The 56,915-nt window shown below is 71.6% G+C and carries 52 protein-coding genes and 1 pseudogene (2 of these 53 only partly in view); 13 read left to right on the top strand and 40 right to left on the bottom strand.

What is annotated here, in order from left to right:
• On the bottom strand, positions 1-396 hold the 5' portion of the coding sequence (gene infC / locus IE242_RS13835; protein WP_189859260.1) for a translation initiation factor IF-3. The gene continues 276 nt to the left of window position 1, outside the view; only the first 396 of its 672 coding nucleotides appear in the window; it begins with the start codon at positions 394-396; the stop codon falls past the left edge of the window.
• Positions 397-760: 364 nt separating this feature from the next.
• Between infC and IE242_RS13830 the strand changes: the two genes are divergently transcribed.
• Positions 761-1,171, top strand: a complete 411-nt coding sequence (locus IE242_RS13830; protein WP_189858881.1) for a DUF1844 domain-containing protein — start codon at positions 761-763, stop codon at positions 1,169-1,171.
• A 22-nt stretch (positions 1,172-1,193) separates the two neighbouring features.
• On the opposite strand, the gene IE242_RS13825 is transcribed toward IE242_RS13830, so the two are convergent.
• A complete protein-coding gene (locus IE242_RS13825; protein ID WP_189858879.1) occupies positions 1,194-1,925 on the bottom strand; it encodes an SseB family protein in 732 nt (243 codons plus the stop codon).
• A gap of 150 nt (positions 1,926-2,075) precedes the next feature.
• Here IE242_RS13825 and IE242_RS13820 point away from each other — a divergent pair, with 150 nt between their 5' ends.
• Positions 2,076-3,026 carry a serine hydrolase gene (locus IE242_RS13820; RefSeq protein WP_189858877.1) on the top strand — a complete coding sequence of 317 codons (951 nt, stop codon included), beginning with the start codon at positions 2,076-2,078 and terminating at the stop codon, positions 3,024-3,026.
• A 5-nt stretch (positions 3,027-3,031) separates the two neighbouring features.
• Here IE242_RS13820 and mycP read toward each other — a convergent pair whose 3' ends face one another.
• Both mycP and IE242_RS38825 read right to left on the bottom strand, forming a co-directional pair.
• Positions 3,032-4,228 (bottom strand): type VII secretion-associated serine protease mycosin, encoded by a 1,197-nt coding sequence (gene mycP / locus IE242_RS13815; protein WP_189858875.1) that lies wholly within the window; start codon positions 4,226-4,228, stop codon positions 3,032-3,034.
• Positions 4,225-5,715 (bottom strand): hypothetical protein, encoded by a 1,491-nt coding sequence (locus IE242_RS38825; RefSeq protein WP_308436765.1) that lies wholly within the window; start codon positions 5,713-5,715, stop codon positions 4,225-4,227. The genes mycP and IE242_RS38825 overlap by 4 nt, the downstream gene beginning before the upstream one ends.
• A gap of 285 nt (positions 5,716-6,000) precedes the next feature.
• On the opposite strand from IE242_RS38825, the gene IE242_RS13805 reads away from it, so the two are divergent.
• Positions 6,001-7,203, top strand: a complete 1,203-nt coding sequence (locus IE242_RS13805; RefSeq protein ID WP_189858873.1) for an amino acid deaminase/aldolase — start codon at positions 6,001-6,003, stop codon at positions 7,201-7,203.
• Positions 7,204-7,230: 27 nt separating this feature from the next.
• On the opposite strand, the gene IE242_RS13800 is transcribed toward IE242_RS13805, so the two are convergent.
• From IE242_RS13800 to IE242_RS13790, 3 genes are read right to left on the bottom strand one after another with little or no spacing between them, the layout of a single operon-like run.
• Positions 7,231-8,013, bottom strand: coding sequence for a 3-oxoacyl-ACP reductase (locus tag IE242_RS13800; RefSeq protein ID WP_189859256.1), 783 nt, complete (start codon positions 8,011-8,013; stop codon positions 7,231-7,233).
• A gap of 11 nt (positions 8,014-8,024) precedes the next feature.
• Entirely contained in the window at positions 8,025-9,404 is a 1,380-nt protein-coding gene (locus IE242_RS13795; RefSeq protein ID WP_189858872.1) for an aldehyde dehydrogenase family protein, read from the bottom strand.
• 10 nt (positions 9,405-9,414) lie between these two features.
• Positions 9,415-10,800: a glutamine synthetase family protein gene (locus IE242_RS13790; RefSeq protein WP_189858870.1), complete on the bottom strand. Its 1,386-nt coding sequence runs from the start codon at positions 10,798-10,800 to the stop codon at positions 9,415-9,417.
• A gap of 84 nt (positions 10,801-10,884) precedes the next feature.
• Here IE242_RS13790 and IE242_RS13785 point away from each other — a divergent pair, with 84 nt between their 5' ends.
• The 3 genes from IE242_RS13785 (at position 10,885) to IE242_RS13775 (ending at position 13,885) form a co-directional block, all read left to right on the top strand.
• Complete coding sequence (locus IE242_RS13785) at positions 10,885-11,619, top strand: FadR/GntR family transcriptional regulator (protein ID WP_189858868.1); 735 nt, start codon at positions 10,885-10,887, stop codon at positions 11,617-11,619.
• 118 nt (positions 11,620-11,737) lie between these two features.
• On the top strand, positions 11,738-13,168 hold the full coding sequence (gene eat / locus IE242_RS13780) for an ethanolamine permease (RefSeq protein WP_189858866.1): 1,431 nt from the start codon (positions 11,738-11,740) through the stop codon (positions 13,166-13,168).
• A gap of 36 nt (positions 13,169-13,204) precedes the next feature.
• On the top strand, positions 13,205-13,885 hold the full coding sequence (locus IE242_RS13775) for a gamma-glutamyl-gamma-aminobutyrate hydrolase family protein (RefSeq protein WP_189858864.1): 681 nt from the start codon (positions 13,205-13,207) through the stop codon (positions 13,883-13,885).
• A 36-nt stretch (positions 13,886-13,921) separates the two neighbouring features.
• Here the strand turns inward: IE242_RS13775 and IE242_RS13770 are convergent, their stop codons facing one another.
• The 5 genes from IE242_RS13770 to IE242_RS13750 form a co-directional block, all read right to left on the bottom strand.
• On the bottom strand, positions 13,922-14,860 hold the full coding sequence (locus IE242_RS13770) for a LysR family transcriptional regulator (protein WP_189858862.1): 939 nt from the start codon (positions 14,858-14,860) through the stop codon (positions 13,922-13,924).
• Positions 14,861-14,869: 9 nt separating this feature from the next.
• Entirely contained in the window at positions 14,870-15,625 is a 756-nt protein-coding gene (locus IE242_RS13765) for a helical backbone metal receptor (RefSeq protein WP_189859254.1), read from the bottom strand.
• A 76-nt stretch (positions 15,626-15,701) separates the two neighbouring features.
• Positions 15,702-16,280, bottom strand: coding sequence for a helix-turn-helix domain-containing protein (locus tag IE242_RS13760; protein WP_189858860.1), 579 nt, complete (start codon positions 16,278-16,280; stop codon positions 15,702-15,704).
• Positions 16,281-16,824: 544 nt separating this feature from the next.
• Positions 16,825-19,443 (bottom strand): ABC transporter permease/substrate binding protein, encoded by a 2,619-nt coding sequence (locus IE242_RS13755; RefSeq protein WP_189858858.1) that lies wholly within the window; start codon positions 19,441-19,443, stop codon positions 16,825-16,827.
• Positions 19,436-20,572, bottom strand: coding sequence for a quaternary amine ABC transporter ATP-binding protein (locus IE242_RS13750; RefSeq protein ID WP_229858914.1), 1,137 nt, complete (start codon positions 20,570-20,572; stop codon positions 19,436-19,438). The genes IE242_RS13755 and IE242_RS13750 overlap by 8 nt, the downstream gene beginning before the upstream one ends.
• A gap of 194 nt (positions 20,573-20,766) precedes the next feature.
• Here IE242_RS13750 and IE242_RS13745 point away from each other — a divergent pair, with 194 nt between their 5' ends.
• Positions 20,767-21,696 carry a 5'-3' exonuclease gene (locus IE242_RS13745; RefSeq protein ID WP_229858936.1) on the top strand — a complete coding sequence of 310 codons (930 nt, stop codon included), beginning with the start codon at positions 20,767-20,769 and terminating at the stop codon, positions 21,694-21,696.
• A 213-nt stretch (positions 21,697-21,909) separates the two neighbouring features.
• Positions 21,910-22,755, top strand: a complete 846-nt coding sequence (locus IE242_RS13740; protein ID WP_189858852.1) for a siderophore-interacting protein — start codon at positions 21,910-21,912, stop codon at positions 22,753-22,755.
• A 71-nt stretch (positions 22,756-22,826) separates the two neighbouring features.
• Here IE242_RS13740 and IE242_RS13735 read toward each other — a convergent pair whose 3' ends face one another.
• Positions 22,827-23,408 carry a GNAT family N-acetyltransferase gene (locus IE242_RS13735; RefSeq protein WP_189858850.1) on the bottom strand — a complete coding sequence of 194 codons (582 nt, stop codon included), beginning with the start codon at positions 23,406-23,408 and terminating at the stop codon, positions 22,827-22,829.
• A gap of 75 nt (positions 23,409-23,483) precedes the next feature.
• On the opposite strand from IE242_RS13735, the gene IE242_RS13730 reads away from it, so the two are divergent.
• Positions 23,484-24,425 (top strand): RluA family pseudouridine synthase, encoded by a 942-nt coding sequence (locus IE242_RS13730; RefSeq protein ID WP_189858848.1) that lies wholly within the window; start codon positions 23,484-23,486, stop codon positions 24,423-24,425.
• A gap of 18 nt (positions 24,426-24,443) precedes the next feature.
• On the opposite strand, the gene IE242_RS13725 is transcribed toward IE242_RS13730, so the two are convergent.
• From IE242_RS13725 to IE242_RS13645, 17 genes are all read right to left on the bottom strand, one after another.
• The gene (locus tag IE242_RS13725) at positions 24,444-25,898 is read right to left on the bottom strand and encodes a cytochrome P450 (RefSeq protein WP_189858847.1); all 1,455 of its coding nucleotides are present in this window, start codon (positions 25,896-25,898) and stop codon (positions 24,444-24,446) included.
• A gap of 222 nt (positions 25,899-26,120) precedes the next feature.
• Positions 26,121-26,741 (bottom strand): GTP-binding protein, encoded by a 621-nt coding sequence (locus IE242_RS13720; RefSeq protein WP_189858845.1) that lies wholly within the window; start codon positions 26,739-26,741, stop codon positions 26,121-26,123.
• On the bottom strand, positions 26,722-27,222 hold the full coding sequence (locus tag IE242_RS13715; RefSeq protein WP_189858843.1) for a DUF742 domain-containing protein: 501 nt from the start codon (positions 27,220-27,222) through the stop codon (positions 26,722-26,724). Before IE242_RS13715 ends, IE242_RS13720 begins: the two co-directional genes overlap by 20 nt.
• Positions 27,219-27,626 carry a roadblock/LC7 domain-containing protein gene (locus IE242_RS13710; RefSeq protein WP_189858841.1) on the bottom strand — a complete coding sequence of 136 codons (408 nt, stop codon included), beginning with the start codon at positions 27,624-27,626 and terminating at the stop codon, positions 27,219-27,221. Before IE242_RS13710 ends, IE242_RS13715 begins: the two co-directional genes overlap by 4 nt.
• A complete protein-coding gene (locus IE242_RS13705) occupies positions 27,623-29,260 on the bottom strand; it encodes an ATP-binding protein (RefSeq protein ID WP_189858839.1) in 1,638 nt (545 codons plus the stop codon). The genes IE242_RS13710 and IE242_RS13705 overlap by 4 nt, the downstream gene beginning before the upstream one ends.
• A gap of 391 nt (positions 29,261-29,651) precedes the next feature.
• Complete coding sequence (locus IE242_RS13700; RefSeq protein WP_189858837.1) at positions 29,652-32,501, bottom strand: DEAD/DEAH box helicase; 2,850 nt, start codon at positions 32,499-32,501, stop codon at positions 29,652-29,654.
• Between the two features lie 40 nt (positions 32,502-32,541).
• Positions 32,542-33,492: a diacylglycerol kinase gene (locus IE242_RS13695; protein ID WP_189859252.1), complete on the bottom strand. Its 951-nt coding sequence runs from the start codon at positions 33,490-33,492 to the stop codon at positions 32,542-32,544.
• A gap of 36 nt (positions 33,493-33,528) precedes the next feature.
• Positions 33,529-34,500, bottom strand: coding sequence for a twin-arginine translocase subunit TatC (gene tatC / locus IE242_RS13690; protein WP_189858835.1), 972 nt, complete (start codon positions 34,498-34,500; stop codon positions 33,529-33,531).
• Positions 34,501-34,546: 46 nt separating this feature from the next.
• Entirely contained in the window at positions 34,547-34,834 is a 288-nt protein-coding gene (gene tatA / locus IE242_RS13685) for a Sec-independent protein translocase subunit TatA (RefSeq protein ID WP_189858833.1), read from the bottom strand.
• Between the two features lie 256 nt (positions 34,835-35,090).
• Complete coding sequence (locus tag IE242_RS13680) at positions 35,091-35,285, bottom strand: hypothetical protein (RefSeq protein ID WP_189858831.1); 195 nt, start codon at positions 35,283-35,285, stop codon at positions 35,091-35,093.
• Positions 35,286-35,295: 10 nt separating this feature from the next.
• Positions 35,296-35,595: a hypothetical protein gene (locus IE242_RS13675; RefSeq protein WP_189858829.1), complete on the bottom strand. Its 300-nt coding sequence runs from the start codon at positions 35,593-35,595 to the stop codon at positions 35,296-35,298.
• On the bottom strand, positions 35,592-36,845 hold the full coding sequence (locus IE242_RS13670; protein WP_229858910.1) for a helix-turn-helix transcriptional regulator: 1,254 nt from the start codon (positions 36,843-36,845) through the stop codon (positions 35,592-35,594). The genes IE242_RS13675 and IE242_RS13670 overlap by 4 nt, the downstream gene beginning before the upstream one ends.
• A gap of 15 nt (positions 36,846-36,860) precedes the next feature.
• A complete protein-coding gene (locus IE242_RS13665) occupies positions 36,861-37,814 on the bottom strand; it encodes a helix-turn-helix transcriptional regulator (RefSeq protein ID WP_189858828.1) in 954 nt (317 codons plus the stop codon).
• A 232-nt stretch (positions 37,815-38,046) separates the two neighbouring features.
• Positions 38,047-38,421, bottom strand: coding sequence for an FKBP-type peptidyl-prolyl cis-trans isomerase (locus tag IE242_RS13660; protein WP_189858826.1), 375 nt, complete (start codon positions 38,419-38,421; stop codon positions 38,047-38,049).
• Positions 38,422-38,525: 104 nt separating this feature from the next.
• The gene (locus IE242_RS13655) at positions 38,526-39,518 is read right to left on the bottom strand and encodes an FKBP-type peptidyl-prolyl cis-trans isomerase (protein ID WP_189858824.1); all 993 of its coding nucleotides are present in this window, start codon (positions 39,516-39,518) and stop codon (positions 38,526-38,528) included.
• A 156-nt stretch (positions 39,519-39,674) separates the two neighbouring features.
• Positions 39,675-41,036: a Pup--protein ligase gene (pafA, locus tag IE242_RS13650; RefSeq protein WP_189858822.1), complete on the bottom strand. Its 1,362-nt coding sequence runs from the start codon at positions 41,034-41,036 to the stop codon at positions 39,675-39,677.
• 9 nt (positions 41,037-41,045) lie between these two features.
• The gene (locus IE242_RS13645; RefSeq protein WP_189858820.1) at positions 41,046-42,308 is read right to left on the bottom strand and encodes an MFS transporter; all 1,263 of its coding nucleotides are present in this window, start codon (positions 42,306-42,308) and stop codon (positions 41,046-41,048) included.
• A 156-nt stretch (positions 42,309-42,464) separates the two neighbouring features.
• Here IE242_RS13645 and IE242_RS13640 point away from each other — a divergent pair, with 156 nt between their 5' ends.
• Entirely contained in the window at positions 42,465-43,487 is a 1,023-nt protein-coding gene (locus IE242_RS13640) for a LacI family DNA-binding transcriptional regulator (RefSeq protein WP_189858818.1), read from the top strand.
• A 95-nt stretch (positions 43,488-43,582) separates the two neighbouring features.
• Here IE242_RS13640 and prcA read toward each other — a convergent pair whose 3' ends face one another.
• From prcA to arc, 6 genes and pseudogenes are all read right to left on the bottom strand, one after another.
• Complete coding sequence (gene prcA / locus IE242_RS13635) at positions 43,583-44,335, bottom strand: proteasome subunit alpha (RefSeq protein WP_189858816.1); 753 nt, start codon at positions 44,333-44,335, stop codon at positions 43,583-43,585.
• Between the two features lie 58 nt (positions 44,336-44,393).
• Positions 44,394-45,239 carry a proteasome subunit beta gene (gene prcB, locus IE242_RS13630; RefSeq protein ID WP_189858813.1) on the bottom strand — a complete coding sequence of 282 codons (846 nt, stop codon included), beginning with the start codon at positions 45,237-45,239 and terminating at the stop codon, positions 44,394-44,396.
• Positions 45,191-45,448 (bottom strand): annotated as a pseudogene (locus IE242_RS13625) (endonuclease VII domain-containing protein); the annotation flags it as partial. The gene prcB and the pseudogene IE242_RS13625, both read right to left, overlap by 49 nt.
• 126 nt (positions 45,449-45,574) lie before the next feature.
• The gene (locus IE242_RS13620) at positions 45,575-45,793 is read right to left on the bottom strand and encodes a ubiquitin-like protein Pup (RefSeq protein WP_189217295.1); all 219 of its coding nucleotides are present in this window, start codon (positions 45,791-45,793) and stop codon (positions 45,575-45,577) included.
• A gap of 181 nt (positions 45,794-45,974) precedes the next feature.
• The gene (dop, locus tag IE242_RS13615) at positions 45,975-47,486 is read right to left on the bottom strand and encodes a depupylase/deamidase Dop (protein ID WP_373299518.1); all 1,512 of its coding nucleotides are present in this window, start codon (positions 47,484-47,486) and stop codon (positions 45,975-45,977) included.
• A 234-nt stretch (positions 47,487-47,720) separates the two neighbouring features.
• Positions 47,721-49,487 (bottom strand): proteasome ATPase, encoded by a 1,767-nt coding sequence (arc, locus tag IE242_RS13610; protein ID WP_189858809.1) that lies wholly within the window; start codon positions 49,485-49,487, stop codon positions 47,721-47,723.
• A 253-nt stretch (positions 49,488-49,740) separates the two neighbouring features.
• Between arc and IE242_RS13605 the strand changes: the two genes are divergently transcribed.
• Positions 49,741-50,046: a ferredoxin gene (locus IE242_RS13605; protein ID WP_189858807.1), complete on the top strand. Its 306-nt coding sequence runs from the start codon at positions 49,741-49,743 to the stop codon at positions 50,044-50,046.
• 83 nt (positions 50,047-50,129) lie between these two features.
• Here the strand turns inward: IE242_RS13605 and IE242_RS13600 are convergent, their stop codons facing one another.
• From IE242_RS13600 to IE242_RS13590, 3 genes are all read right to left on the bottom strand, one after another.
• Positions 50,130-50,702, bottom strand: coding sequence for a hypothetical protein (locus IE242_RS13600; RefSeq protein ID WP_189858805.1), 573 nt, complete (start codon positions 50,700-50,702; stop codon positions 50,130-50,132).
• A 252-nt stretch (positions 50,703-50,954) separates the two neighbouring features.
• Positions 50,955-51,857: a tRNA (adenine-N1)-methyltransferase gene (locus tag IE242_RS13595; protein ID WP_189858804.1), complete on the bottom strand. Its 903-nt coding sequence runs from the start codon at positions 51,855-51,857 to the stop codon at positions 50,955-50,957.
• Between the two features lie 83 nt (positions 51,858-51,940).
• Positions 51,941-53,695, bottom strand: a complete 1,755-nt coding sequence (locus IE242_RS13590) for a site-2 protease family protein (RefSeq protein ID WP_189858802.1) — start codon at positions 53,693-53,695, stop codon at positions 51,941-51,943.
• Between the two features lie 254 nt (positions 53,696-53,949).
• Between IE242_RS13590 and IE242_RS13585 the strand changes: the two genes are divergently transcribed.
• Both IE242_RS13585 and IE242_RS13580 read left to right on the top strand, forming a co-directional pair.
• The gene (locus tag IE242_RS13585; protein WP_189858800.1) at positions 53,950-54,855 is read left to right on the top strand and encodes a RecB family exonuclease; all 906 of its coding nucleotides are present in this window, start codon (positions 53,950-53,952) and stop codon (positions 54,853-54,855) included.
• Between the two features lie 14 nt (positions 54,856-54,869).
• On the top strand, positions 54,870-55,541 hold the full coding sequence (locus IE242_RS13580) for a response regulator (protein WP_020141342.1): 672 nt from the start codon (positions 54,870-54,872) through the stop codon (positions 55,539-55,541).
• Between the two features lie 97 nt (positions 55,542-55,638).
• Here the strand turns inward: IE242_RS13580 and IE242_RS13575 are convergent, their stop codons facing one another.
• Positions 55,639-56,915 carry the 3' portion of an ABC transporter substrate-binding protein gene (locus tag IE242_RS13575; protein WP_373299517.1) on the bottom strand. The gene runs 298 nt beyond the window's last position, so only the last 1,277 of its 1,575 coding nucleotides appear in the window; the start codon falls outside the window, past its right edge; it ends in the stop codon at positions 55,639-55,641.

Below are 56,915 nucleotides of genomic sequence, written 5' to 3'. Positions count from 1 at the left end.
ACCACGGAACATGATCGTGATCTTGACCTTGTCGCCCTGCTTGAGGAACCGGACGACGTGACCCTTCTTGGTGTCATAGTCGTGCGGGTCGATCTTCGGCCGGAGCTTCATCTCCTTGATGACCGTGTGCGCCTGGTTCTTGCGCGCTTCACGGGCCTTCATGGCCGACTCGTACTTGAACTTCCCGTAGTCCATGAGCTTGCACACGGGCGGACGGGCGTTCGCCGCGACCTCGACCAGGTCGAGGTCGTACTCCTGCGCAAGCTCCAGGGCCTTGGCAAGCGGGACAATCCCGACCTGCTCGCCGCTGGGACCGACAAGTCGCACCTCGGGAACGCGAATCCGGTCGTTGATGCGGGGCTCGGCGCTGATGGATCCTCCTCGGTAGCACCCCACGGCGGTCTGGCGGACCGCCGCGTATGTCTGGCTGACATAGGGACCAACCATCGCGGCGCATGAAAAATGCCCCGGACGGGACACAGGCGGGGCTCCAAGACTGCCGGAGCACCGCCGCGGTCGGCCGCGGGGCGCGCATCGGGCGACTCCACCGTCCGTACGGAACGGTGGGGCGCCTGACCGGTGACCTGCCGTCCCGGAGGGCGGTCAGGTGGGAGTTCGGAGCCTCCACTTGCGGGCCGGGCACCAGGTGTGTCCGGCCGGTCGTCACCCAAGGTTAGCAGCTCACCGGGGCGGGTGCGAACCGGCGTGCGGGCGCCTCCCGGGCACGGGCGCGCCCCGCGCGGGGCCTATCGTGTGAGGCATGAGTGACACCTCCCCCTCGGACCCCGCTGAGACCCGTAAGGACTCCGCCGGAACCCCCTCGGACGCCTCCGGGGCCCCCGACTTCGACGACATGACCCGCGACATCGCGGAGGTCCCGGCGGTCGAGGTGCTCGTGACGGTCGCCGTCAATCTGATGAGCGCCGCCGCCGTGAAGCTCGGTCTGACCGAGGAGGGCGACAAGTACAAGGACCTGGACGAGGCCCGCAAGCTGGTGCACGCCCTCGCCGGCCTGCTCGACGCGAGCGCGACCGAGATCAGCTCCTTCCACGCGGCGCCGCTGCGCGACGGCCTGAAGTCGCTGCAGCTGGCGTTCCGCGAGGCGTCGATCGTTCCGGACGAGCCGGGCCAGGGCCCCGGTGAGAAGTACACGGGGCCGGTGTTCGGCTAGTCCGCCCGAGGTCCCTTCAGGATCACTGACGTACGTACAAGGGCTCGCCCGGTGGCGTCGTCCCGGCCGGCAGGAGTGCCAGGTCGAGGCCGCGCACCAGGCGGGCCCGCAGTGTCTCGTCGGCCGCGAGCCGCTCGGCGACCGCGCGGGCCGACTCGGCCTGGGCGGCGGACGGGTCCAGGACGAGGGCGAGCGTGCCGTCCGCCCGGCCGGGGCCGAGGTGGGCGCGGAGCACGGCGGGCTCGGCGGCGACGGCGGCGCGCACCGCCTCGACCACGGCGGGGTCGGCGAGCGGATCCGTCGTGGTCCGCCCCTCGGCGAGCGCGAGCAGCGCCGGTCCCGTCAGTTCGAAGGGCACCGGCCCGGCCAGGTCCAGCACGACCGTGTCGGCCTTCTCGTGCGCGGCCGCCTGGAGCGCCTGGTGCAGGGGTACGGCGACGGGGCGGGCCGCGGGGTCCCAGAGCGCCAGCGCGTCGGTGGACGTGAACGCGGGCAGGGCGGTGCGGCTGCCGGCCTTCAGGGTCGGTACGGCCATGTCGCTGGTCTTCTCGCGGCGCAGCCCGTTCTCGTCCTCCTCGACCTCGCCCAGCACGGCGACGACGGGGACGAGCAGCCGGGCGCCCTCGAGGGCCTCCAGGACGGGCCGCACAGCCGTGCGGTCCTCGGCCCAGGCCGCGAGCGCCGCGCTCAGCCGGGGATCGGCGGATCCGTCGTCGTTCGCGAAACCGGGGTCGGGAATGTTCTTGTTCGCCACGGTCACCGACCCTATCGGGGCATGCCTCCCGCGCTTCGCCCGGCCCGGGAACGCGCCGTGCGCCGCGCTCACGTGATTCTCAGCGTCCGCTGACCCGCGTCTCACGTACGTCCCATCAACCGCACAGGGCGGGCCCCCAGCATCGGCCCCATGTCTTCTCGCCGTGCCCGCCGCCGCGCCCGTCCCGTCCGGCGACGCCGCCTCCTGTGCTCCGTGCTGGCCGCCGCCGTCGTGCTGGGCGGCACGGCCGCCGGGACCTGGTACGTCAAGGGGCAGGCGCACGGCGGGGACGGCACCGTATCGTCGTCGGCGGCATCGGCGGTGGAGGAGGCTTCGGTGGAACCTGTGGCGGCGCCCGAAGTGGACCGGGACGAGCTGCTCGCGATCGCGTTGAAGGGCGTGGCGGTGGAGGAGGGCGCCGAGATGTCCGTGGCCGTGCTGGATCCGGCGTCCGGGCGGAGCGCGGCGTACGGGACGGCGCCGTTCGACACGGCGAGCATCGTGAAGGCCGACATCCTGGCGGCGCTGCTGCTGCAGGCCGAGGACGCGGGGCGGACGCTCACCGCGCAGGAGAGGGAGTACGCCGCCGCGATGATCGAGGAGAGCGACAACGCGTCCGCGAGCGCGCTGTGGCGGACCATCGGCCAGGCGGCCGGACTGGACGCCGCGAACGAGCGCTTCGGGCTGACCGGCACCGAGGGCGGGCAGGGCATGCTCTGGGGGCTGACCCAGACGACGGCGGCCGATCAGCTGGTCCTGCTCCGGCAGATATTCGGGGACGCCGCGGAGTCGGAGCTCGGTGAGGCCTCGCGCGCGTATCTCCAGGGACTGATGGGCCGTGTCGTCGAGGACCAGGACTGGGGAGTGTCGGCCGCCGGCACCGCCGGGGCGGGGTTCGCCCTGAAGAACGGGTGGCTGCCGCGCAGTACGACCGGGCTGTGGGTGGTCAACAGCATCGGCCGGGTCACCGTGGACGGGGACGACTGTCTGGTCGCGGTGCTGTCGCGGGGCAGCACCACGAAGGCGAAGGGCATCGCGCTGGTCGAGGCGGCGGCGCGGGCGGCGGTGCCCGTGGTCACGGGCGACGGCGCCGGGGAGTAGCCGGTCTAGTGGGCGCCGGGCCGGGGGGCGTCGGCGTACCGCCGGTCGCGGCCCCGCCACACCACCACCGCCGTGCCGAGCAGCAGGACGCCGAGGCCGCCCGCGACCGGGGCCGCCCAGTCGAACGCGTCGCCGCCGCTCCCGGCCGGGTCCGGGCCCGGGCCGAAGTACTTGTGGCCGTACGCCGCCGCGGTCCGTCTCTCGGGCTTGACGCCGGCGCCCTTCTCGATCGCGGCGGCCGGGTCGACGAAGCCGAAGCCGTGGGAGTCGTCGCGGCCGCCGGCGGGGACGTCGCGGGCGGTGTCCTCCAGGAGCCGCTTGATCTGCGCGGGGGTCAGGCCGGGGTGGGCCGCGCGGACGAGGGCGACCGCGCCGGAGACGAACGCCGCGGCGGCGCTCGTGCCCCAGCCCTCGTAGTACTCGCCGTCGGGGTCGGCTATGACCACGTCGACGCCGGGCGCGCTGACGGTGGCGTACCAGCGGCGGGTGGAGAAGGAGGCGCGGGTGCCGTACTGGTCGACGGCGGTCGCGGCGATCACACCGGGGTAGGCGGCCGGGTACGAGATGTGGTCGCCCTTCTCGCCGCCGTTGCCGGCGGAGGCGACGACGACGGAGCCCTTCTCCAGGGCGTACCGGACGGCGGCGTCCTCGGCGGGTTCGGGGTGGGCGGACTCGGAGTCGTCGCCGAGGGAGAGGTTGATGATGTCGGCGCCCTGGTCGGCGGCCCAGCGTATGCCCTCGGCGAGGGCGTTGCCGCGGGTCTTGCGGGCCTCGCCGCGCGCGGGGTCCTTGTCCTCCAGGATGACCCGGACGGGCAGGATCCTGGCCTCCGGGGCGATACCGAGGACGCCGTCCGCGTTGCCGGCGCCGTGTCCGTGCCCGGCGATGATGCCGGCCATGGCGGTGCCGTGGTTGGCCCAGGCGCTGTCGCCCCGGCCCGCCCCGAAGCCGACCAGGTCCTTGCCCCGCAGCACGTTGCCCTTGAGGTCGGGGTGCTCGTCGTCCACGCCCGTGTCGAGGACGGCCACCGTGATGCCCGCGCCCTTCGTGGTCCGCCAGGCCTCCTCGGTGTGCATGGCCGCCAGGGCCCACTGCTTGCCGCGGATGCCGTCGGCGTGGGCGGCGGTGGCCGGGAGGAGGGCGAGGGTGGCGGCGAGGAGGACGCTCAGCAGGGCGGCTCCCCGGCGCGGTGCCGCGCTCACGAGGACTGCCCGTCGGCCGACACGGTCCTGCGCAGTCCGCGTTCCACGCGGTCGGCGAGGCCCCGCGCCTCGTGGCCGAGGCCGGACTGGGCGGGGGCGGTGGTGGCGTCGGGCTTCATGGCCTCCTCGGCGGGCTGCGGCTCGGTGACGGTGCGGCCGTCGGCGAACCCGGAGACGGCGTACACGACGACCGGTGCGTCGGTGAGGACGGACAGGGCCCAGGAGGCACGCTGGTCGTCGCCGAAGCCGGCCGCGACGGTGTTCCGGGCGGCGTACGGGCGGGGCATCAGGTCGGTCCGCCGGTCGAGGCCCTCTGTGCGGAACTGTGTCTTCAGCGCGGTCATGGCGGCGGAGTCGGCCTTCGTGAAGAGCAGGCCGACGGTGGTGACGTAGCTGTGGGTGGAGTCGGTGTAGGTGGCACGCAGGAGACGGGCGCAGCCGACGGGGCCGAGGGCCTTGCGCAGCAGCGGGTCGAAGGCGTCGGCGCAGCCGCTGTCGGGCGCCACGGCGATCCGCGTCCAGGTCCGGTCGGCGCCCCCGGGGCCCGCGCCCTCGCCCTCGACGGTCGGCGGGAACAGCTCGTCGACGGGCGCGCTGTGCCACAGCTCCCCGGCCGCGGCGAAGCCGCCGCGGTCCCCGGCCGCGTCCGCGTCCCCGGCCAGCCAGCTTCCGGCCGCCGCCCCGCCGATGAGCCCGAGACCGAGGACGACGCAGGCGGTGGCCGTCACGACGCGCGCCCGGCCGGGCCGCCGTCCGGCGCCGTCGCGGCGGGTCTCCCTGTGGTGGATGTCGGGCTGCGCGAGCGTGACGTAGGGGCGTCCTCCGGGCCGCGGGCCGAGTACCCGGCCGAGCGCTTCGGCGGTACGCCGGGAGGGGGCCGGGGCCGCGGGGGGCGCCCAGCCGTCGCCGGCCGGCCGGTCGGCGGAGAGGGGGGTCAGCCGTGCCGTCGGCTCGTCGGCCGGGAAGGAACCCGGCCGAACCGTCGGCTCGCCGGCCGGGAGGGGGACCGGCCGGGGTACCGGCTCGCTCCCGTGTCCTCGGCCCGGAGCGGGGGCGGGGCCGGCGGTCCCGGCGGCCGAGCGGTGTGCGTCGTCCGTGGCGGGCGGCGGCCCGTCCGGGAAGCGTGCGGTCGCCGCGGGCGGGGGCGGCGTGACGGGGGCGGTGTCCTGAGCGGAGGTCCGGCCGGGGCCGGGGTGGCCCGGCTGCGGCGGCCGGTGGGCGGGGCGCGGAGGTACGGGCGCGCCGTCCGCTGGCCGCGCGGCCGGCGGGGGCGGTGTCCCGCCGGGCGACGGGCTGTTCGCCGGCGTACCGTGCGGAGTCGCGCCCCCTGTCACCGCGCTGCCCGCCGGAGCGGTCCTCGCGGTGCGGTCCTCCGGTGCGGCGGGGCCCACGGTGACGTCGTCCGCCGGGTCGGCCGTGTGCGGGGGCGTCGAAGGGCGCGGCGGAGTCGTCGGGCGCGGAGGGATGGAGGCACGGCGCGCTTCCATGTTCCTGCACCCCCCGTTTTCTCGTACCCGGGTCGCCCCGGAGTCCGTCGAGGCGTCCGGCCGCCCATGGAGAGCGGCCCTCACCCGGGGGCCGGCCCGTCCGGGGGGTCCGCCCGGGCATCCGTACCCGTGGCGGCGCGTCGCCATCCCGGCCAGGGGTCGTCCCCCGCGCTCGCGTCACTCTACGGGTTGACGCGGGCCCAGAGGGAACCAGTCCGCTTGCCCGGGGCATCTGCCCGGAACGTCCCCCTACCCTGCGGTAATCCGGTCTGGCAGGCTTCGTTCATGACTGGCCGTGCCGCTGACCGGGCCCGTTACGACCGGGCCACCGCTCATCTCGACGCGCCCTGCGCGATCGTGGATCTGGACGCGTTCGACGCGAACGCCGACGACCTCCACCGCAGGGCCGGCGGCAAGCCGATCCGTGTGGCCAGCAAGTCCGTCCGCTGCCGGGCACTCCTCGAACGGGTCCTCGCGCGCGAGGGTTTCGCGGGCGTCATGTCCTTCACCCTCGCCGAGTCCCTCTGGCTCGCCCGGTCCGGCTTCGGCGACGTGCTGCTCGCGTATCCGTCGGCGGACCGCGCGGGCTACGCCGAACTGGCGGGCGATCCCAAGCTCGCCGCCGCCGTCACCGTCATGGTCGACGACCCCGCCCAGTTGCGGCTGATCGACGAGGCGCGGCAGGGCGGCCGCGAAGTCGTCCGGGTCTGCCTGGAGTTGGACACCTCCCTCAGGCTGCTCGGCGGGCGCGTGCGCGTGGGCGCCCGGCGCTCCCCGCTGCACTCCCCCGCCGAGGTCGCCGAGCTGGCCCGGACGATCACCCGGAGGCCGGGGTTCCGGCTGGTCGGGATCATGGCGTACGAGGGGCACATAGCCGGGGTCGGTGACGCGGTCGCCGGGCGGCCCCTGCGCTCGCGGGCGGTCCGGCTGATGCAGGCCGCCGCGAAGAGGGAACTGGCGCAGCGGCGCGCCGAAGTGGTGCGTGCGGTCCGGGCCGTGGCGCCGGACCTGGAGTTCGTCAACGGCGGCGGCACGGGCAGTGTGCAGCACACCGCCGCGGAGGACGCCGTCACCGAGATCGCCGCCGGGTCGGGCCTGTACGTGCCGCGGCTGTTCGACAACTACACGTCGTTCACCGGCCGCCCGGCGGCGCTCTTCGCACAGCCCGTCGTGCGCCGGCCGGGCGTCGGGGTCGTCACCGTGCTCGGCGGTGGCTACCCGGCCTCGGGCGCCGCGGGCCGCGACCGGCTGCCGGTGCCGTATCTGCCGGAAGGGCTCCGGTACGACGCCCAGGAGGGCGCCGGCGAGGTGCAGACACCCTTGCTCGGGGCGCCCGCGGACGACCTGCTCATCGGCGACAAGGTGTGGTTCCGGCACGCGAAGGCCGGGGAGCTGTGCGAGCGGTTCGACGCGCTGCACCTGGTGTCGGGCGACGAGGTGACGGCGACCGTGCCGACGTACCGCGGTGAGGGGCGCACCTTCCTCTAGGGCATTTCCACAGGTCCACAGGCGGCTCTACAGGGGCGTGACGTACGCGCCCGAGATCCCGCCGTCCACCAGGAAGTCGGTCGCGTTCACGAAGGAGGAGTCGTCGCTGGCGAGGAACGCGACCGCCGCGGCGATCTCCTCCGCCTCCGCGAACCGGCCGAGCGGGATGTGCACCAGCCTGCGCGCGGCCCGTTCGGGGTCCTTGGCGAAGAGCTCCCGGAGGAGGGGGGTGTTCACCGGCCCGGGGCAGAGCGCGTTGACGCGGATGCCCTCGCGGGCGAACTGCACACCCAGTTCTCGGGACATGGCGAGGACGCCGCCCTTGGAGGCCGTGTACGAGATCTGCGAGGTCGCCGCGCCCATGCGGGCCACGAAGGAGGCCGTGTTGATGATCGAGCCCTTGCCCTGGCGCCGCATGTAGGGCAGGGCGGCCTTGCAGCACAGGTACACGGAGGTGAGGTTGACCTCCTGGACCCGCTTCCAGGCCTCCAGGCCGGTGGTCAGGATGGAGTCGTCGTCGGGCGGTGAGATGCCCGCGTTGTTGAAGGCGACGTCGACGCTGCCGTACGTGTCGTACGCCGCCTCGAACAGCGCCTCGACCTGGTCGGGGTCGGTGACGTCCACCTTCACGAACAGGCCGCCCACCTCCTCCGCGGCCGCCTTGCCCCGCTCCTCGTCCACGTCGCCGCAGACCACGTGCGCGCCCTCGGAGGCGAGCCGGCGGACGGTGGCGAGGCCGATGCCGCTGCCGGCGCCGGTGACGACGGCGGTGCGGCCGACGAGCCGGCGGCAGATGTTCTCTCCGGTCACTTTGCCTTCGGTCACTGTGCGGAGCCCTCCGTGCTGATGAAGACGTTCTTGGTCTCGGTGAAGGCGGTGAGCGCGTCCGGGCCGAGTTCGCGGCCGATGCCCGACTGCTTGAAGCCGCCGAAGGGGGTCCAGTAGCGGACGCTCGCGTGGGAGTTGACGGACAGGTTGCCCGCGCGGACGGCCCGGGAGACGCGCAGCGCGCGGCCGACGTCCCGGGTCCAGATCGAGCCGGAGAGGCCGTACGGGGTGCCGTCGGCGAGCCGTACCGCCTCGGCCTCGTCCTCGAACGGCAGCACGACGGCGACCGGCCCGAAGACCTCCTCGACGGCCACGCGCGCGTGAGGTTCGATTCCGGTGAGGACGGTGGGCGGGAACCAGAAGCCGGGGCCCTCGGGGGCCTTGCCGCGGATGCCCTCGGCGTCCGGCGGGACGTACGACCGTACGCGCTCCCGTTGGGCCGCGGAGATCAGCGGGCCCATCTGGGTGCTCTCGTCCGCCGGGTCACCGACGACGACGGACTCGATCGCGGGTGCGAGGAGGGTGAGGAAGCGGTCGTACACGGTGCGCTGGACGAGGATGCGGGTGCGGGCGCAGCAGTCCTGGCCGGCGTTGTCGAGGAAGGACAGGGGGGCGCTGGTGGCGGCGGCCTCGAGGTCGGCGTCGGCGAAGACGATGTTGGGGCTCTTGCCGCCGAGTTCGAGGGTGACGCGCTTGAGGTGGGCCCCGCTTCTCGCCCACACCTGTTGGCCCACAGCCGTTGACCCCGTGAAGGCGATCTTCGCGACGCCGGGGTGCTCGACGAGCGCGTTCCCCGCCACCGGCCCCTCCCCCGGCAGCACCTGGAAGAGGTGCTCGGGCAGGCCCGCCTCCAGGGCGAGTTCGGCGAGGCGCAGGGCGGTGAGCGGGGTCGTCTCGGCGGGCTTCAGGAGGACCGCGTTGCCAGCCGCGAGCGCGGGGGCGGTGCCCCAGGCCGCGATGGGCATGGGGAAGTTCCAGGGCGCGATGACTCCGACCACCCCGAGGGGTTCGAGGAAGGTGACGTCGATGCCGCCCGGCACCGGGATCTGGCGGCCGGTCAGGCGCTCCACTCCCCCGGCCGCGTAATCGAGCAGATCGCGGACGTTGCCCGCCTCCCAGCGGGCGTTGCCGAGGGTGTGGCCGGCCTCGCGGACCTCCAGCCGGGCCAGTTCCTCGACGTGGTCGTCCACGGCTGCGGCGAAGCGGCGCAGCAGCCGGGCGCGGTCGCCGGGCGCGAGTGCGGCCCACTGGGCCTGCGCCCGCGCGGCCCGCGTGACCGCCGCGCCGACGTCCTCGGGGCCCGCGGCCGCGACGGTGGCGACGACCTCCTCGGTGGCGGGGTTGAGTACCTGGAGCTCGTGCTCGTACGACACGTACAGAACCTCACATGCGTTCGAAGGAGCGGCGCAGCTCCCAGTCGGTCACCGCGGCGTCGAAGGCCTCCAGCTCGACGCGCGCCATGTTGCGGTAGTGCGCGACCACCTCGTCCCCGAAGGCGGCGCGGGCGATGGGGCTGTGCTCCCACAGCCCGGCGGCCTCGCGCAGGGTGGTGGGCACGTGCTCGTACTCCCCCGTGTACGCGTTGCCGGGGCAGGGGTCCGGCAGTTCCAGCTCGTGCTCGATGCCGTACAGCCCGGCCGCGACCAGCCCGGCGACGGCGAGGTGCGGGTTGACGTCGCCGCCGGGGAGCCGGTTCTCGAAGCGCAGGGAGCGGCCGTGGCCGACCACTCTCAGGGCGCAGGTGCGGTTGTCGTGCCCCCAGGCGACGGCGGTCGGCGCGAAGGAGCCCGGCTGGAAGCGCTTGTACGAGTTGATGCCCGGCGCGTAGAGGAGCGAGAAGTCGCGGAGCGCGGCGAGCTGCCCGGCGAGGAAGTGGCGCATGACCGGGGACATGGCGTGGCCGTGACCGGGACCGGGACCGGAACCCTCGTCGGCCATGACGCTGTTCCCGTCCGTGTCCGCCAGCGAGAGGTGGATGTGGCAGGAGTTGCCCTCGCGCTCGTTGTACTTGGCCATGAAGGTGATCGAGACGCCCTCCTGGGCGGCGATCTCCTTGGCGCCGGTCTTGTAGACGGCGTGCTGGTCGCAGGTGACCAGGGCCTCGTCGTACTTGAACGCGATCTCGTGCTGTCCGGGGTTGCACTCGCCCTTCGCCGACTCGACCGTCAGCCCGGCGCCCGCCATCTCGTTGCGGATGCGGCGCAGCAGGGGCTCGATGCGGCCGGTGCCCAGCACCGAGTAGTCGATGTTGTACTGGTTGGCCGGGGTCAGGCCGCGGTAGTCCGCGTCCCAGGCCTGCTCGTAGGTGTCCTTGAAGACGATGAACTCCAGCTCCGTGCCGACCCGGGCGGTGTAGCCGTGCCCGGCGAGCCGGTCGAGCTGGCGGCGCAGTATCTGCCGGGGCGCGGCCACGACCGGGGAGCCGTCGTTCCAGGCGAGGTCGGCGATGACCAGGGCCGTGCCCTCGTTCCAGGGGACGCGGCGCAGGGTGCCGAGGTCGGGGCGCATGGCGAAGTCGCCGTAACCGCGCTCCCAGGAGGACATCGCGTACCCGTCGACGGTGTTCATCTCGGTGTCGACGGCGAGGAGGTAGTTGCAGCCCTCCGTGCCGTGCTCCAGCACCTCGTCGAGGAAGAACCGGGCGGCGAACCGCTTGCCCTGGAGGCGGCCCTGCATGTCGGGGAAGGCCAGCACGACGGTGTCGATCTCACCGCCCGCGACGAGGGCGTGCAGTTCCTCGACGCCGAGCGGGGGTGTGCGGTCTGCCACGGGGAGAGCCTCCTTCGGCCGGCCGAGGACCAGGGGCCATAAGGTATTGCCGGGAACCATTGCTTGGGAAGGGGGCACGGCGGGATGCCGCAGCCGGGCACACGGGAGACGGACGACCGGCTGACGCCGGTGCTGCGGCCGGTACGGGCCGGCAACGGCTTCGAGGAGGCGCTGGAGCAGATCCTCCAGGTCGTACGGCTCGGCCTGGTCCCCGGAGGCGAGCGGCTGCCCGCCGAGCGGGACCTGGCGAACCGTCTCGGCATCAGCCGGGTGACGCTGCGCGAGGTGCTCAAGGTGCTGCAGGACCAGGGTCTGCTGGAGGCGCGGCGCGGGCGGTACGGGGGCACTTTCGTGCTGCCCCGCTCCCAGGCTCCCGGCGAGGACGAACTGCGCCGCCGGGTGGAGGGGGTGGACCTGGAGGACGTCCTGCGGTTCCGGGAGGTGCTGGAGGTGGGCGCGGCCGGGCTGTGCGCGGCGCACGGGCTGGACGACGAGCGCGCCGCCCGGCTGCGGGACGCGCTGCGGAGCACGCACGACGCGCCCCTGGCGGAGTACCGGCGCGCGGACACGCTGCTGCACCTCACGCTCGCCGAACTCTCGGGATCGCCGACGCTCACCGCCCAGTACGCGGCCGTCCGCGCACAGGTGAACGACCTGCTCGACTGCATACCCCTCCTGGTGCGCAACCTGGAGCACTCGCAGCGGCAGCACGCCGCGATCGTCGGGGCGGTGCTGGACGGGGACGCGGACGGGGCCCGGGAGATGATGCGGGAGCACTGCGGGGGGACGGCGGCGCTGCTGCGGGGGTTCCTGGGGTGAGCGGCGGGCAGGTTCCGTAGGGGAATGGATTTACGCATGCTTAACGCACGGGTATTGCCTTCCCCTGACCGGCAGCGCAAAGGTATGCATCCATTCCATTGAGTGGGGGAGCCGCGCCATGCCTTCGGAAAGCTCCGAGCCCTCGGACCCCTATCTGCAGCGCAGGACACTCCGCCGGGGCAGCGCCGGCTGGGTGCTGCTGACCGGGCTCGGCGTCGCCTACGTCGTGTCCGGCGACTACTCGGGCTGGAACTTCGGCCTGGCCGAGGGCGGCTTCGGCGGCCTCGGCATCGCCCTGGTCCTCATGGGCACCATGTACGCCTGCATGGTGTTCGCCCTCGCCGAGCTGTCCGCGATCCTGCCCACGGCGGGCGGCGGCTACGGCTTCGCGCGCCGGGCGCTCGGCCCCTGGGGCGGGTTCCTGACCGGTACGGCGATCCTCATCGAGTACGTCCTCGCGCCCGCCGCCATCGTCATCTTCATCGGCGACTACGTCGAGTCGCTGGGCCTGTTCGGCCTGGAGTCCGGCTGGCCGGTGTACCTCGTCTGCTTCGTCGTCTTCCTCGGCATCCACCTCTGGGGCGTCGGCGAGGCGCTGCGCTTCAGCTTCGTCGTCACCGGGATCGCGGTCGCCGCCCTGGTCGTCTTCGCCGTGGGCGCGCTGGCGGACTTCGACGCCTCGTCCCTGGACGACATCCCGGTCGACCCGGACGCCTTCGGCGCGAACTCCTGGCTGCCCATGGGGCTGCTCGGGATCTGGGCCGCGTTCCCGTTCGGCATGTGGTTCTTCCTGGGCGTCGAGGGCGTGCCGCTCGCCGCCGAGGAGACGCGGGAGCCGGCCCGTACGCTGCCGAGGGCGATCCGCTGGTCGATGGGCATCCTTGTAGTGCTGGCCGTGGTGACCTTCTTCGCCGCTGCCGGTGCGCGCGGCTCGGCCGCCGTCCAGGAGGCCGGGAACCCGCTGGTGGAAGCCCTTCAGCCGGACGGTGAGGCCACGGCGCTCAGCCGGGTCGTCAACTATGCGGGCCTCGCCGGTCTGGTGGCGTCCTTCTTCTCCCTCATCTACGCGGGCTCGCGCCAGCTGTTCGCCCTCTCCCGGGCCGGGTACCTCCCCCGTTTCCTGTCGCTCACCAGCCGCCGCAAGGCCCCCTACCTGGGGCTGCTGGTACCCGGCACGATCGGCTTCGCGCTGGCGGCGGGCACGGGCGACGGTGCGCGCATGCTGAACATCGCCGTCTTCGGGGCCACGATCAGCTACGCGCTGATGTCCCTGTCCCACATCGTGCTGCGGCGCCGCGAACCGGACCTGGAGCGTCCGTACCGTACGCCGGGCGGGGCGCTGACCTCCTCCGTGGCCCTGGTCCTGGCCTGCGCGGCGCTGGTGGCGACCTTCCTGGTGGACGTGACCGCGGCGTTCATCGCGCTCGCGGTGTACGCGGTGGCGGTGGCGTACTTCGGGCTCTACAGCCGCAGGCGCTTGGTGGCGAAGGCGCCGGAGGAGGAGTTCGCGGCGCTGGCGGCCGCCGAGGCAGAGTTGGCACGGGACTGAAACCCTCAGGACCCTGGGCGACACGAGGAGCAGCAGGTGGCCAGGCCGCTGATCGGTGTGAGCACGTATCTGGAGCCCGCCGCGCGCTGGGGGGTGTGGGAGCTGGAGGCGGCCCTGCTGCCGGCCGGGTATCCGCGGCTCGTCCGGGCGGCGGGCGGACTCGCCGCGCTGCTGCCGCCGGACGACCCCGCGTACGCGGCCGAGGCCGTCGCCCGCCTCGACGGCCTGGTCATCGCGGGCGGCCCGGACGTGGACCCGCCCCGGTACGGCGCCGAACGCTCCCCGCGCACCGGACCGCCCGCGCCCGAGCGCGACGCGTGGGAGCTGGCGCTGATCGGCGCCGCGCTGGCCGTGGGCACCCCGCTCCTGGGCATCTGCCGCGGGATGCAGCTCCTCAACGTCGCCCTCGGCGGGACGCTGGTCCAGCACCTCGACGGCCACGTCACCGAGGTGGGCGTCTTCGGCCGGCACACGGTGAAGCCCGTGCCGGGTTCCCGGTACGCGGACATCGTGGCCGAGGAGGCGTCGGTGCCGACGTACCACCACCAGGCGGTGGACCGGCTCGGCGAAGGGCTGCGGCCGTCGGCGTACGCGGCGGACGGCACCGTGGAGGCGGTCGAGCTGCCGGGGCCCGGCTGGGTGCTGGGCGTCCAGTGGCATCCGGAGATGGGTGAGGACACGCGGGTGATGCGGGCGCTGGTGCGGGCCGCCTCCTGAGCGGTCGGGGCGGGCCCCGCCACCCGTGGAGCGCCGCTACCCGCGCGTCAGCGACAGCAGGTCCCGCGCCGGTCCCGTCGGCCGGTGGCCCGTCGGCCAGACCGCGCGCAGCGCCCTGCGCAGCCGTACGCCCTCCACGGGCACGTTCACCAGGCGGCGGGACGAGAGCTCCTCGCCGAGGGCCAGTTCGCTCAGTACGGCGGGGCCCGCGCCGCTGACCGCCGCGGCCTTCACCGCCGTGGTGGAGGACAGCTCGATCAGCGGGCGCGCGAGGCCGCCCAGCGCCGCGTCGAGGACCTGCCGGGTGCCCGACCCCTCCTCGCGCAGGACCAGCGGGGTCGCCGCCAGTTCCGCCGCCTCCACCGGTCTGCGGCGCCGCGCCCACGGATGCCCGGGTGCCGCCACCACGATCAGGCGGTCGTGGGCGATGACCGCCGAGTCCAGGCCCGACGGCACGCTCAGCCCCTCCACGAACCCGAGGTCCGCCTCGTCCGCGAGCAGCCGTTCCGCGACCACCGCCGAGTTGCCCGCGTGCAGCGAGACCGCCGTGTCGGGGCGCTGCGCGCGCAGCGCGACGAGCCAGCCCGGCAGCAGGTACTCCGCGATGGTCATGCTGGCCGCGACGCGCAGCCGGGAGTCCCGGCAGTCCCGCAGGGCCTGCGCGCCCGCGTCGAACGCCTCGGCCGCCTCGACCACGCGCCGCGCCCAGTCCGTGACCAGCGCGCCGGCGTCCGTGAGCCGTGAGCCGCGCGGTGACCGGTCGACGAGGGCCACGCCCAGCTGCCGTTCCATGGACCGGATCCGGCTGCTCGCCGCCGGCTGGCTGATCCCCGTCTCCTGGGCCGCCCGTCCCAGGGAGCCCAGCCGGGCCACGGCCAGCAGCAGTTCCAGCGCCCCGAGATCGGGCACCCGGTGCGCGAGTCCGCCCCGCGGCGCCGTCGCGTCCGTTCCCGTCCGTTCCTCCGCCTTGCTCATAACGCCAGCTTATGCCCTGTGCGGTGGCATCCCGTGCGGTGGAATCCCCTGGCGGGCCGCCCGCAGGGCCGCGCCGAGCACGATGGGTGCCTCGCCCAGCGACGGCCCGTACCAGGTGAGGTGACGGCCGTCGACCAGCGCGCACCGCAGCCCGGGGAACGCCTCGGGCCCGTCGTCCGCCGTGAAGCGGTACGGCTCGTCCGGCAGCACCACGACCCCGGGGCCGGCGGCCCGCAGTTCGTCCACGGGCACGCGCGGATAGCGCTCCGCGTGCGCGGCGTACAGGTTGTCCACGCCCAGCCGCGCCAGTACGTCCCCGGCGAAGGTGTCGCGGCCGAGCACCATCCAGGGGCGGCGCCAGACCGGCACGACGGCCGTCGTACGGTGCTCGGGGGCGGAAAGCCGGGACCAGGTCTCCTCGGCCTCGTCCAGCCAGCGCGGCCGTGACCTGGCTCCGCACGCCCGCAGCACCCGCTCCAGCTCGCCGAACGCCTGCGGGACGGAGCGCACCTCGGTGACGAGGACCTCGACGCCCGCCTCCCGCAGGGCGGCCAGGTCGGCGGCGCGGTTCTCCTCCTCGTTGGCGATCACCAGATCCGGGGACAGCGTGAGGATCCGGCCGGTGTCCGGGTTCTTGGTGCCGCCGATCCGCGGCACGTCGAGACCGGCGGGGCGCTCGCACCAGTCGGTGGCGGCGACCAGCGCTCCGGGCACCGAGAGCGCCACGGCCTCCGTCAGCGACGGCACCAGCGAGACGGCCCGCACGGCTGCCGCGTCCCTCACTGACTCGCGTCCCTCACTGGCGCGTCTCTCACTGCCGTGTCTCTCACTGCCGTGTCCCTCACTGCCGCGGCCGGTCCTGCACCGCCTCGATGTGCTCCGCGACCGCGACGACGAGCAGCCGGGTGTCGGGCACCGTCGCCCGCCAGCGGTGCCGCACCCCGCCGGTGAGGTAGAGGGTGTCACCGCGGCCGAGGCGATAGGCGCGGCCCTCGGCCTCGATCTCCACCGCACCGTCGGCGACATACATCAACTGGTCGTTGCGGTACTGGAACTCGTGCCCCGTGTCATGGTCGCCGGTGAACTCCGAGGCGTGCATCTGGTGGTGACCGCGCACCAGGGACCGCACCCGGGGTTCGAGCACCGTCTCGGCCGTCTCGGGGCCCTCGGCGCGGACGACGTCCACGCTGCACGCCGGATCGGCCGCCGCGAGGAGCTCCACGGCGGTGGTGCGCAGGGCGTCGGCCACCCGTTCCAGGGAGCTGCGGCTGGGCCGCGCCCGGTCGTTCTCGATCTGACTCAGAAAGGGAACGGACAGGCCGCTGCGCTCGGCCACGACGGCGAGCGTGAGTGCCAGCGCCCGGCGCCGCCGCCGCACGGCGGCGCCCACCCGAAGGGGCTGTTCTTTGTGGTCGCCCATCGCTCCGGCTCCCTCCTTCGCCCGTCGCTCCGTCACCCGTGCGCCCTGGCCCCTGCCGGAGCCTCCCTGCCGGGGTCCGCCGGGATCCGCCGGGGCGCTCTCCTCCTGATGAGTTCTCTGCACCCTACGCATGTTCGGCAAACCGTTTCATGCGCCCGTCACATCGACGTCACATTGCGTACGTCACGACCCTTCGGTTCACGCCAGCGGATCGGCGCGGCCGACCCGCCACGTGGACCGGCCGTGCTCCGGCCGCCCGCCGGGCGGGCCCGGGCGCCGGGCCGACGCCGACCGGGCCAGGAGGCGCACGCGGGTTCCACCCCCGGGTTCCCCGTGCGGGCGGCGGCCGATGGTCCCGGACCGAAGTCCGCCCCGGAACACGGCGCTATGCGTTGTCCGGAATCTTTCGGTCGATCTCGCCGTCCTCCGCCGCCCGTGTACGGCGCACCGGTCCCGTACATGCCGCGAGGGGGCGGGCCGCGGCGCACGCATGCTCGCGCGCGCCGCGGCCCGCCCCCTCAGGTCCCCCGAGCGGGACGGCCCGTCACTGCGGAGTCATCCGCTCCACCATGTCCGGGTGCTTCTCCAGCCAGGCGGCGACGGCCTTCTCCTCGTTGCCCTGCCCCCGGTCCTTGATCTCGGCCTCCAGGCTGCCGAGCTCGTCCTCGCTCATACGGAAGCCCTTGATCCACTCCGTGAGCTGGGGGTAGGCCTCGGGGAACTTCTCGTTGGAGACGGTGCGGATCGTGTTGCCCTCACCGAAGAGCTTCTTGCCGTCCTTCAGCTTGGTCAGCTCGTACTCGCTGTACGCCCAGTGCGGGGACCACAGGGCGACCGCGACGGGCTCCTTCTTGGCGTAGGCGCGCTCGAGCTCGGTCAGCATCGCCGGCGTGGAACCCTCGACGACCTCGTACTCCTTGTCCAGGCCGTAGCCCGGCAGGACCTCGTTCCTGAGCAGGTTCATCTGACCGGAGCCCGGCTCGATGCCGATGATCTTCCCGTCGAAGAGGCCGGCCTTGCCCTTGAGGTCCTCGAGCGACTTCACGCCCTTGACGTACGAGGGCACGGCGATCTCCAGGGAGGTCGGCTCGTACCAGGTACCGAGGTCCGTGAGGCTGTCCTTGCTCTTCTCCCAGTAGTTCTTCTGGGCGTACGGCAGCCAGGCGTCGAAGTTGAGGTCGAGGTCGCCGGAGGCCAGGCCGGTGTAGACCGGGCCGACGTCCATCTGCTTGAGGTTCAGCGTGTAGCCGCGCCGCTCCAGGACGTTCTTCCACAGGTGGGTGACGGCGACGCACTCGTCCCAGGGAAACCAGGCCACGTTCAGGGGCCGGGCCGCCTCCGCCGGGGTGCTGCCCGAGCCGGACCCGACCGGAGCCAGCTCGTCCACGAGGCCCGGGTGGTCCTTCAGCCAGGTGCGGACGGCCTCCTGCTGCCCGCCCTTGCCGGCCTTGTTGATCTCGGACTCCAGGCTGGTGAGCTGCTTCTCGCTCAGCTTGAAGTCCTTCAGCCACTTGGCGACGGTGGGGTCGTCGTCGGCGAAGCCCTTGCGGGACACCGCGTGCACGGCGTCGCCCTCGCCCCAGGCGCCCTTGGGGTCCTTCAGCTTCTTCAGCTCGTAGTCGCTGTACGCCCAGTGCGGCGACCAGAGCGTGACGACGATCGGTTCCTTCTTGCTGTACGCGCGTTCGAGCTCGGCCAGCATGGCGGGCGTGGAGCTGTCGACGACCTTGTACTCGTCGTCCAGGCCGTACTCGCCCAGAACCTTGCTCTTCAGCAGCTTCATCTCACCGGCGCTGGCCTCGATGCCGGTGATCTTCCCGTCGAAGGTGCCGGCCTCGCCCTTGAGGTCCGCCAGGGAGTCGATGCCGTCCATGTAGGCGGGGACGGCCAGCTCCAGGGTCGTCTCGTCGTACCAGGCGCCGAGGTCGTCGAGCCGGTCGCCGTACTTCTTCCAGTACGAGTCGTGGGTCGTCGGCAGCCAGGCGTCGGTCTGGAAGTCGATGTCGCCCTGCGAGAGCGCCGTGTAGAGCGGGCCCGCGTCCAGCTGCTTGGCCTCGACCTCGTAACCGCGCTGTTCGAGGACCTCTTTCCACAGGAAGGTGGAGGCGACGCCCTCGTCCCAGGGGATGTAGCCGATGGAGATCTTCTTGCCCTGGCCGACGTTCTTGCCGTCGGCGGCGGCCTGCGCGGAGCCGCCGTTGCCGCCGAAGACGCCCATGCCGCCCGCCACGAGGGCGAGGACCACGACGCCGACCGCGGCGACCTGGGGACGGAGCCGGTAGGACCAGATCTTGAGGCGCTTGGCGCCGTACGCCTTGGCCGCGGCGCGGCGGCCCAGCGGCGAGACCTGGGTGCCGAGGGCGCCGGTCATACGGTCGAGGTAGATCGCCAGGATGACGATGGCGAGGCCCGCCTCGGCGCCGAGGCCGACATCGAGCTGGCCGATGGCCTGGTTGACGGCGCCGCCGAGGCCGCCGGTGCCGACCATGCCGGCGATCGCGGCCATGGACAGGCCGAGCATGATCACCTGGTTGACGCCCGCCATCACTGTGGGCAGCGCCAGCGGCAGCTGGACACGCAGCAGGGTGTTGCGGGGCGTGGTGCCGAAGGCCTCCGCGGCCTCGACGAGCTCCTTGTCGACCTGCCGGATGCCCAGCTCGGTCATGCGCACGCCCGGGGCGAGCGCGAAGACCAGGGTGGCCACGATGCCCGCGGGGGCGCCGGTGCCGAAGAACAGCAGCGCCGGGATGAGGTAGACCATCGCGGGCAGCGTCTGCATCAGGTCCAGGACCGGCCGGACGGCCGCGCTGACCCGGTCGGAGCGGGCCGCCCAGATGCCCAGCGGCACCGAGATCACCAGCGCGATGATCGTGGCGACGAGGAGGAGCGACAGGGTCACCATCGAGTCCTCCCACAGTCCGAGGGAGTCGATGAAGGCGAAGCCCACGAAGGTGAGGACACCGGCCAGCGTGCCGCGCAGCCAGAAGGCCAGCACCGCGAAGATACCGGCGAGCAGCAGCGGCTCGGGCGCCTGGAGGACGGCGTCTATGCCGTCGTAGGCGCCGGTGAAGACGGTCTTGAAGAAGTCGAACAGCCAGGCCACGTGTGTGCGCAGCCAGTCGACCGCGCTGTCGACCCAGTCACCGAGCGGGATCCTAGGCACGGGCCATCACCTTCTTGCCGCCCTTGCGCCGCGGGGCGTCGCAGGCGCCGGAAGCGTCCTCCTCGCTGTCCTCCGCGCGCGGGGAGTCGCAGGTGCCGGGGGCGTGCTGCTCGTCGCCGAGGAAGCCGACGAGGCGCTGTCTCGGGACGACGCCGACGAGCTTCTTCTCGTCGTCGAGCACCGCCACCGGGTGCGCCGCGCGGGCGCTGAGGGCGCACAGCTCGGTGAACGGCATGTCGGGGCTCGCGGTCGCACAGTCGCAGTCGGCCTCGTCGCCGCGCACGTCCCGGTCCATGACGGCCCCGGCGGTCAGCACGCGGGAGCGGTCGACGTCCTGGGTGAAGGAGCCGACGTAGTCGTTGGCCGGGCGCATGAGGATGTCCTCGGCGGTGCCGATCTGCACGATGCGGCCGTCGCGCATCACCGCGATGCGGTCGCCCAGCCGCATGGCCTCGTTGAGGTCGTGGGTGATGAAGACGATCGTCTTCTTCAGGGTCTTCTGCAGTTCGAGCAGCTGGTCCTGCATGTCACGGCGGATCAGCGGGTCGAGCGCGCTGAAGGACTCGTCCATCAGCAGGATGTCGGCGTCGGTGGCGAGCGCGCGGGCCAGGCCGACCCGCTGCTGCATTCCGCCGGAGAGCTCGTCGGGCCAGGACTTCTCCCAGCCGGCCAGACCGCACAGGGCGAGCGCCTCGTCGGCGCGGCTCTCGCGCTCGGCGCGGGGCACGCCCTGCACTTCCAGGCCGTAGGCGGCGTTGTCCCGGACGCTGCGGTGCGGGAAGAGCGCAAAGTGCTGGAAGACCATGCTGATCTTCTTCGAGCGGACCTCGCGCAGCCCGCGGTCGCTGAGTGCGGTCAGGTCCTCGCCCCCGAAGCGGACCTGACCGGCGGTCGGCTCCAGCAGACCGTTGAGCAAGCGCAGCAGCGTGGACTTGCCGGAGCCCGACAAGCCCATGACCACGAAGATCTCGCCCGGCTCGACCGTGAAGGAGGCGTCGATGACGGCGGCCGTGATGCCGTCGGCGCGCAGCTCCTCCCGGTCGGTTCCCTCTCGCAGTCTCTCGACCGCCTGCTCCGGTCCTCTGCCGAACACTTTGTAGACATGTTCGGCCTCAAGCCTGGCTGACACGCTTACCTCTTGTCTCGGGGGCAAAAACGCGGAGCGCGCACGGCCGCAGGCAGTTGAACGTGCAACCGGCATCGCTCCGCGGCGGCGCCTCCCCGGTTTGGCCCGAGTCAAACGAAACAGTGACCGGGGTCACATTCGGCTCACCGGCCCCGCGACCGGCCGCGCGCGGGTCGCTGTCGGTGCCGTGCGGCATGATGCGGGACGTGACCGGACGACTGATGCTCCTCGACACCGCCTCCCTCTACTTCCGCGCCTACTTCGGCGTCCCGGAGTCCGTGAAGGCCCCGGACGGCACGCCGGTGAACGCCGTGCGCGGACTGCTGGACTTCATCGACCGCCTGGTCAAGGACCACCGCCCCGACCACCTGGTGGCCTGCATGGACGCGGACTGGCGGCCCCAGTGGCGGGTCGACGCGATCCCCTCCTACAAGGCGCACCGCGTCGCCGAGGCCCGTGAGACGGGCCCGGACGCGGAGGAGATCCCGGACACGCTGACGCCGCAGGTGCCGGTGATCGAGGAGGTCCTCGACGCGCTCGGCATCGCGCGCGTGGGCGTGGCGGGGTACGAGGCCGACGACGTGATCGGCACGTTCACCGCGCACGCCCGGGGGCCGGTGGACATCGTGACCGGCGACCGGGACCTGTACCAGCTGGTGGACGACGCCCGGGAGGTGCGCGTCCTGTATCCGCTCAAGGGTGTGGGCACGCTCCAGCTCACGGACGAGGCGGTGCTGCGCGAGAAGTACGGGGTGGACGGCAGCGGATACGCGGATCTGGCGCTGCTGCGCGGCGACCCGAGCGACGGGCTGCCCGGAGTGCCGGGCATCGGGGAGAAGACGGCCGCCAAGCTGCTGGACCGCTTCGGTGACCTGGCCGGGATCATGGCGGCCGTCGACGATCCGTCGGCCGGGCTCACCCCGTCCCAGCGCAAGAGACTCGACGAGGCGCGCTCTTATGTTGCGGTCGCGCCCGGGGTCGTCCGGGTCGCCGCGGACGTACCGTTGCCGGACGTGGCCACGGCGCTGCCGCGCGAGCCGCGCGACCCGGCCGAGCTGGAGGAGCTCGCCGCGCGGTGGGGACTCGGGGGGTCGCTCCAGCGACTGCTGATCACACTGCGGGCCTGAGCACCGGGCGCGCGAGGGATACGGCGGCGCTCGTGTGGTACTCACGCCACTGCGGGCGTGGCCCGGTCCGCAAGCGGAACGAGCGCAGCCGGGCGCGGAGGAGGGTTCGGGACGAGTCGGCGCCACGTGGGACAACCGGCAGTGCGTACATGCTGTGGCACAGGTGAAGGTGCTAAGTTAGGCAAGCCTTAGCTATGCAATTGGGAGGCCGCCATGACAGAGCGTCCAGCACGCAGGACACCCAAGCCCCACCGTGCGCGGGTGGTGCGCACCGAGCGGCTCAGCCCGCACATGCAGCGCGTCGTGCTCGGCGGCGAGGGTCTGGCGGAGTTCTCCACCCGCGACTGCACCGACCACTACGTGAAGCTGCTGTTCGGCGCCGACGGCGTGACCTACCCGGAACCCTTCGACATGGAGCGGATCCGCGCCGAGTACCCGCGCGAGCAGTGGCCCGTGACACGGACGTACACGGTGCGCGCCTGGGAGCCCCACCTGCACGAGCTGACCGTGGACTTCGTCGTCCACGGGGACGAGGGCCTCGCCGGGCCGTGGGCCGCGCGCGTCCAGCCGGGCGAGACCATCCACCTCCTCGGCCCCGGCGGCGCCTACGTGCCGGACCCGGACGCCGACTGGCATCTGCTCGCCGGTGACGAGAGCGCGCTCCCGGCGATCGCCGCGGCGCTGGAGGCCCTCCCCGACGGGGCGCGGGCCCACGCCTTCGTCGAGGTCTCCGGACCCGACGAGGAACAGAAGATCGCCTGCGACGTGGACGTCGTCTGGCTGCACCGCGGCGACCGCCCGGTGGGCGAGGCCCTGCTCGAGGCCGTCCGCGCGCTCCAGTGGCCCGAGGGCCGGCTGCACGCCTTCGTCCACGGCGAGGCGGGCTTCGTGAAGGAGCTGCGCCGGCTGCTGCGCGTGGAGCGCGGGATCCCGCGCGAGGACCTGTCGATCTCCGGCTACTGGCGGCTCGGGCACAACGAGGACGGCTGGCAGGCCTCGAAGCGGGAGTGGAACGCCCGCATCGAGGCGGAGCAGGAGGACGCGCCCGCGACCGCCTGAACGTGACGGGAGGCGGCGGCGCCCCCGTCATGAACGTGACGGGGGGCGGCGGCGCCCCCGCCGAGCCGCCGTCAGTCGCCCCGCACCCGCGCATGCAGATGCATGTCGTGCCAGCCGTCCTCGTGCAGCAGGGCGCCGCGCTTGGTGCCCTCCAGGGCGAAGCCCGTCTTGGCGGCGACGCGGCAGGACGCCTCGTTGCGCACGGAGTGCAGCAGTTCCAGGCGGTGGAAGCCGATCTCGTCGAGGGCCCAGCGGGCGAGGGCGGTCGTGGCCCGTGCGGCGACGCCCTGTCCGCGGGCCGAGGCCACGGTCCAGTACGCGACCTCCGCCGTGCCGTCGGCCAGCTCGATGGCCCGCAGCGCCACCCGCCCCTTCAGCCGGTCGGTGTCCGCGTCGACCACGGCCCACTGTGCGTCGCGCTCCTCGGTCCAGCCACTGCGCCACTCCGCTATCCAGCTCCTGACCTCGTCCTCCGACGCGGCTCCCCGCATGTGCCACTGCCGCAGAACCGGATCCCGGAAGGCGGCGTGGACGGCGGGCGCGTCCTCGACCGACCAGGGACGCAGGATCAGTCCGTCCCCCGTGGGGAGGGCGGGCTGCGGACGCTCGGCGAACGTTCCGGCGGGCAGGACGGGGCTGGTGAGATACGGCATGGCCGCATCCTGCCAAGCGAGCGGCGAGAAGGCCCACGCGTTGTTGCCGAGCGCCCCTCCGTACGCTTGCGCCTGATGAGACGCCGCACTCCGCCCCCGCCCTCTCCCCTGCCACAGCGCGAGGGGATCGACCCGGTGCGGCTGCGGCTGCCGCCCGAGCGCGCGTGGGCGACCGTACGGGACCACCTCGTGGAGCGGCTCGCGGCGGGGCCCGGGGTGATCGACGGGATGCTGGACGCGGGCGGGATCGTGGACGCCGGGGGACGGCCGGTGCCACGGGACATGGCCTACGAGCCGGGCATGTTCGTGTGGTTCCACCGGGACCTGCCCGACGAGGAGAGGGTGCCGTATCCCCTCGACGTCGTGTACCGCGACGAGCACATCGTCGTGGCCGACAAGCCGCACTTCCTCGCCACCACGCCGCGCGGCAGCCATGTCACCGAGACCGCGCTGGCGCGGCTGCGGCGGGAGCTCGGTGTGCCGACGCTCGGCGCCGCGCACCGGCTGGACCGGCTGACGGCCGGCCTGGTGCTGTTCACGATCCGGCCCGGGGAGCGCGGCGCGTACCAGACGCTGTTCCGCGACGGCCTGGTGACGAAGGAGTACGAGGCCGTCGCGCCGTACGATCCGGAACTCGTTCTGCCGCGCACCGTACGCAGCCGGATCCTCAAGGAGCGCGGGGTCATGGCGGCCCGCGAGATCGAGGGCGAGCCGAACGCCGTCAGCCGCGTCGAGCTGCTGGAGCGCCGCGGCGAGCTGGCACGCTACCGGCTCACGCCCCGCACCGGGCAGACGCACCAGCTGCGGGTGCACATGAGCGCGCTGGGCGTACCGATCCTCGGCGATCCGCTCTATCCGGTGGTGACCGGCCCCGTGCCGGCCGGTGACTTCCGGCGTCCGCTCCAGCTGCTGGCGCGGACCCTGGGGTTCACCGATCCGGTCACGGGGCGCGAGCACCGTTTCGTCAGCACCCGGGCGCTCGGGGCGTGGGCGTCGTACGCGGAGTGGGCGCGGTAGGGGCGGGCCCGGTCCCGCCTACTCGCCGCGCCACCAGCGCAGGAAACGCTGCCACAGACCGCGTCGGCGGACGGGGGCCGACGCCGGCTGCGCGGGTGGGGCGGCGGGCGGCGGGCCGACCGGCGGCGGCGTGCTCACCTCCCACTCCGGGCGCTGCGACGGCAGCGCCCGGGCGGCGGGCTGCTGCATGACGTCCTGCTCCGGCTTGGGCACGAACTTCACCGGCAGGCTCACCAGATGCCGGGAGAAGATCGAGGAGCGCCAGGTCAGCTCGCGCTCGTCGCAGGCCAGCTGAACGTCCGGCAGGCGCAGCAGCAGCGCGTCCACCCCGACGTCGGCGATGGCGCGGCCGATGTCCTGGCCCGGGCACTCGTGGGGGCCACCGCCGAAGGCGAGGTGGGACCGGTTGCCCTGCATATTGGCCAGGAGGTCGGGGCGGACGCGCGGGTCGACATTGCCCGGCGCGATACCGAACAGCAGCCCGTCGCCCTTGCGGATGCGCTGGCCGCCCAGCTCGGTCTCCTGCTTGGCGAAGTAGGCGAAGATCCCGGTGAACGGCGGTTCGTCCCACAGGGACTGCTCGACCGCCTCGGGCACCGTCATCTGCCCGCCGTTGAGCTGGGCGCGGAACCGCGGGTCGGTGAGCACCATGCGCAGCACGTTGGCGATGAGGTTGGCGGTGGCCTCGTAGGCGGCGATCAGGACGACGCGCAGGTGCTGGCCGATCTCCTCGTCGTCGAGGCCCGCCGGGTGTCTGACGAGGTGACTGGTGAAGTCCTCCTTGGGCTCGGCACGGCGGCGGGCGGTCAGCCGCATCAGGGCGTCCATGACGTACTGGTTGCTGGCGATCGCGGTCTCGGTGCCCTTGAGCATGTCGCGGGCCGCCTGCACCAGGCGCTCGTCGTACTCCTCGGGCATACCGAGGATCTCGCACATCACCGCCATCGGCAGATGCTCCGCGAACTGGCTGACGAGGTCGGCTCTGCCCTCCTCGCAGAACTCGTTGACGAGGTGCTGGGTCGCGCGGTTGATGAAGCGGCGGATGCCGCGGTGGTCGATGGTCGACATGGCGCCGGTGACCGCGGCGCGCAGCCGCAGGTGTTCGTCGCCCTCGACGAAGGAGCAGATGGGCTGCCAGGTGATGACCGGCGTCATCGGGTGGTCCGGCTTGACCGTGCCGTCCTGGAGGGCGTTCCACAGCCGGCTGTCGCGGCAGTACTGCGAGGGGCTGCGCACCATGTGCATGTTCTCGCTGTGGCCGAGCACCACCCAGACCGGCACGTCGTCGTGGATCAGGGCGGGGGCCACGGCACCGTGCTCGGCGCGGAGTTTCTCGTACACGGCACCCAGGTCCTCCGCCTCGGGACCGTACAGCCGGCGCAGTCCCCCGGGGCCGATGCCGTGGGCGGGGCAGCCGGGGGGCGGTGCCGAGGGATCGTCCGTGCCGGGTGGGAAGGGGTGGTCAGTCGTCACGATGGTCGCTCCGAGGCTGAAGGGGATTCGGTGGCTGGGGGGTGGGGGCGGGCGTACGCGGCTCGGGTGCGCGTACCCCCGTACGGCGTCGCAGCGTGGCGTGTGGCGCGGCGGCTCGCGCGGTGTGCGTGGGGTACGCGCTCTGTGCGTGGTGTCCGTGGTACGGGGGGTGTGACCGAGGCGCCCGGCATGCCGTGAGCCGTCGCTGCCGGGGCCGTCGGGTCACGCGGGCGTCTTCGTCGTCGCCAGCGCGTGCAGGAAGCGCAGCAGGGTCATCAGAACGTCCCGGCTGGAGGCCCGGCGCCGCGCGTCGCACGCCACGATCGGGACGTCGGGGGCCAGGTCGAGCGCCTGGCGGAGTTCCTCGACGGGGTACTGCGGTGCGTCCGGGAAGGAGTTGACGGCGATGACGAACGGCACGCCCTTCTCCTCCAGGCGCCCGATGACGTCGAAGCTGACCTCCAGCCGGCGGGTGTCGAGCAGGACGACCGCGCCGAGGGCGCCCTCGAACAGGCCGTTCCAGAGGAACCAGAAGCGCTCCTGGCCGGGTGTGCCGAACAGGTACAGAACCAGACGGTCCGTGATGCTGATCCGGCCGAAGTCCATGGCGACGGTGGTGGCCGTCTTGGTGTCGGAGCCGTAGTTGTCGTCGACGCCGATGCCGGCCTGCGTCATGGTCTCCTCGGTCGTCAGCGGTCTGATCTCGCTGACGGAGCCGACCATGGTCGTCTTGCCGACACCGAAACCGCCCACGATCACGATCTTGACCGCGGTCTCGGCCGTGTGCGGCAGATGGTCCTCGGTCCGTGGACCCGGGATGGTGTCAGAGCCTTTGAAGTCCATGCATCACCGCTTCGAGAAGGGAACGGTCGGCCCGCGCGTGCCGCACCACCGGAGCGCGTGCCTGTGCCAGTTCGGCCGCCAGCAGGTCGGTGAGCAGGACGGTCACCACGCTGAACGGCAGGTTGAGGTAGGCCGAGATCTCGGCCACGGACAGAGGGGCGTGGCAGATCCTGAGCAGCGCCGACTGCTCCGGCGCGGCGGAGGGCGGCGCCTCGGCACGCGCGACGATCAGCGTCACCAGGTCGATGGGGGCCCGTCCGCCGTCCTCGGCCGCCGAGCCGGTGAGGATGTACAGCCGCTCGGGGTTCTTCTCGTCCTTCTTGGGACCCGGCGTGGGACCCGGCGCGTGGCCTTCCGGAGGGCGCTCCGGGAAGTCGGCCTCGGACGGCAGGGGCGGCAGGGGCGACAGCGGGGACGATGCGGGGGGCGATGGGGGAGGCTGCTGTTTCGGATAGCGCCTCTGACGTCGCGGAGGAGTCATACGGTCTGCCCGTTGCGCCGGGGCGGACTCGTCAGATGCGAGCCGATCCGTACGACGAGGTCGCGCATGCGGGCGCTCATCAGTCCCGGCTCGGCGATCTCGTTGGCGAGGACCGCGAGATAGGCGTTGGGACCGGCCTCCATCAGATAGAAGTAGCCGCCGTGGATCTCGATGATCACCATGCGCATCCGGCCGTCGCTGACATCGATTTCGGCGGCGACGGCGCCGGCCAGGCTCTGCAGGCCCGCGCAGGCCGCGGCGACGCGGTCGGCGGCGTCGGGGTCGCCCCCGTGGCGCGCGATACGCAGTCCGTCGGCGGAGAGCACCACGATCTGCTGGATGCCGGGGACGCCGTCGGCGAGATCCTTGAGCATCCAGTCGAAGTTGGCTCGCTGGTGGATCACTTGAGGTCCCTCTCGTCGTCGGCCTCCGCTGGGGCCGGCTGGTCGGTCGCGGTGAACCCTGTGCGGGAAGACGGGTCGTCCGGGTCCCTGGTGAACGCGTTCGGGTCCGGGTCGCTCTTCAGGCCGGCCATGAACGCCTCGACCCAGGCGCCGGGCGGGTCGATCTTCTGCGGATCGTTCTCCCCCCATACGGGCGCGGCGGCCCGGGCTGCGGCCGCGGCCGCCTCCGCGGCCTCGGCCTCGGCCATCCGCTGGCTGAGCGGGGTCCGCACCCGGCTGCGGCGCTGCGGGAGCCCGTTGGGGGTCCATTCGGTGACGACGGGGACGTCGTCGTCGAAGCCCATGCTCCTGGTCAGTTCCTCGGCCGAGGACGGGACGGGCGGACCGGTGGTCGGGCGGCGCTTCTTGACGGTGCGGTCGGGTCCCTCGACCCCGCCGGTGTCCATGGTCGGCACGGAGGTGATGCCGATGCCGTGGGCCAGACCGGGGGCGCCCTCGTCGGTGAGCATGTCGCGCGGGACGACGAGTACGGCGCGGACACCGCCGTACGCGGACTGCCGCAGCGACACCTGCAGGTTGAACATGGTGCAGAGGCGGCCCACGACGGCGAGTCCCAGGCGCGGGCTGTCGCCGAGGTCCTGGAAGTCCATGCCGGTCTGGGCGCGGGCGAGCATGCCCTCGCACTTGGCGCGGCCCTCCTCGCTGAGGCTGACCCCGGCGTCCTCGATCTCGACGGCGATGCCGGTCTGCACCTCGACGGCGGTGACGTGGACCTTGGTCTGGGGCGGCGAGTAGCGGGTGGCGTTGTCGAGGAGCTCGGCCGCGGCGTGGATGAGCGGCTCGACGGACATGCCGTTGACATTGACCTTGGCGATGGAGTGCAGCTCGATGCGGCGGTACTCCAGGATGCGGGACATCGCGCCGCGCAGCACGCTGTAGAGCGGAACGGGGTTGGGCCACTGGCGGCCGGGGCGGCCGCCGCCGAGGACGGCGATGGAGTCGGCGAGGCGGCCGATCAGCGCGGTGCCGTGGTCGATGCGCAGCAGGTCGTCGAAGACCTCGGGGTTGCGCCCGTGGTCCTCCTCCATCTCGCGCAGTTCCTTGTTCTGCTGGTGGACGATCGCCTGGACGCGGCGTGCGATGTTGACGAAGGCGCGCTGCGAGGAGTCGCGCCGGACCTCCTCGCGGTCGACGATGTCGATGATCATGCGGATCAGCGAGCGCTGCGACTCGGGCAGGTGGCAGTACTCGGGGCTCTCCGCGATGCCGAGGCGGACCACCTCGGACGGTGAGTCGCCGCTGCGCAGGCGGTCCAGCATCGCGGGCAGGATCTCCTTGCCGAGGCGCAGGAACTCCTGGTCGTGGGCGGCGACGCGGTGCTCCAGATAGCTGGTCCGGTGGGCGAGTTCGGAGCGCAGGGACCGGACCCGGCGGCCGCGGCGCACCACTTGGGAGGCGGTCGCCACGACCAGGACGGTCGCGACGGCTCCGCACCAGCCGATGGCGATCCGGGCCGGCCCCGCCACCAGGGCGGCGGCGGCCCCGGTCGCCGCCGCCATCAGTATGGCCGGTGGCAACAACACGCGTGCGTAGGGAAGTTCACGGCCGCCGGGAGGCGATTGAACACTCACCATGTATGCCTTCTGAGACGAATCGGCTGGGGCAGGGGGAATGTGCTGTGGTCTGTGAGATCCCAAACTGGATCTTCGGTATTTTTGGGAACAAGCGCACGATTCCACCTCAACTCGGTGCGCTGCGGGCGAGCTTAATCCGACCGGATCATCGGCGTGTCATATTCAGCAAGCACCTGAAATCGCCACAGGGGCCGGAGTACCCTCAGCCCCATTTGCACACTCAGCCCTCAATCACACACGCTGTGTAGCGGCGAACGGGCATACGAAAGCCCCGCGAGGAAGCACGAGGAAGCCCTCACGAGGTGTCGACAAGTCGCCCGGCCCCGTGCTCCGAAGAGACACGGGGCCGAGCCGATATGAAGATCGGGCGGGCGCGCCGGAGAGGGCCCGCTCAGCCCACCGACGAGTACGCCACTACGCCGCGGAGCAGCCCGTCCACGGCCTTGCGGGCGTTCCTGGTGACCGTCGAACCCTCGGGCGCGGCGGCCGCGACCTGGCCGAGCACATCGATGACCTGCTTGCACCAGCGCACGAAGTCACCGGCCGGCATCTCCGCCTCGCGCAGCACCTCGTCCAGGCCCGTGCCGTCGGCCCACATATAGGCGGCCCAGGCGAAGCCCAGGTCGGGCTCGCGCTGGCCGACGCCCTCCGCCTGGTTGATGCGGAAGTCCTCCTCCAGGGCGTCGAGGCGGCCCCAGATCCGCACCATCTCGCCGAGCGCCGCCTTCGCCTTGCCCGAGGGCAGCTTCGGCGCGAGCGCGTCGTCACCGACCCGGGACTCGTACACCAGCGCCGACACGCACGCGGCGAGCTCGGCCGGGCCGAGCCCCTCCCACACGCCCGCGCGCAGGCACTCGCTGGCGAGCAGGTCGAGCTCGCCGTACAGCCGGGCGAGCCGCTTGCCGTGCTCGGTGACCTCGTCGCCGCGCAGGTAGTCCAGCTCGGTGAGGAGCTTGACGATGCGGTCGAAGGTACGGGCGATGGTGTTGGTCCGGCCCTCGATACGGCGCTCCAGTTGCGCCGTGTCGCGCTTGAGGCGGTGGTACCGCTCGGCCCAGCGGGCGTGGTCCTCGCGTTCGTCGCACCCGTGGCAGGGGTGGGCGCGCAGCGCGGTGCGCAGCCGGGCGATCTCCCGGTCGTCGGCGGCCGCGGACCGCTTCTTGCGGTGCCGCTCCGCCGGGATGTGCCCGGCCTTGGTGCGCAGCGCGGACGCCAGGTCCCGGCGCGACTGCGGCGAGCGCGGGTTGAAGGACTTCGGGATCCGCATCCGCTCCAGCGCCTCGACGGGCACCGGGAAGTCCATGGACGCGAGCCGCTTGACCTGGCGTTCGGCGGTGAGCACGAGGGGGCGCGGCCCGTCGTGCTGGTCGAAGCCGCGGTGGCCGTTGGAACGGCCGGCGGGCAGCCCGGGGTCCAGCACCAGCGCGAGGCCCGCGTACTTGCCGGTCGGGACGTGGATGACGTCGCCCGGCTTGAGCCTCTCCAGCGCCACGGCGGCCTCCGCGCGCCGCTGCGCCGCGCCCTGCTTGGCCAGCTCCGTCTCACGGTCCTTCAGTTCGCGGCGCAGCCGCGCGTACTCCTCGAAGTCGCCGAGGTGGCAGGTCATGGACTCCTTGTAGCCCTCCAGGCCCTCCTCGTTGCGCTGCACCTGGCGCGAGATCCCGACGACCGACTTGTCCGCCTGGAACTGCGCGAACGACGTCTCCAGCAGCTCGCGCGAGCGGTGCCGGCCGAACTGCTCGACCAGGTTCACCGCCATGTTGTACGACGGCTTGAAACTGGAACGCAGCGGGTAGGTGCGGGTGCCCGCGAGGCCGGCCAGGTGCTCGGGGTTCATACCCCGCTGCCACAGCACGACCGCGTGGCCCTCGACATCGATGCCGCGTCGGCCCGCACGTCCGGTGAGCTGGGTGTACTCACCGGGGGTGATGTCCGCGTGCTGCTCGCCGTTCCACTTGACGAGCTTCTCCAGCACCACCGAGCGGGCGGGCATGTTGATGCCGAGCGCGAGGGTCTCGGTGGCGAACACGGCCTTGACCAGGCCGCGCACGAACAGCTCCTCGACGACTTCCTTGAACGTCGGCAGCATGCCCGCGTGGTGGGCGGCGATCCCGCGCTCCAGGCCCTCCAGCCACTCGTAGTAGCCGAGGACGTGGAGGTCCTCGCGCGGGATGGAGGCCGTGCGCTGCTCCACGAGGGCACGGACCTCCTCGCGCGCCACGTCGTCGTTCAGCCGGAGGCCCGCGTACAGGCACTGCTGGACGGCGGCCTCGCACGCGGCGCGGCTGAAGATGAACGTGATGGCGGGCAGCAGGCCCTCCGCGTCGAGCCGCTCGATGACCTCCGGCCGGCTCGGGATCCAGATCCGGGAGCGCTGCCGGCGCTCGCGCTCACGGTCGGCCTCACGCATGGCGCGGCCGCGTCTGCGGTCCTGGTACGACGGCCGGCTGGCCTCCATCCGGGCCATCCGGGTCAGGTCGGGGTTGACGGCCTTCCGCTGCCCCTCCCCCTCCTCGAACAGGTCGTACATCCGGCGCCCGGCGAGCACGTGCTGGAACAACGGCACGGGCCGGTGCTCGGAGACGATCACCTCGGTGTCGCCGCGCACGGTGTCGAGCCAGTCGCCGAACTCCTCGGCGTTGGACACGGTCGCCGACAGCGACACCAGCGTCACCGACTCCGGAAGGTGGATGATCACCTCTTCCCAGACGGCGCCGCGGAAGCGGTCGGAGAGGTAGTGCACCTCGTCCATGACCACGTACCCGAGCCCGCGCAGCGTCTGCGAGCCCGCGTACAGCATGTTCCGCAGCACCTCGGTGGTCATCACGACCACCGGGGCGTCGGAGTTGACGCTGTTGTCGCCGGTGAGCAGGCCGACCTTGTCCGCGCCGTAGCGGCGGCACAGGTCGGCGTACTTCTGGTTCGACAGCGCCTTGATCGGCGTCGTGTAGAAGCACTTCTTGCCCTGCCCCAGGGCGAGGTGCACGGCGAACTCGCCGACGATCGTCTTGCCCGAGCCCGTGGGCGCGGCCACCAGCACGCCCTTGCCCGCCTCGAGCGCCTTGCAGGCCTCGATCTGGAAGGGGTCGAGGCCGAAGTCGTACATCTCGCGGAAGGAGCCGAGCGCGGTGGCCTGCTCGGCAGCGCGCTTACGGGCTGCCGCGTACCGCTCGGCCGGTGAGAGGTCCTCTGTCATCGTGCTTTCGAGGTTACCGGCCCGCACCGACAACAGGACGATCATTATCCGGATCCACCTCCGCCGGACCCGGGATCCGCGCAGTTCAGAACAGTGCGACCCGTACGGCACCCCGCACGCACTCCGCGGTCAGCGGAAGCGGCCCGAGCGGCTCCCCGTCGGCGTACCCGGTGACGTCGGGGGCCTGGATCTCGATCCGCGCGGCCCGGTGCACGGTGACCTTCGGGTGGGCGAGATGCGTGCCCCTGTACACCTTCGGGAACACCGTCAGCAGTGTCCTGCGGTCGCAGTCGCCGACCACCGTGATGTCGAACAGCCCGTCCTGGAGGTCCGCGCCCGCACAGATCCGCATGCCCCCGCCGTACGACGATCCGTTGCCGACCGCGACGAGGGTGGCCTCGATCTCCCGGACCTCGCCGTCGTCGAGCCGGATCCGGAACGGCAGGGGCCGGAGGGCGGCGAGTTCGGCGACGATCGCCAGGTCGTACCGGAAGCGGCCGACGGGCCAGCGCATCCGGTTGCCGCGGTCGTTGACCCGGGAGTCGAAGCCGGAGGCGAGGACGGTGCCGAACCAGGTGCCGTCCGCCCGCGCACCGCCGTCCCGCGAGCCGTCCGCCCGCGAGCCGTCCTCCCGCATGCCGTGCACGCGCCCCAGGTCGACGTCCCTGAGCCGGTCCTCCTTCAGCGCCTCGGCGATCATCCGGCCCGCGGCGACCGGGTCGCGGACCGGGATGCCGAGGTCCCGCGCGAAGTCGTTGCCGGTGCCGACGGCGACGAGGCCCAGCGGGGTACCGGTCCCGGCGACGGCCTGCAGCGCGAGGTTCGCCATGCCGTCGCCGCCGACGGCGACCAGGGCTCCGGTGCCGCCCTCGACGGCGGCACGCGCGCGTGTGAGGGCGTCCACGGCGTTCTCCCCGAGGACGGTGCGTACGGAGAACCCGGCCGCCCGCAACGCGGAAGCGGCCGGCTGCGCCGCGCGGGCGCCCCGGCCGCGTCCCGCGGTGGGGTTGACGAACAAGGTGATCTCGTCGGTCACGGTCACGGGGTGACCCTACGAGGTGTCCGCGGTGTGTCAGGTCACGTCGTCATAACCGTTGATCCGGTCCTTGGCCGTTCCCGTACCGGCCGTTCCCGTTCCCTCGGGCAGCGCACGGCTCGCGGAGACGGGCTCCACGTCACCGACGTCCTCGGGGGTGAGGTCGAGCTCCGAGGCCTCGTCGTCGGCGGGGCCCTCGGCCTCGATGCGTGCCTTGCGGCGGTCGTTGAACAGGGCGACGGCGACGGCGCCGAAGTAGAGGATCCAGATCGGTGCGGCGAGCGCCAGCATGGTCACCGGTTCGGTGCTGGGGGTGGCGACGGCCGCGAAGACCGTGATGCCCAGGATCATGCCGCGCCACCAGCCGAGCATGCGCCTGCCGGAGATGACCCCGGTGAAGTTGAGCATGACCAGCAGCAGCGGCAGCTCGAAGGAGAGACCGAAGACGACCACCATGCGCGTGACGAGGTCGAGCAGGTCGTCCAGCGGCAGCAGGTTGTCCACGCCGAACGGGGTGAACTCGATCAGCACCTCTGCGGTAGTGGGCAGCACCCGGTACGCGAAGTAGGCACCGCCCAGGAAGAGGGGGGCTCCCGTGGCGACGAACGCGTAGGCGTACTTCTTCTCGTTCTTGTGCAGGCCGGGCGCGATGAAGGCCCACAGCTGGAAGAGCCAGATCGGCGAGGCCAGCACGACACCGGCCATGAGGGAGACCTTCAGGGCCAGCGAGAAGGGACCGAGCAGGCCGTTGATGGTGATCCGCGCGCACGGCTGTGAGTCGTCGGCCGCCTTCGCCAGTTCCTCGAAGGTTTTCGAGCACCCGACCGAATCAAGGACCGGATCGGTCAGGAAGTTGATGATGTCGTTGTAGAAGAAGGCAGCGACGACCGTGACGACGACGATGGCCAACAGCGACTTCGCGAGCCGGTTGCGGAGCTCACGAAGGTGCTCCACCAGGGGCATCCGCCCTTCGGGATCCTTCTCCTTCTTGCGGGCAGACTTCAGCAACCCACGTTCCCATCTCGTACGGCGGGCCGGTGAGTCCGGCCCTGCGTCAGCGCTTGGTCGCGTCCGTCGGCTCGGTGACCGGGCGGGAGCTGGTCACGTCACCAGGCGCGGCCTGGATGGTACGCGGAGCCGGCGTCTCCTCCTGCGGCGGGGCGGAGGCGGCGGTGGTGGTGTCCTTGTTCTCGGACTTCATCGCCTTGGCCTCGCTCTTGAGGATGCGCGCGGACTTGCCGAGCGAGCGGGCCATGTCCGGAAGCTTCTTCGCGCCGAACAGCAGAATGATGACGACGAGGAGCAGGATGAGCTCGGGAGCGCCGATCTTTCCACCGAACATAAGTCTTTACCTTCTCACAGAGGCGTCGAGTGGGGTGCTGTCCGACCGGTCGGACAAGCGTCCGACGATCGCGCTGGCAGCGATCGTAACGCTCGGGGGTAAACGCAAGGCAATCCCTCTGCATACTCCGGATTGCGGCCCGCGCCTCGTTCTTCGGGCCGCGACCACGAGCGTACCTGCCCCTGGCGCGAAGTTGACAGGGCGAAGTGCCGTGAAGCGCGGGGGGCCCGGAACTCACAGACGAACCCGTACGGGGTCACAGCCCGTCCACAGCGCGGGCCGTGTGCACGGCCGCCCGCTCCAGCTCCTCGGCGGCGCGGTTGATACGGCGCGCGGAGTCCGCGACCTGTCTGCCGAGACGCTGGGCCTCCACGAAGACCCGGACGGCGAGCACCCCTAGCACGGCCAGCCCCAGGAACCCCAGGGCGATCGCGAACATCGGCCAGAACATGGCTTCGAGCCTAGCCCGCCGAGTGCAGCCGCAGCGTACGCACCCCGCCGCCGGTCAGCAGCTCGACGATGCGCTCCCCCGCGGGCTTGCGGACGGCCGCCCCGCACTCGGGGCAGGTGAAGGAGTAGAAGGTGGTCCTGCTGGTGGCGCCGACGGCGAGCCGGAGGGCGCCGGCACCGAGCTCGAAGCTCGACCGGCAGTCGGGACAGCCGGCTCTGAACACCACGTCGGCCACCCGCCGCATACCGGCGAAGGCGACCGCCACGGACATCTCCCTCTCCTGCACACCGGAGGTCGCCGACCCGCTCACAGCCCTTGCTCCTGCCTGTCGTACAGCCGGTCCTGAACTGCGGGGGGCGCTGCTGCGGAGACGGCCCGCGCCGTGCCGTACACCGGCTTCGGCCCGTCGTACGACGACCGCGGCTCACCGCTGCCGTCCGCCGGTCCCACCGGCCCTGCCGGTCCCGCCGATCCCACCGTGTCCGCCGTGCCCGCCCCGCCGTGCGCCGGGCCGGCGACCGCGTCGTACGGCAGGCCGGACGAACCCGGCACCGCGCCCCGCTCGTCGTACGCACCCTCGAGCCCGTCATAGGCGGCGAGCGCCTCCCGCGCCGCCTGCCGGGCGCTGTCCGCGAGGTCCCGGGGCTCGACGATCCTGCCGTCGCGGCCGAGCCGCAGCGCCAGCCGCCGCAGCGATGCGGGGTCGGGGGTGCGCAGGGTGATGCGGAGCCCACCGTCGGGGAGCTCCTCGGCGCTGTCGTGCGGGTAGTACTCGGCGACCCAGCGCCCGCCGGGGCCGACCTCGACGACGACCTCCGGATCCTCGGCCGCCGGCTGCACCAGCGCTTCGGACAGGTCGCGCAGCTCGATCTCGGGCGGCGCGGACGGCTCGTCGAGGATCTTGATCTCGGCGACCCGGTCGAGCCGGAAGGTGCGGCGCGCCTCGGAGCGGCGGCACCAGGCCTCGACATAGGTGTGACCGACGCTGACCAGGCGGATCGGGTCGATCTCGCGCTCGGTGAGCTCGTCGCGCGCGGGCGAGTAGTAGCGGATCCACAGCCGGCGGCGCTCGGAGATCGCCCGGTCGACGTCCGCGAAGACCCCGCCCTCCGACTCGAAGGTCACCGAGAGCCGGGAGCTGGCCCCTGCGGCCTCGCCCGCGGCCGTCTCGACCTTGGCGGTGGCCCGCAGCAGCGCCTGCCGGTCGCCCTCGCGCAGACCGGGCAGGGTGGCCACGGCACGCGCGGCCACCAGCAGCGCGGTGGCCTCGTCGGCGGCGAGCCGCAGCGGCTCGGCCGCCTCCGCGGCGAGCGCGGCCGGGTTGTGCCACCAGATGCGCTCGCCGTCGGTGTCGATGTCGAGCAGGTCACCGCCGCGGAAGCTGGTCCCGCACAGGGGCAGCACATCGAGGTCGGAGATCAGCTCGTCCTCGCTGATCCCGAAGGCGCGGGCGACGTCCTCGACGCGGGCGCCGGGGCGCTCCCTCAGATACGTCACCAGGGAGAGCATCCGCCGGGTCTGGTCGATGGCGTTCGCCGGCCTGGCCGGTTTTCCCACCACTTGCTTGACTCCCCCTCAGCCCTTGGCCACGGCACGCAGCCGGTCCACCACGTCGGCCCGCAGCTCGGCCGGTTCCAGGACCACCACATCGGGCCCGAACTCCACCAGCCAGGCATCGAGTCCGTGCCCGTACGGGATCTCCAACTCGTCCCAGCCGTCGCCGAGTTCCCGTACGGAGGTGGCTTTCGCCCGCAAGGGGTAACCGGCGCCCGTGCGCAGCCGGATCCGCGCGGAGCGGTTGGCGATCTCCCCCGCCCAGCTCGCGACGGTCTCCCGCACGGTGACGACGTCGGGGATCTCGGCGGTGAAGCTGCCGCTGCGCGACCTGACCTTGCCGGTGATGCGCGACAGCCGGAAGACGCGCTCGGCGCCCCGGTCGCGGTCCCAGCCGGCCAGGTACCAATGGCCGCGCCAGCACTCCAGCGCCCACGGCTCGACGTTACGGGTCTCGGGGCGGGCGGCGGTGGCCTTGCGGTAGTCGAAGACGACGGGGCGGCGGTCGCGGCAGGCGAGCATCAGCGGCTCGAAGGCGGCCTCGTGCACGGGGATGCGGGGCTCGAGGGCGCCGTGGGCCTCGTACGGGTCGACGTCCTCGGGCAGCCCGGCCGCCCGCAGCTTCTGCAGGGCGCCGCTGGCGGCACCGGCGAGGCGGGCCTGCTGCCAGACCTTGGCGGCGAGGCCGAGGGCCGCGGCCTCCTCGGCGTCGAGAGTGATCGGCGGGAGGCGGTTGCTGTCGCGGCGGGCCAGATAGCCGACCTCGCCGTCGAGGTTCTCGACCGTCTCGATCACCAGGCCGAGCTCACGGAGGTCGTCCTTGTCCCGCTCGAACATACGGTTGAAGGAGTCGTCGGAACCCGCTTCCAGGTAGGCCTCGATGGACTCCCGCAGCTCGCGCTTGCTGAGCGGTCGCCGCGTCCCGAGCAGACACAGCGCCAGATTCATCAGCCGCTCGGCCTTGGCAATGGCCATCGACGCCCTTCCCTATGGTGCTTCTGACGGATGACCGTACCGCTCCGGGGTACCACGGCAAAAGCCGAGGGCCCATGCCCGTCGCGGGCATGGGCCCCGGACGGACGATCGCGTCCGGTCCCGTCCTGTCCACCGTCACGATCACCCACCCGGACCGTGGCTCCCGGGGCGGCGCCCCGGCGACCACGGTCCGGGCGGCGGTACGGTGCCGACCCGTCGAACGGAGACCGGGTCAGACGGAGACCAGGTCGCAGACGAAGATCAGCGTCTCGCCCGGGGCGATACGGCCGCCACCGGCGCCGCGGTCGCCGTACGCCAGGTGCGCGGGGATGGTCAGCTGACGGCGGCCGCCGACCTTCATGCCCTGCACGCCCTGGTCCCAGCCCTTGATGACCTGGCCGGCGCCGAGCTGGAACTCGAGCGGGGTGCCGCGGTTCCAGGACGCGTCGAACTCCTCACCCGTGGAGAAGGCCACGCCCACGTAGTGGACCTTGACGAAGTCGCCCGCCTTGGCGACCGGCCCGTCACCCTCCCAGATGTCCTTGATCTCGAGGTCCTTCGGGGGCTCGCCGCCCGGGAAGTCGATCTCGGGCTTGTCGATGCTCACGTCTTAGGCTCCTGCTTGTATGCGAATGCTTGTGTGCGCGTGCTCGTGCTCGAACGCTCGTGTACGAACAAGGCAACGCGGACAGTCTTACATCCCCGAAGGGGTCACATCTTCGCCAGGATGTCGACGGTGAACACCATCGTGGAGTCCTTCTTGATGCCACTGCCGCTCGGCGGGTTGTCGCCGTAGCCGAGCTCCGGCGGGATCACGATGAGCACGCGGCTGCCGACCTTCTTGCCCGCCATGCCCTGCGACCACCCCTTGACGACCTGCTGCAGCGAGAACGAGGTCAGCTGCTCGCGACCGTACGTCGAGTCGAACTCCTTGCCGGTGTCCCAGACCACGCCCCTGTACTGCACGAGGACGGTGTCGGAGGCCGCGATCTCCGCGCCGTCGCCCTCGATGACGTAGTCCGCGACGAGCTTCGTGGGCGGGTCCGCCTTCGGCACCTCGATGGAGGGGGCCTTGCCATCGGTGTTGGTGCCCACCTTGGGCAGGGCGGTGTCGCCCTGGGTGACCGTCTCGCCCTTCGCTGAGCTCTTGGCGTTGAAGCTGTCCTGGATGTCGATCACGAAGACCAGGGTGTCGGTGCCCTTGATCCCCCCCTGCGCGTTGCCCTGCGTGCCGTAGCCCCAGGTCGGGGGCACCGCCATCTCGACCCGGCTGCCGACCTTCCGGCCTTCCAGACCGTAGCGCCAGCCGTCGATGATGCGGCCCTGGCCGAGCTCGAAGAACGGCGACGTCTTGCGGTCGTAGGAGTTGTCGAAGACTTTCGCCGAGTCCCAGATCTGGCCCAGGTAGTGCACCTGCACGTAGTCGTTCTCGGCGACCGTCCGGCCCGTGCCCGCGATGACCGTCCGCACCGCGAGGTTCTCCGACGCCTTGCCGCCCTTGGCGACGGTCGGCTTCTCACCGAACTCCTTACCGGCCGTGATGGCGGGCAGCGGACCGTCCACGATCTTCGGCGGCTTCACCGAGGTGCTCGCGGACGCGGACGGGCTGCTGCTGGACTTGGCCGAGTCGGACTTCTCGTCACCGCATGCGGCGAGCGTGGCGAGTCCGGCGGGTACGGCGATGAGGAGTGAGCGTCGGCGCACGGTGAGGGCCTCGTATCGGATCGGTAGTGTGGGGATGACGTGCGCGCAAACTCTACGGTGTGAGAAGGGCGCCGCACGGCTAACGTGCGACGCCCCGTGTTGCGTTCCTTGATCGGACGGGAAACACCCGATCGGATTGCCGGAACGCGAGCCGGCTCACATTCCGGCGATCAGCTTCTCCACCCGGTCGTCCACCGAACGGAACGGGTCCTTGCACAACACGGTGCGCTGCGCCTGGTCGTTCAGCTTGAGGTGCACCCAGTCGACGGTGAAATCGCGGCGCTGTTCCTGGGCCCGCCGGATGAAGTCACCGCGCAGCCGGGCCCGAGTGGTCTGCGGCGGAACGGACTTGCCCTCGAAGATCTTCAAGTCGTTGCAGACGCGGTCGGCCTGCCCCTTCTTCTCCAGCAGGTAGTACAGCCCCCGCCGGCGGTGGATGTCGTGGTACGCGAGGTCTATCTGCGCGACCCGCGGATTCGACATGGTCATGTTGTGCTTGGCCCGGTACCGCTCGATGAGCTTGTACTTCATGACCCAGTCGATCTCGGTGCCGATCCGGTCCAGGTCCTCCGACTCGATCGCCTCGAGCGTCCGGCCCCACAGCTCCAGCACCCGCTCGACCGTTCCGGTGCGGATCCCGCGGCGCTCGCAGAAGTCGACGGCCTTCTCGTAGTACTCCCGCTGCACCTCCAGGGCGGAGGCCTCGCGCCCGCTGGCCAGGCGCACCTTGCGGCGGCCCGTGATGTCATGGCTGACCTCGCGGATCGCCCGGATCGGGTTCTCCAGGGTGAGGTCCCGCATCACCGTGCCCGCCTCGATCATGCGCAGCACCAGGTCGGTGGCGCCGACCTTGAGCAGCATGGTCGTCTCGGACATGTTCGAGTCGCCCACGATGACGTGGAGGCGGCGATAGCGCTCTGCGTCCGCGTGCGGCTCGTCGCGCGTGTTGATGATCGGCCGGGACCGGGTCGTCGCCGAGGAGACGCCCTCCCAGATGTGCTCGGCGCGCTGACTGACGCAGTACACGGCACCGCGCGGCGTCTGCAGCACCTTGCCGGCGCCGCACAGCAGCTGCCGTGTGACGAGGAACGGGATGAGGATGTCCGCGAGCCGGGAGAACTCCCCGTGCCGGGCCACCAGATAGTTCTCGTGGCAGCCGTAGGAGTTGCCCGCCGAGTCGGTGTTGTTCTTGAAGAGGTAGACGTCGCCCGCGATTCCCTCCTCGTGCAGGCGGCGTTCCGCGTCGACCAGCAGCCCTTCGAGAATGCGCTCGCCGGCCTTGTCGTGAGTGACCAGTTCGATCACGTTGTCACATTCGGGTGTCGCGTATTCCGGGTGCGAGCCCACATCGAGATAGAGGCGGGCGCCGTTGCGCAGAAACACATTGCTGCTGCGGCCCCATGACACGACACGGCGGAAGAGGTACCGCGCCACCTCGTCGGGAGACAGGCGGCGCTGTCCCCTGAACGTACACGTGACGCCGTACTCGTTCTCCAGCCCGAAAATGCGGCGGTCCATGACTGAACATTACGCCCGATCCCCGGAACTGAAACGGGGTTCGACAGCACGGTTCGGATCATTTTCGGATGAGACCGCAACGACCGCTCCCCCACGGGAAACCGCCAGGACCCGCCCCGTGACCAGCAGAACCAGCAGCGCCACGCCCCCCGCCACGCCCGGCACCGCGAAGCCCCACAGCACCCCGCCCCGCTCCACGACGGGGCCCGTGAGCCCGGTCCCCACCGACGAGCCCACCGTGAACGTCGTCACCAGCCACGAGAACGCCTCCGTCACGGTCCCCCGCGGCGCGTGCAGGTCCACGAGGACGAACGCGCAGGCGATCGACGGAGCCAGGAAGACACCCGCCACCGCCGTCAGCGCCGTCATGCCCACCGGACCGGGCAGCAGCATCAGCGGCAGATAACAGACCGCCAGCAGCGCCACCAGCACCCGCAGTCGGCGCTCCGGGGCACCGGCCCACTGCCGCGCCCCGTACACGGCGCCACCGACCAGGGCACCCAGCCCCAGCGCGGCCATCAGCCACCCGTACACGGCGTCCCCGCCGTTGCCGTCGTCGGCGTACGACTTGGCCGTCAGCGTGATGGAACCGAGCGCGATCCCCACGCACAGGAACGCCGCCAGCAGCGCCAGCAGCCCCGGCGAGCGCAGCGCGCCCAGCCAGTGCGCCTCCCGTGGGTCCGACCGCCAGGCCCGCGACGGCGCCGACACGACGACGGACAGGGCGCCGAGCAGTCCGATGACGTTCAGCACGATCAGCGCCGCCCGCGGCGACCACAGGGCCGCGGACAGCGTCACCAGCAGCGGCCCGACGGTGAACATCACCTCCTGCGCCACCGCGTCCATCGCGTACGCCGTGTGCACCCGCTCCTCCTTGCGGAGCACCGACGGCCACAGCGCCCGCAGACCGCCCTCCAGCGGCGGCGTGAACAGACCGGCGACCGCCATCGCGCCGTAGGCCAGGACCGGCGGCTCGACGCCGGTGAAGGCGAACACCGTCATGCCGAGCCCCGAGACGACCGCGGCCGGCAGCTGCACCCGCGGCTGCCCGTACAGGTCCACCAGACGGCCCAGCAGCGGCTGCCCCACCGCGTTGGCGACCCCGTACACGGCGGCGAGCGCGCCCGCGAGGCTGTAGCTGCCGCCCTCCGCGCGGACGAAGAGCACCACGGCGATCGCCGCGGTCGCGTTCGGCAGCCGGCCCACGAGCGTGCCGACGAGCAGGCGTGTGGCGTGTCTCGTCCGGAGGATCTCCAGATATCCGGCGGCCATGGTGTGCCCTTCTCCTCGTTCGTCTCCGTGCGACCGGGCTCTGCAACCCATCACGTTGTACGTATAACGTCCGCCGTCATACGTACCATGTGCGCTGTCGACGAGTCCAGAACGAGCCGAGTCCAGAACGAGCGCAGACGAAGGAGCAGGCCGCCGGTGGCACGAGGCAGCACCCGCCCCACCAGCCGTGACGTCGCCCAGGCCGCCGGGGTCTCCCAGGCGGCGGTCTCCCTCGTCCTCGGCGACAAGTGGCGCGGCCGGGTGTCGGAGGCGACCGCCCGGCGCGTACGGGAGGCGGCGGAGGAACTGGGCTACCGGCCCAACCTCGCCGCCCGCAACCTCCGCCTCGGTCACACCCGTACCGTCCTGCTCGTGGTCCCCGCCCTCACCACCGAGTTCTTCGCCGGCGTCTACACCGGCGCCGCCCGCGTCGCCGCACAGCACGGCTTCGGCGTCGTGCTCTACCCCTCCCCCGAAGGCGTGGGCCCCGCCCGCGACCCCTTCGCCTCCGCCCAGGCCGCGCTCGACGGCGTCATCGCCTCCTCCATGGCCGCCGACGCCCTCACCGCGATCCGCGGCGACCAGCTCCCCCTCGTCATGCTCGACAGCGACCCCGACGGCAGCCTCGGCGCCGCCACGGTCAACCTCGACATCGCCGACGGCATCCGGCAGGTCGCCGACCACCTGCTCGCCCTCGGCCACCGCCGGTTCCTGCACCTCGCCGCCGACGTCCCCTCCTGGACCTTCGAGGTACGCGCCCGCGAGCTGGCCGCCCGCGTGGGCGCGGTCGCGGACACCGAGCTGCGCACCGCACGGGCACCCATCACCATCGACGGCGCCCGGGCCGCCGCCGAAGCCGCCCTGTCCGGTCCCGGCCCCCGCCCCACCGCACTCGTCTGCGACGACGACAAACTCGCCGCCGGCGCGTACAAGGCGGCCCGCAGGCTGGGACTGCGCATCCCCGACGACCTCTCCGTGACCGGGCTGGACGACCTGGCCCTCGCCACGGCCCTCGACCCCGAACTCACCACGGTCCGCCTGGACGCGGAACTCTTCGGCGAGCGCGGCATGCAGGCCCTGCTGGCCGTCCTGGAGGGACGCGCACCGGACGGGGGCGACATCCCGGTGGAGCTGGTCGTACGGGGCTCCACGGGCGCGCCCGGGCATCGCCGTCCCTGACACGCACCGTCCCCACAACGCCGCGCGCCCCGGCCTCGAAGGCCGGGGCGCACCGTCTGGCGGTGAAACTGCGGGGATTGCGCTACCCGTGGGCGCTACTTCTCGTCGTCGCCGCCCTCGGCCTCCGCCTCGGCGGCCGTCTCCGCACCGTCGGCCTGCAGCAGACGGGACAACTGACGGCCCACGATCCGCCTGAACTTGCGCTGCTGCGGACGCGTACGGTCCAGCACCGCGACCTCCAGGCGCTCCGCGGGGATCTCCCGCTCGCTGCCGTTGGTGTCCCGGGACAGGGCCTGCACGGCCAGTTTCAGCGCCTCGGCGAGCGACATGCCGTCCTGGTGCCGCTGGTCCAGATAGCTGCTGATCTGCTCGGCGTTGCCCCCGACCGCGACCGAGCCGTGCTCGTCCACGATCGAGCCGTCGTGCGGCAGCCGGTAGATCTGGTCGCCCTCCGGCGTCTCGCCCACCTCGGCGACGACGAGCTCCACCTCGTACGGCTTCTCGGCCGCCGAGGAGAAGATGGTGCCCAGGGTCTGCGCGTAGACGTTGGCGAGACCGCGGGCCGTCACGTCGTCGCGGTCGTAGGTGTAGCCCCGCAGGTCGGCGTAGCGGACGCCGCCGATCCGCAGGTTCTCGTACTCGTTGTACTTGCCGGCGGCCGCGAAGCCGATCCGGTCGTAGATCTCACTGAACTTGTGCAGCGCGCGGGACGGGTTCTCGCCGACGAAGACGATGCCGTCGGCGTACTGCAGCACGACCAGGCTGCGGCCACGGGCGATGCCCTTGCGGGCGTACTCCGCCCGGTCGGCCATCGCCTGCTGGGGTGAGACATAGAACGGCGTCGACACCGGTTATCCGTCCCTTTCTGTCGAAGTCACTGGATCACCTTGATACGAGCGGTCGCTGTCAGAGCAGGGCGGCCCGCGGGCCGTCCGGCTGCTCCAGGCGCCGCTCCAGGATCGAGCGGGCGATCTCGGAGGACTCCTCGTCGGTGAGACGGCGGAACCCGTCCTCGGTGATCACGGTGACGATCGGGTAGATCCGGCGGGCGACGTCGGGACCGCCCGTCGCCGAGTCGTCGTCGGCCGCGTCGTACAGGGCCTGGACGACGAGTGTCGTGGCCTCCTGCTCGCTCAGGTCGCCGCGGAAGAGCTTCTTCATGGCGCCGCGCGCGAAGATCGAGCCGGAGCCCGTGGCCGCGAAGCCGTGCTCCTCGGAGCGGCCGCCCGTCACGTCGTACGAGAAGATGCGCCCCTTGTCGCGGTCCACGTCGTACCCGGCGAAGAGCGGCACCACGGCCAGGCCCTGCATGGCCATGCCGAGGTTGGAACGGATCATGGTCGACAGGCGGTTGGCCTTGCCCTCCAGGGAGAGCTGGGTGCCCTCGACCTTCTCGAAGTGCTCCAGCTCCAGCTGGAACAGCTTGACCATCTCCACGGCCAGACCGGCCGTACCGGCGATGCCCACCGCCGAGTACTCGTCGGCCGGAAAGACCTTCTCGATGTCCCGCTGGGCGATCACGTTCCCCATCGTGGCCCGCCGGTCACCGGCCAGCACCACACCGCCCGGGAACGTCACGGCCACGATGGTCGTGCCGTGCGGCGCCTCGATCACGCCCTGGGTGGGCGGCAGCTGCCGGTTGCCCGGGAGCAGCTCCGGCTGGTGCTCGGACAGGAAGTCCATGAAGGAGGAGGACCCAGGCGTCAGGAAGGCAGCTGGTAGACGCCCGGTGCTACGAGTGTTGGCTTCCACGCGTTTCCTTCCAAGTAGTCGGCAGCTCGGAGCGCAGCTGCGGGATCGTCCCCCAACAGGCCGAGGCCGGAATTGCAGTTGAAGCACAGTACGCCACGGACCCTACCCGTCTCCTGGCAGTGATCCACATGCACGGCCGGGGCCGCCTGGCAGATCGCGCAGAGGCCGTTCCGGGAGGCGATCGTCTCGTCCCGTCCGGCCACCGTCATGCACCGTCAAGATTCGACCGCTCACGCGAGAAGGCCGCGTGCGGCTTGTCCTGGCCGCACCGCACGCAGCGCTTCACCGCCTTCGCTTCCTAAGCCTCAATCCCCCGTCCACCTCGGGTTCGAAGGCTACTCGCCGCCCTTTTGAACGAATGACCGAACGAAGTCCTCTGCGTTCTCCTCGAGCACATCATCGATTTCGTCGAGCACGGAGTCGACGTCATCGCTCAGCTTCTCGTGCCGCTCCTTGACGTCCTCGCTGGCCTGCGCCTCGGGCGCCTGCTCCTCGACCTCCTCGTTCGAGCGCGTGGCCTTCTGCTGTCCGCCGCCGGTGTCCTTGGTCGCCATAACCCTCACCCCGCTCAGTTCGCCCGACATGGTCGGCATTGCTGCCGATCGGTGATGATCAGACCCTACTCGTCGGGTCTGACATTGGCCCGGTAGTTGTCACAACGTCCGGGGGCCATCTCGATGATTCCCGGACGCAGCCCTTTCGCACCCTGCGCGAAAGGCCCCGCCCGGGTACCCCTCAGCCCCCCGACAGCACCCTGACCAGGTCGTCCGCGGTGCGACAGCGGTCCAAGAGCTCTTTCACGTGATTACGCGTTCCGCGAAGCGGTTCGAGGGTTGGAACGCGTTGCAGGGAGTCCCGGCCCGGCAGATCGAAGATGACCGAGTCCCAGGAGGCCGCGGCGACGTCGTCGGCGTACTGCTCGAGGCAGCGTCCGCGGAAGTAGGCGCGGGTGTCCTCCGGGGGCTTCGTCCGGGCCCGTTCCACATCCGCCTCGTCGAGCAGGCGCTTGATCTTGCCGCGGGCGACGAGACGGTTGTAGAGGCCCTTCTCGGCGCGTACGTCGGCGTACTGGAGGTCGATGAGGTGGAGGCGCGCCGCGTCCCAGTCGAGGCCGTCGCGGCGCCGGTAGCCCTCCATGAGCTCGCGCTTGGCTACCCAGTCGAGCTCTCCGGAGAGGCTCATCGGGTCGTTCTCGAGGCGGTTGAGGGTGTCCTCCCAACGGGTCAGGACGTCCTTGGTCTGCTCGTCGACGTCGGCGCCGAAGCGCTCCTCCACGTACTTGCGGGACAGCTCGTAGTACTCCATCTGGAGCTGTACGGCGGTCAGGGTGCGCCCGCTGCGGAGCGTGACGAGCCGTTTCAGCGAGGGATCGTGCGAGACCTGGTGGAGGGTGCGCACGGGCTGGTCGACGGCAAGGTCGACGGCGATGAAGCCGTCCTCGATCATGGAGAGGACCAGGGCCGTGGTGCCCAGTTTCAGGTAGGTCGAGATCTCCGACAGGTTGGCGTCGCCGATGATCACGTGCAGGCGACGGTACTTCTCCGCGTCCGCGTGCGGCTCGTCGCGGGTGTTGATGATCGGTCGCTTCAGAGTGGTCTCCAGGCCCACCTCGACCTCGAAGTAGTCCGCGCGCTGGCTGAGCTGGAAGCCGTGCTCGTGGCCGTCCTGGCCGATGCCGACGCGGCCGGCCCCGGCGAAGACCTGGCGGGAGACGAAGAACGGGGTGAGGTGGCGCACGATGTCCGAGAAGGGGGTCTCCCGCTTCATCAGGTAGTTCTCGTGCGTGCCGTAGGAGGCGCCCTTGTTGTCGGTGTTGTTCTTGTAGAGGTGGATCGGCTGGGCGCCGGGGAGCTGGGCCGCGCGTTCGGCGGCCTCCGCCATGATGCGTTCGCCGGCCTTGTCCCACAGGACGGCGTCCCGGGGGTTGGTGACCTCGGGTGCGCTGTACTCGGGGTGTGCGTGGTCGACGTAGAGCCGTGCCCCGTTGGTGAGGATGACGTTGGCCAGGCCGATGTCCTCGTCGGTGAGCTGGCTGGCGTCGGCGGCCTCGCGGGCGAGGTCGAAGCCTCGCGCGTCCCGCAGCGGGTTCTCCTCCTCGAAGTCCCAGCGGGCCCGGCGGGCCCGGTGCATCGCCGCCGCGTAGGCGTTGACGATCTGGGACGAGGTGAGCATGGCATTGGCATTGGGGTGGCCGGGGACGGAGATGCCGTACTCCGTCTCGATGCCCATTACTCGCCGTACGGTCATGCGGCCCTCCTTGCCCGGCGGCGCCCTCGTTCGGGGGCGGCGCTCAAGTACCGCTGGTGCTCCGGTGCGTGTGCGGTGCCCGTCCCCGCACTGCGCGACTCGGCGGTACGACAGAGCCTAGAACGCCTTTGCGCTGGTGGGGAGATCATTTGCGTCATTGCCTTGGTCTGGCTGTGACCTGAAAAACAGTCGGCTGCGGGTGCCCGCGACGGGCACCCGCAGCCGCCCCGGTCTCTACAGGTACTGTCCGGTGTTCGCCACCGTGTCGATGGAGCGTCCGGTGTCCGCGCCCTGCTTTCCGGTGATGAGTGTCCGGATGTAGACGATCCGTTCACCCTTCTTGCCGGAGATACGGGCCCAGTCGTCGGGGTTGGTGGTATTGGGCAGGTCCTCGTTCTCCTTGAACTCGTCCACGCAGGCCTGGAGGAGGTGGGAGACGCGGAGACCCTTCTGGCTCTTTTCCAGGAAGTCCTTGATCGCCATCTTCTTGGCGCGGCCGACGATGTTTTCGATCATCGCACCGGAATTGAAGTCCTTGAAGTAGAGGACTTCCTTGTCACCGTTGGCGTAGGTGACTTCCAGGAATCGGTTCTCCTCGGATTCGGCGTACATCTGTTCCACGGCGGTCTGGATCATGCCCTGGACGGTGGTCCCCTTGTCGCCGCCGTTCTCGCCGAGGTCGTCGGCGTGGAGCGGGAGACGTTCGGTGAGGTACTTGCCGAAGATGTCCTTGGCCGCCTCGGCGTCCGGACGCTCGATCTTGATCTTCACATCGAGGCGGCCGGGGCGCAGGATGGCGGGGTCGATCATGTCCTCGCGGTTGGAGGCGCCGATCACGACCACGTTCTGCAGGCCCTCGACACCGTCGATCTCGGCGAGCAGCTGCGGGACGATGGTGTTCTCCACGTCCGAGCTGACACCGGAGCCACGGGTGCGGAAGAGGGACTCCATCTCGTCGAAGAAGACGATGACGGGAGTGCCCTCGCTGGCCTTCTCACGGGCGCGCTGGAAGACGAGGCGGATCTGCCGCTCGGTCTCGCCGACGTACTTGTTGAGGAGCTCGGGGCCCTTGATGTTGAGGAAGAAGCTCTTGCCGGCGGCCTGGCCGGTCACCTCGGCGACCTTCTTGGCCAGCGAGTTGGCCACGGCCTTGGCGATGAGCGTCTTGCCGCATCCGGGGGGCCCGTAGAGCAGGACGCCCTTGGGCGGCCGCAGTTCGTGCTCCTTGAACAGGTCCGGGTAGAGATACGGGAGCTCGACGGCGTCGCGGATCGCCTCGATCTGGTTGCCGAGGCCGCCGATCTGCTCGTAGCCGATGTCGGGGACCTCTTCGAGGACGAGTTCCTCGACCTCGCTCTTGGGCACGACCTCGTAGACGTAACCGGACCTGGGTTCGAGCAACAGGGCGTCGCCGGGGCGGATGGTGACGTCCAGCAGCGGCTCGGCGAGCCGTACCACCCGTTCCTCGTCGGTGTGCCCGAGCACCAGGGCGCGTTCGCCGTCCTCGAGGATCTCCTTGAGGGTGACGATGTCCCCGACGCGCTCGAACTCCATGGCCTCGACCACGTTGAGCGCTTCGTTGAGCATCAGCTCCTGGCCGCGCCGGAGGTCCTCCAGCTCGACGCTCGGGCTGACGTTCACCCGGAGCTTGCGGCCTCCGGTGAAGATGTCGGCGGTGCCGTCCTCGTTCGCCTGCAGGAAGACACCGAAGCCCGCCGGCGGCTGGGCCAGCCGGTCGACCTCCTCCTTGAGGGCCACGATCTGGTCGCGGGCCTCCCGGAGCGTGTTGGCGAGTCGCTCGTTCTGGGCGGACACGCCGGCCAGGTTGGTCTGCAGCTCGACGATCCGCTCTTCGAGAATCCTCGTGTGTCGCGGAGAGTCGGCGAGCTTGCGTCGCAGGACGGCGATCTCCTGCTCAAGGTAGGCAATCTGCCCGGCCGGGTCGTCGGACCCGCGTCCCGGGCGGATGCCGCGGTTCATGTCGTCGTCGTGGGCTGCCACGGTCCTCACCTCCTCCAAGGGGAGCTGGACGCTTCCAGACCCTACCTGGGTGGGTGTCGATTGAAACCCCTAGATCACAAAGACTGTCGGGGTGTGTCCGATCTTCACCCTTGCGCTCTCCCTCACGCCAGGGGAATACCCACTGAACATGATTAGAAAGCTGACGGAGGTAGGGTCGAAGTGTTCAACACCCGTCAGAGCTGGGCCGACTTGCAAGGTGTCGGTGCGGTCGGCGGGGGAAACGGCAGGAGAGATGACCGTGCAGCAGGAGGCCGGGACCGGCTCGGAGGCGCTTGAGGTCTGGATCGACCAGGACCTGTGCACCGGCGACGGCATCTGTGCGCAGTACGCCCCCGAGGTGTTCGAGCTGGACATCGACGGTCTGGCGTATGTGAAGGGGACCGATGACGAGTTGCTGCAGGCCCCCGGCGCGACGACACCGGTGCCGCTGCCGCTGCTGACCGATGTGGTGGATTCGGCGCGGGAGTGTCCGGGCGAGTGCATTCATGTGCGGCGGGTTTCGGACAGGGTCGAGGTCTACGGGCCCGACGCCGAGTGACAACCTGAAGACATAGGGTCACTTTTGTCGGCTTTTTCACAGCCCTTGCGACCGGGCGCCGTACACCGTCCCCGAGGGATGCGTCACACGCTGCGCGCCTCGGAGGGCGTCGAGCGGACGAACGCACCGTTCTTCCACTGCCACTTGGCACGGTCCGTGACGTCGGGGCAGCAACTCGGTACGTCCGCCGAGGAGTAGCCGAGCAGGGTGGCCGTGACGGCCCCGTCCCGGACGGCGAAGTCGGTGACGCTGCGCCGCTCCTCCGGGTCGACCAGGGTGGCGACCACCCGGGGCTCGGCCGCGGTGCCCTGGGTGACGACGTACACGCCGTTGGGCGGGTTGCCGGAGCCCGCGTCACAGCGGACCACGGCGACTGTCTCCGGCCGGCCGTCCCCGTCGAGATCGCCGGACGCCTTCTTCTGGACCACGGCCTTGGTGGGGCCGCACTCGATCGGGAAGTCCACCGCGGCGGGGTCGGGCACCGTCACGGCGGGACGGGCGGGCTGTTCCTCCGGGCCCGCCTGGACGGCGGTCGCCGGGTCGGGCTGCAGTACGGAGGAGAGGGCGACGACCGCGGCCACCGCCGTCGCCGTGACGAGCCAGTGCATCGGGCGGGTGCGGGTGTGGTCCAGTTCCGGGACGGCGGAGTGCTGCACGAGAGATGTGTCTCCTGTGAGGGCTGTGCCGGTGGGGGTGGACCGCATAGTGCCATACGTCACAGTGCGGCGGAACGCCGGGGGCGGGTCCGCCCTCGTCGCGTCGCGCGCGGGTGGCGCCGCCTCGCGGATGCCGCGCCCGCAGGGGCCCGGTGGCTCGACTCAACGGAAGAGCGCCGTGGCCGAGTTCCCGGACGGTGCGGGGAACTCGGCCACGGCGCCCGTACGTTGTGTGCGGCACCGGGCCGCCGGTCAGCGGCCGGCTGCTCCGTCGGCGTTCGGGCCGGCGTAGTCCTCGCCGTAGGCGCCCTTGGCGGGGCGTCGGCGGCGCATGGGCGGCTCGACTCCGTCGGCGAGGCGACGGGCGGTGAGCAGGAAGCCGGTGTGGCCGATCATCCGGTGATCGGGGCGGACGGCGAGGCCCTCGATGTGCCAGTTGCGGATCATCGTCTCCCAGGCGGTCGGCTCGTTGAAGCAGCCGATCTCGCGGATGGACTCGACGGTCCGGGCGAGCTGGGTGGTGGTCGCCACGTAGCAGCACAGGATGCCGCCGGGGACGAGCGCCTTGGAGACGGCCTCCAGGCACTCCCAGGGAGCGAGCATGTCGAGGATGACGCGGTCGACGTCCGTGTCGCTGAGGTTGTCCTGGAGGTCGCCCACGGTGAGCTGCCAGGCGGGGTGGGGGCCGCCGAAGTAGCGCTCCACGTTGGCCTGGGCGATCTCGGCGAAGTCGGCGCGGCGCTCGTAGGAGTGCAGCATGCCCTGGTCGCCGATGGCCCGCAGCAGGAAGCTGCTGAGCGAGCCGGAGCCGACGCCGGCCTCCACGACGCGGGCGCCGGGGAAGATGTCGGCGAAGGCGAGGATCTGCCCCGCGTCCTTCGGGTAGACGACAGCCGCCCCTCGGGGCATGGACAGGACGTAGTCGGGGAGCAGGGGGCGCAGCGCCAGGTAGGCGACGTTCCCGGTGGTGCGGACAACACTGCCCTCGGGCGCGCCGATCAGCTCGTCGTGCGGGAAGGAACCCTTGTGGGTGTGGAAATTCTTCCCGGCTTCGAGCGTGAACGTGTAGTGGCGTCCCTTGGGGTCGGTGAGCTGGACCTGGTCCCCGACCTTGAAGGGCCCGCGACGGCGGGCGGCACCGGTCGGTTCGGACATGTGACCAGCCTACCGGTCCCGGCGGGGGCCGCCGACCACACCGGTGGTCCGGCCGGTGCCGCCCACGCGCGCGTACGGCGGGTTCAGCTGGGCCGGGCCATCGCCTTGACGAAGGCGCGTTCCACGTCGGCGGCGGAGAGCACGCCGTAGATCTCGCCGGACTCCTCCACGACCAGGTACTCGGTGGCCGGGGCGGCGCGGAGGGCGTCGAGGAGGTCCTCGCCGGCGAGCTCGGCGGAGACGCGCATGCCGTCGGTGAGCTCCTGGGCGAGCCCGCTGACGGCGACCCAGGGGCGGCGGTGCTCGGGGACGCCGACGATGGCGGCCTCACGGACCAGGGAGAGGGGCTCGCCCTGCGCGTCGACGACGACGAGGGCGCGGGCACCGGCGTCGTTGGCACGCCGCAGGGCTTCGGAGAGCGGGGTGTCGGTCTCGACGGGCACCGCGCGGCGGGTGAGGGCGCGGGCGCGCAGTTCGGGCAGGTGCTCGCGGAGCCGGGCCATGCGCAGGCTGTTGCCCGCGCCGGTCCAGATGATCGCGGCGAGGATCGCGGCGAGCAGGGCGTCGGTGACGGTGTCCACGCCGCCGAAGTCGTCCGGGTCCGTGCCGAGCGCGCCGGACTGGGTGAGCAGCGGCAGCCCGATGAGGACGGAGACGGCGAGGGCGCGGCCGACCCAGGCGGCGGCGATCGTGCCGGTCATGGGCTTGCCGGTGATCTTCCAGACGACGGCCCGGAGCATGCGGCCGCCGTCCAGGGGCAGACCGGGCAGCAGGTTGAACACGGCGACGATCAGGTTGGAGATCATCAGCCCGGCGAGCAGGACGCCCGGGACGGTGCCGGGCTCGACGCCCTGCAGGGCGAGGTAGAACACGCCCGCGAGGACCAGTGACAGCAGGGGGCCGACGAAGGCCAGGACGAACTCCCGGCCCGGGGTCTCGGACTCCTTCTCGATCTCCGAGACACCACCGAAGAACTGCAGCTGGATCCGGCGGACCGGCAGCTTGTAGCGCAGGGCGGCGACGGTGTGGGCGAGCTCGTGGACGAGGACGGAGGCGTAGAAGGCGACCGCGAAGAACAGCGCGACGAGGTAGCGGGCACCGCCGAGCTCGGGCAGGACGCGGTCGAGCTGACCGCCGAACACCCAGGTGATCAGCGCGGCGACGAGGAACCAGCTGGGCGCCACGTAGACGGGTACGCCGAAGGGGCGCCCCATGAGGATTCCGCCGCCGGGTTCCTTGGGCCGCTGCGGCGGCCTGGGTGATCCGGAACCGGAGGTGGCGCGGTTGCGGGCGGTTGCGGTGTCCTGGCGCCCGGCGGGCACCGTCGCGTGCCGGTGGGGCAGGACCGGATCGGGGCCGCCGTCCGCCGGACGCTCGTCGTTCCGCGGGGGAGCGCCGCCCGCCGGACGCTCATTGCCCCGCGGGGGCGCGTCGCCCGCCGGCGGGCGGATATCGGCCGTGGGGGCCGGGGCTGTGGTGTCCGGGCGGTGGGCCGCGGGCGCGGGAGACGCCGTCGGGCCGTCCGGTCCCGGGGCCGGCTCCGGGACCGTCCGGCCGTCCTGCTGGGTTGAAAGCCCGGGACCCTCCGGTTCGCCGGCGCGGGGATCCGCCGCGGGTGAGGCATCGGGAACCGGCGCCGTCGGGGTGGTGCGGCCGGCCGCCTCCTCGGGGGCCGCCGGGCTGACGCGGTCGGCCGTGTTCTCGGGGGCCGGCCGGTCGTCGCCCGGCTCCGCCCCCGGGCGTGCGGTGCCGGCAGCCGGTGCCGACGGCCCCGCAGGGTGCTCGGTCGCCTCGTCGCTGCCGGATCGCGGCTGCCCGCTCCCGCCGCTCTGGTCCACGATGTCCCCTCGATCGAAGCGTCCTCCGCCGCCGGTCCTGCGGGGCGGAGGGGGTCCGTGGTCGATGCTATGCGGTCGTCCCCGCTCGTTCCGCCCCGGCACCCTTTCTGTTCCCCGCGCCGTCGTACGAGAGACACGCGCTCCGCTCACCGGGCCGGGCAGCCGGCGGACGATCTTCGCCGGGCGCCGTTCCCGTGCTGCCGTGATCTCTTCGGTCCGCCGTCTGTCAGTGCCGGGCCGTATGGTCTGTGGTCATGGAAACCCGCACCGACGGCACCGGCTCCGCGGCAGTGAGCGGTGCCGTGGCCCCCGCGCCCCCGGCCTCGCTGTCGCCCTCGCGCGCCAGTGACTTCATGCAGTGCCCGCTGCTCTACCGGTTCCGGGTGATCGACAAGCTGCCCGAGAAGCCGAGCGAGGCGGCCACGCGCGGGACGCTGGTGCACGCGGTGCTGGAGCGGCTCTTCGACGCGCCCGCCGCCGAGCGCACCGCGCCGCGGGCCAAGGCACTGGTCCCCGGCCAGTGGGAGCGGCTGCGCGAGTCGCGGCCGGAGGTCGCGGAGCTGTTCGCGGACGATCCCGAGGGCGAGCGGCTGGCCCGCTGGCTCGGCGAGGCGGACAAGCTGGTCGAGCGCTGGTTCACGCTGGAGGACCCGACCCGGCTGGAGCCGGCGGAGCGGGAGCTGTTCGTCGAGGCGGAGCTGGACTCGGGGCTGCGGCTGCGCGGCATCATCGACCGGGTCGACGTGGCGCCCACCGGCGAGGTCCGGATCGTCGACTACAAGACCGGCAAGGCGCCGCGGCCGGAGTACGCCGAGGGTGCCCTGTTCCAGATGAAGTTCTACGCCCTGGTGGTGTGGCGGCTGAAGCAGGTGGTCCCGCGCCGGCTGCAGCTGGTGTACCTGGGCAGCGGGGACGTGCTGACGTACGACCCGGTCGTCGCGGACCTGGAGCGCGTCGAGCGCAAGCTGCTCGCCCTGTGGGAGGCGATCCGTCTCGCCACCGAGACCGGTGACTGGCGGCCGCGGCCCACCAAGCTGTGCGGCTGGTGCGACCACCAGGCGGTGTGCCCGGAGTTCGGGGGGACTCCCCCGCCGTATCCGCTGCCGGTCGGGGCGCCCGGGGCCGAGGGGGACGCCCAGGGCAGAATGGGGCGGGACTAGCGAAGGAGACTCATGTGGCCATCCGTGTCCTACTGGTCGACGACCAGCCGCTGCTGAGAACCGGCTTCCGGATGATCCTGGAGGCGGAGCAGGACATCGCGGTCGTCGGTGAGGCCGGAGACGGCCTCCAGGCGCTCGACCAGGTGCGTGCGCTGCAGCCCGATGTGGTGCTGATGGACATCCGTATGCCGCGGATGGACGGTGTCGAGGCGACCCGGCAGATCACCGGGCCCGGCCGGGACGGTCCGGCGAAGGTGCTGGTGCTGACCACCTTCGATCTCGACGAGTACGTGGTGGAGGCGCTGCGCGCCGGTGCCAGCGGCTTTCTGCTCAAGGACGCGCCGGCCAACGAGCTGGTGCAGGCGATCCGCGTGGTGGCGGCGGGTGAGGCGATGCTCGCGCCGAGCATCACGCGCCGGCTGCTGGACAAGTACGCGACGCATCTGCCCTCCGGTGACGAGCCGGTCCCCGACACGCTGCACACGCTGACCGACCGTGAGGTCGAGGTGCTGAAGCTGGTGGCGCGCGGGCTGTCCAACGCGGAGATCGCGGCCGATCTGTTCGTCAGCGAGACCACCGTGAAAACGCATGTGGGTCATGTGCTGACCAAGCTGGGGCTGCGGGACCGGGTGCAGGCCGCGGTGTACGCGTACGAGAGCGGGCTGGTCCGTCCCGGCGCGCAGTAAGCAGTAAGCAGTAAGCAGCAGCCGTACGACACGACACACGGCAGGGCGCCCCTTCGTCACCGGACGAAGGGGCGCCCTGCCGTCTGTGCGGCACGCGTCAGTCCTTGCTGATCTCCCAGAACCGGAACACCGTCGACGCGTCGAGGCAGTACTCGAGGCCGTACACGTTGTCCCGGACGACGGCGTACTGCTTGGCCTGCCAGATCGGGAGGACGGGCACGTCCTCGGCGACGATGTTCTGGAGCTCGGCGTACTCCTTCTCGGTCATCGAGCGCTCGGTCTCGCCGGCGGTCGCCGGCAGCAGCGTGCCGGTGATCGTCTTGTTGGTGTAGTTGTTGCTGAGCACGTTCCCTTCGCCGAAGAAGGGGCTCGTGAAGTTGTCCGGGTCCGGGTAGTCGGGCACCCAGCCCTTCACGTACACGCCGTACTTGCCGTCGGCGATGTCCTTCTCGTACTGGTCGAAGGGCACGGACTTGACGTTCGCCTGGAACAGACCGCTGGCGTTCAGCTGCTCGGCGATCGTCTTCAACTCCTGGTCGGTGGCGGGACCGTAGCGCGTGGGCGTCGACCAGAGCGTCAGTTCGACGGGAGCCGTGATGCCGTCGGCCTCCAGGGCCGCCTCGGCCTTCTCCTTGGAGGGGCGGGCGCCGTAGGTGTCGAAGAAGGCCGTGTTGTGGCCGGTGATGCCGGCCGGGATGATCGAGTACAGCGGGGTGGCCGTGTTCTTGTAGACCTTGTCGACCAGGGCCTCGCGGTCGAGCAGGTAGGCGATGGCCTCGCGGACGCCGGCCTGGCCCGCCACGGGGTCGTCCATGTTGAAGACCAGGTGCTGCACCTCGGCGCCGGTGCCGTCGACGGTCTCGATGGCGCTGTCGGTGGAGGTGTCCGCCTCGATGTCGGAGATGTCCTCGGCGGTCAGACCGCGGTAGGCGATGTCTATCTCGTTGTCGAGGACGGCCTTCTTCAGGGCGTCCTGGTCGCCGTGGAAGAACTTCATGGTGACGCCGGAGTTCTCCACATGGGCGTTGCCCTTGTAGTTCTCGTTGACGGAGAAGACGGCCTGGTCCTCGCCGTAGGACTCCAGCTTGTAGGGGCCGGAGCCGACCGCCTCGCCGTCCTCGCGCAGCCCGTCGGCGTCGTAGGACCGGTGGTCCACGATCGAGCCGGCGCCGGAGGCGATCTTGCTGGGGAAGGTGGCGTCCGCGTACTTGAGCTTGAAGACGACGGTCTTCTCGTCCGGCGTCTCGACCTCGTCGAGCATGGGGAACATGACCGCCGGGCCGTCGGCGTCGTTGATCTTCAGCATGCGGTCGAAGGAGAACTTCACGTCCTTCGAGGTGAGGGACTCACCGTTGCTGAACTTCAGGCCGTCCC

The organism is Streptomyces poonensis (genome assembly GCF_014650915.1).
Taxonomy (GTDB): domain Bacteria; phylum Actinomycetota; class Actinomycetes; order Streptomycetales; family Streptomycetaceae; genus Streptomyces; species Streptomyces poonensis.
This window is presented reverse-complemented; position numbering and strand designations above follow the sequence as displayed.

Excerpts from the sequence above, each read along its gene's own strand:
- IE242_RS13830 (WP_189858881.1), top strand. The coding sequence starts at position 761 with ATGAGTGACACCTCCCCCTCGGACCCCGCTGAGACCCGTAAGGACTCC.
- IE242_RS13820 (WP_189858877.1), top strand. The coding sequence starts at position 2,076 with ATGTCTTCTCGCCGTGCCCGCCGCCGCGCCCGTCCCGTCCGGCGACGC.
- IE242_RS38825 (WP_308436765.1), bottom strand. The coding sequence starts at position 5,715 with ATGGAAGCGCGCCGTGCCTCCATCCCTCCGCGCCCGACGACTCCGCCG.
- IE242_RS13805 (WP_189858873.1), top strand. The coding sequence starts at position 6,001 with ATGACTGGCCGTGCCGCTGACCGGGCCCGTTACGACCGGGCCACCGCT.
- IE242_RS13785 (WP_189858868.1), top strand. The coding sequence starts at position 10,885 with ATGCCGCAGCCGGGCACACGGGAGACGGACGACCGGCTGACGCCGGTG.
- eat (WP_189858866.1), top strand. The coding sequence starts at position 11,738 with ATGCCTTCGGAAAGCTCCGAGCCCTCGGACCCCTATCTGCAGCGCAGG.
- IE242_RS13770 (WP_189858862.1), bottom strand. The coding sequence starts at position 14,860 with ATGAGCAAGGCGGAGGAACGGACGGGAACGGACGCGACGGCGCCGCGG.
- IE242_RS13760 (WP_189858860.1), bottom strand. The coding sequence starts at position 16,280 with ATGGGCGACCACAAAGAACAGCCCCTTCGGGTGGGCGCCGCCGTGCGG.
- IE242_RS13745 (WP_229858936.1), top strand. The coding sequence starts at position 20,767 with ATGCGGGACGTGACCGGACGACTGATGCTCCTCGACACCGCCTCCCTC.
- IE242_RS13740 (WP_189858852.1), top strand. The coding sequence starts at position 21,910 with ATGACAGAGCGTCCAGCACGCAGGACACCCAAGCCCCACCGTGCGCGG.
- IE242_RS13735 (WP_189858850.1), bottom strand. The coding sequence starts at position 23,408 with ATGCCGTATCTCACCAGCCCCGTCCTGCCCGCCGGAACGTTCGCCGAG.
- IE242_RS13730 (WP_189858848.1), top strand. The coding sequence starts at position 23,484 with ATGAGACGCCGCACTCCGCCCCCGCCCTCTCCCCTGCCACAGCGCGAG.
- IE242_RS13720 (WP_189858845.1), bottom strand. The coding sequence starts at position 26,741 with ATGGACTTCAAAGGCTCTGACACCATCCCGGGTCCACGGACCGAGGAC.
- IE242_RS13715 (WP_189858843.1), bottom strand. The coding sequence starts at position 27,222 with ATGACTCCTCCGCGACGTCAGAGGCGCTATCCGAAACAGCAGCCTCCC.
- IE242_RS13705 (WP_189858839.1), bottom strand. The coding sequence starts at position 29,260 with ATGGTGAGTGTTCAATCGCCTCCCGGCGGCCGTGAACTTCCCTACGCA.
- IE242_RS13700 (WP_189858837.1), bottom strand. The coding sequence starts at position 32,501 with ATGATCGTCCTGTTGTCGGTGCGGGCCGGTAACCTCGAAAGCACGATG.
- tatA (WP_189858833.1), bottom strand. The coding sequence starts at position 34,834 with ATGTTCGGTGGAAAGATCGGCGCTCCCGAGCTCATCCTGCTCCTCGTC.
- IE242_RS13680 (WP_189858831.1), bottom strand. The coding sequence starts at position 35,285 with ATGTTCTGGCCGATGTTCGCGATCGCCCTGGGGTTCCTGGGGCTGGCC.
- IE242_RS13665 (WP_189858828.1), bottom strand. The coding sequence starts at position 37,814 with ATGGCCATTGCCAAGGCCGAGCGGCTGATGAATCTGGCGCTGTGTCTG.
- pafA (WP_189858822.1), bottom strand. The coding sequence starts at position 41,036 with ATGGACCGCCGCATTTTCGGGCTGGAGAACGAGTACGGCGTCACGTGT.
- IE242_RS13645 (WP_189858820.1), bottom strand. The coding sequence starts at position 42,308 with ATGGCCGCCGGATATCTGGAGATCCTCCGGACGAGACACGCCACACGC.
- IE242_RS13620 (WP_189217295.1), bottom strand. The coding sequence starts at position 45,793 with ATGGCGACCAAGGACACCGGCGGCGGACAGCAGAAGGCCACGCGCTCG.
- dop (WP_373299518.1), bottom strand. The coding sequence starts at position 47,486 with ATGACCGTACGGCGAGTAATGGGCATCGAGACGGAGTACGGCATCTCC.
- IE242_RS13605 (WP_189858807.1), top strand. The coding sequence starts at position 49,741 with ATGACCGTGCAGCAGGAGGCCGGGACCGGCTCGGAGGCGCTTGAGGTC.
- IE242_RS13595 (WP_189858804.1), bottom strand. The coding sequence starts at position 51,857 with ATGTCCGAACCGACCGGTGCCGCCCGCCGTCGCGGGCCCTTCAAGGTC.
- IE242_RS13585 (WP_189858800.1), top strand. The coding sequence starts at position 53,950 with ATGGAAACCCGCACCGACGGCACCGGCTCCGCGGCAGTGAGCGGTGCC.